This is a genomic window from Humidesulfovibrio sp. (assembly GCF_030689645.1).
Lineage (GTDB): Bacteria > Desulfobacterota > Desulfovibrionia > Desulfovibrionales > Desulfovibrionaceae > Humidesulfovibrio.
On the sequence record NZ_JAUYFU010000082.1, the window covers coordinates 1 to 46,031 of the forward strand.

Here is a 46,031-nt window from a genome sequence, read left to right on the forward strand (position 1 = left end):
ATTTTCGGCAGGTACACGCTGGCGCTTATGGCCGAACTGACTTCGGTCATTTTGGTGCAGCCGTTGCCCGTGCTGGTCACCGAGGCGGTGCTGCTGGTGTCGCCGAGGGTGACGCCGAGGCTGAGGGAGAAGCTCAGGCCCTTGGCCGCGTCTACCGTGTAGGAGACGCCGTTCATGGCCGCCACGGCGGCGTTGAGCTCGGTGATGTTGTTGCAGGCGCGCAGCCGGGCCATGGCGTAGCGCAGGCCAGACTCGGCCATGTACCGGGCCGAGGTGGCGCAGTTGGGGGAAAGCACGCTGGTCACGACAGAGCCGAAGCGCGTGACCCCGGCCATGGCCAGGATGCCGAAGGCCACAAGGCCCATGACCAGGTACACCACGATGCTGCCCTGCTGGCGGCGGCGGGGGGAGGATGGGGCCTGGGCGTTGGGCTGCTGCATCGGAGAGGCTCCTAGCTGGTCACGGGATTGAGGATGATGTTGCGCGGCTTCACCGTGATGGAGAAGGGCGCGCTCGTGCCCGTGAGGGTGAAGGTGACGGTGAAAACGATGTCGCTGGTGGCGGCAGCGCCGGTGAAGCCCATGGTGCAGGTCTCCACGCCGTCCGCCAGGATCTGCGCGGTGCCCGGGTTGGTCGGAGTCAGGGTCAGGCGCTTATTCACGGCGTCATAGGCCAGGGTGCGCGCGCCGCCAAGGGAAGGCTCGCTCGTGCCGTACTTGATGCTGGTGGCCGTGACCACGGGCGCGCTGCCTGCGGTGTGGCCGCGCTGCACATCGCGCAGTTCGAGGGAGATGCGCTGCAGGGCGATTTGCGCGCGCTGGGCGTTCTCCTGGGCCTGGCGCGCGGCGATGCTGCCCTTGACCCCGGTGGTGATGAAGATGCCCGCGAACACGCTGATGAGGCCGAGAATGACCATCACGGCGATGAGTTCAATGAGTGTGAATCCGGCCTGTCTGCGCATGGGGGGCACCTAGAAGGTGGTGGCGTTGTCCGCGCTGCTGGTGCGTGCCTGGGTCAGAATGGTGGTGAGGCTCGTGTCGCCCTCGGTGACCGTGACGATGAGGGCGTCCACGTTGTTGAAATTGTTGTTGCGGGTGGCGCTGAAGGTGGCGTTGTTGGGATAATTCGCCACCACTGCGTCCAGCGCGCCGCTGGTGCCGTTGTTCACGCGCTGGGTGTAGTAGGCCGTCACCATCTCTATGGTGGCCTCTGCGCGGGCTGCGTTGCTGGCGGACAAAACCGGCGTGCCGCTGCGCAGAAGCTGGGTGCCCAGCATGTTCACCAGGAGCATGCCAAGAAAACCGGCGATGACGATGGTGACGATGAGCTCCACGAGGGTGAAGCCCTGGGGACGCTTTTGTGGGGCATGCATGGGCGCGTCTCCTAGGGCACGAAGCCGGTTTCCGGGGTCACGGTGAGGGTGCCGCTCTGCCCACCCGCGGTGATGGTGATGGTTGCGTTGTTGGCGAGCTTGGTATGGGTGCTGCCGCTGACGCTGTAAGGGATGCCGAAACGATCAAAGGAGATGATGAAGGGGCTCATGGTCATTTTTTTGTCAGTCAGGGAGATTGTGCTGGACGTCTCGCCGGGCAGGGCAAGAAAGATGGTGGAGTTGGCGCTGTTATAAGCCCAGTAGTTGGCGCCTTCGCTTCGGAGCACCAGATATGTGGTGTTGGTCTTCATGGCCTTGAGCTGCAGGTAGCGCAGTTGAGAGCGCACCTCGCTCATGCGGGCCTGGAGGTCGCTGTTCAGGCCCGTCCCGCGCGAGAAGACAACGGATGATAGAATTCCGATGATGAGCAGAACGGTTATCACCTCGATGAGGGTGAAGCCCGCAGAACGCGGCCCGGCTGGCGCTCCGCCGCCGCTGTGTGCTTTGCCGTGTCCTTGGGTCATGCTGCGCCTCCGCGTTGGCGGGTGCAATATCCGCTCCCTCGGAACGACGGGAATACATTGCCGTTCCGAGGGGGGGCAGATCTTGCGGGCTAGACCTTGCGGATCTCCACGTGGCCCGGGGTGATGGACCGGATGTGCTGCTCGCGCTTGAGCTCCACGTCCAGAAGTTTGGGAGAGGAGAACAGCACTTCCTCTTTCTTGCCGTTGACGAGGACCAGCTGGTAGCTTTCGGGGGCCTTTTCGCTCATGTTCACTCCGTTTGCGCCGTGTGGGCGCGTTTATGGTAAATGATCTTGTCGTCGCCTGCGGCGTAAAACGCCTTTGGTCGCACGCAGATGACGCAGCCATGCTTCTCGTGGAGCCTGCGGGTGGGCAGGGCTGCCCGCGTGAGGAGGTTTCGGCGCAGATGCCGCGCGCGCTCCGCGCAGCCCTGTGGGCTTCTGTCCGGGCCGCAACAGGCGCACTCGGCCAGTTTGGCAGCCGCCACAGCCGCTGCGTCCGGGGAGCGCCCTCTTCGGTCAAGACATAAAAATAACCGCTTGCGCCGCCCTTGGCAAGATGCACCTGTGCCGGCTCCCCGGCTACCGCTATCTCCCTGACGTTGCAGGAGCCTGTGGACTCCGCAAGCTTGCGGACGGCTGCGGCATCTCCCCCGCAGGACCATCATGCGTGAGCGGCTGTCGTCTTGTGTTTCAATCGCGTTGGCGTGAACGGCGCGTGGCGCGGACGCAAAAACGCCTGGGCCACGCGCCGCTCCCTGCGTGTGCCTTGCTGGGCTGGCGGCGCGCCTTTCGGCACTGGGGCGCGCAGTACGGCGATGTCGAGCCCGTCGCTGCTTGAGGTCACGCTCCCTTTCGCGCTCAGCTGCGCACCTTGCGCTCCTTGTCGGGGTTGAGGGGCAGCCGCTCAAGGGCCGACTGCACGATCATGCGCAGCAGGTCCTGGTAGGAGACGCCGTTCATTTCGCACAGGATGGGCAGGTCTGAGATGCTGGGGTTCAGGCCGGCCAGCGGGTTCACCTCAAGGAAGCTGGCCCGGCCCGCAGCGTCCAGCCGGATGTCCACCCGGCCCCCGTCGCGGCAGCCCAGCCCGCGCCAGACTTCCATGGCCAGCTGCGCGGCCTCGGCGGCCTCCGGCCCTTCCACGGGCAGGTATTCCACCAAGGTCTCGAAGTTGGCTTTGTTGCTGTACGAGTAGGCGCCGGGCTCGGCCTGGCCGCAGAGGCGGACCTCCATGACTCCCAGTGGCCGCGCCAGCTCGCCCGTGCCCGCGATGCCCACGGTGAACTCCCGTCCAGGCAGGTATTCCTCCACCAGCACGGGCTGTTTGAAGCGCTTCAGGAGCACCCGGCAGATGGCCGTGAGCTCCTTGCGGTCGCCCGCGCGCGAGGCCGCGCAGACGCCCTTGCCCGTGCCCTCGGCCACTGGCTTGGCGAACACGGGGTAGTGCAGGCGGACGCCCGCCACGTCCTTTTCCGTGCGCACCAGGGCGAAGTCCGGCGTGGGCAGGCCCAGGTCGCGCACCACGCGCTTGCAGGCCGCCTTGTCCAGGCACAGGGCCATGACCATCGGATCGGAGAAGGTGTAGGGGATTTGATACGCGTCGAGGAGCGCGGGCACCAGGGCCTCGCGCCCGGGGCCGTGCAGGCCTTCGGCGATGTTGAACACCAGATCCCAGCGGCTGCCTCCGGCCAGGGCGGACACAAGGGACTTGGCCGAGCCGATGGCCTCCACCTCGAAGCCCAGGGCCACGAGGCCCAGGCGCAGGGCCTCGATGGTGTCCTCCTTGTCGAACTCCGCGGTCTCCTCCTCGCTGTAGCCTTCGGCGAGGTATTCGGAGCGCAGATCATAAACCAGTCCAACGTTCATGCGGCCCCCTTGCTCATGGCGGGTTGCGCCGGGGCTTTTTGCGCCCCGGCCGGGTCCGGGTAGCGGTACACTCCGCCAGCGTAATTCCGGAGCACCAAGTCTGCGCCAGAATAGCCCAGGGTGTAGTCCGGCGCCAGGGGTATCTTGCCGCCGCCGCCTGGGGCGTCGATGACGAAGGTGGGCAGGGCATAGCCCGACAGCCTCCCCCGCAAGGCGCGCAGGATTTCCACCCCGCGCAGGGCCGGGGTGCGGAAGTGGGCCGAGCCGCTGATGGGGTCGCACTGATACAGGTAGTAAGGGCGCACGCGATAGGCCAGCAGGCCCTGGAGCATCCGTCCCATGACCTCTGGCTCGTCGTTGACGCCGGAGAGCAGCACGGTCTGGCTGCCCAGGGGAATGCCTGCGTCGGCCAGGCGGGCGCAAGCCTTGCGGGTGTCTTCCGTCAGTTCGCCCGGATGGGTGAAGTGCAGGCTCATCCACAGGGGATGATGCTTTTTCAGCATGCGCGCGAGATCTGTTGTGACGCGCATGGGCAGAACAGCCGGAACCTTGGTGCCGATGCGCACGATCTGCACGTGCTTGATGGCGCGCAGCCGCGTAAGCAGCCAGTCCAGGGCCTCGTCGGGCATGGTGAGCGGGTCGCCGCCGGAGAGCAGCACGTCCTGCACCGCCGGGGTGCGGGAGATGTAGTCGAGCCCCTGCTCCCAGCGCTGGCGCAGGTGCTCCAGTCCGCCACCGCCGATCTGCTGGCCGCCCATCCCGCGCGAGCGCGTGCAATAGCGGCAGTAGGTGGAGCAGAAGTCCGTTGTCAGAAACAGCACGCGGTTGGGGTAGCGGTGCACCAGGCCGGGCACCGGGGAGTGGCCGTCCTCGCCCAGGGGGTCGTCGGCCTCGCCAGTGGTTCGCACGGCCTCCCGGCAGGAAGGCAGCACCATGCGCCGCAGGGGCTGCTGCGGGTTCTTCGGGTCCAGCAGGCGGGCGTAATAGGGCGTCACCGCCAGGGGCAGGGAGGAGCGCGTCAGGCCGATGGCGCTGGTCTCGGCCTCGGAGAGCTCAAGAATCCGCGCGGCGTCTTCAAGACAGGTGATGCGGTGGGAGAGCTGCCAGCGCCAGTCGACCCATTCGCGCCGCGTGGCGCCGGGGAAGTGGCGGTGCAGGAAGTCGAGCAGGGGTGTCGGGTGAAAGTCGGCTTGGGCTTTCGGGACAGGGGGGAAAAGGCGAGTCGGTGAGGGGGGCTCTTCAGGGTCGCGGTCGGTTTCCTGGCCGTCAAGGCCGCAATCCGGAGGTTCCGCTTCGCCCGAGTCCAGAATGGCGGTGTCCATGGTGGTGTTCCTGTTTGGGGGTTGTGATCATTTCTTTTTCTTGTCCGCGCCGGTCTGCTTCACCGCGCCGCCCGCGCCCGGCGAGTCGTCGTCCGGGCTCACGATGCGGTAATCAAGCAGGCGGACAGTGCGGTACTCCTGGTCTTGGCGAATGACAAGCCCCTTGGCCTGGATGTGCCTGCCTGCAAAGGGGGTGAGGTCCAGCCCCTGCACCAGACAGTAGCCTTGCGCGTCCTTGATGAACACCTTGTCCAACCCGACGGTGATGCGTCCGGCGATCTCAATGGGTTCGCCCGCCGGAGCGGCATCGGCCTTGGCGGCGGATTTTTGTGGCTGCGCCGCGTGTGCCGGGCCAGGGGACGCCGGGCTGGCGACGAAGAGCGCGGCCAGAAGGAGGAATGATGCGGCATTTTTGCAAAGGCTTGGCGCAGTGCTGCGCATGATTGCTCCTGGCCGGTTCAGTGCGCGGGTTGTGTTGGGCGCTCGGACTCCGGTGATTTGCGCCAGCGAATCATAAAAGTCCGACAGCGTCTAGACTTTTTGTAGGTTCTGCCGGGTGGAGCCTGCTTGCGTGTCCAGATATTTTGGCCTATCGTCCGCCCCGACGCACAAACGCAATAGTGCGCGCATTCTTGCTTCTGGAGGGACGCTCGCATGACCGTAATGACAAGCATTCGCAAAAGTATTTTTATCGTGGGACTCCTGGCCGCTTCGGCATTTCTCGCAGCCTGTTCCGCAAACACGGTGGTTCCGTTGCGCTATCAGGCCTCCGCGCCGCAGGGCGCGCCCACCTGTTCGCAGTCCATCAGCCTCTTGCCCTTTGCGGATAAACGCGCCGACACCATCACCATCGGCACCCTGGGCGAGGGCAAGCGCTTCTACGCAGAGAACGACGTGTCCGAATGGGTGAGCTGGGCCATGTTCGAAGAGCTCAAGGCTCGCGGCTGCGACGTGAAGTACCGCGAAAAGTCCGACACCGCCCCGCATAAGGGCTACACAGTGTCCGGCTCCTTCGACACAGTAAGCGTGGACAGTGGCGCCACACTCATGGCCAAGGCCAAGCTGCGCATCCGCGTGAAGGTGGAAAAGGACGGCCAGTTCCTCATTGAGCAGATCTACACCGGCGAGCGCGAGAACCTGGGCCTGACCTACGTGGACGCCGCCCAGAAGGTGCTTTCCTCCACCCTGCAGTACCTCTTGCAGGACGCCGCCACCGACGTGGTCAAGGCGACCAAGTAACGACACGGTGCAGGACCTGGGCGCACATTCTCCGTTGCGTCCTAAAGGGGCCGCTGGTGGCCGGGCGAAATCGTTCCGGCTGCTGGCGGCTTTTTTTCTGGCGCTTTCTCTGGGCAGTCTCGCCCCAACGGCATTCGCCCAGACCGCCCCACTGGTCATCGCCTGTCCCGACGATTTTCCTCCTTACTCCTACCGCAACGCCCAAGGGGAGGCCGCTGGCCTTCTGCCCGACTACTGGCGACTTTACGCCCGCCGGACGGGTCAAGAGGTGGAGCTGCGCCTAGCCCATAGGGCAGAGGCCCTGCGGATGGTGGAGGAGAGCCGCGCCGACGCCTACGCAGGCCCGCCTCTGGCCCAGGAGCAGCAGTCTGCGGGCCAATCAAGCTCCCCGGAAGCCTTCGCCTGGACGCGGCCGCTGCTGGATCAGGGCATTGGCCTGTTCATCGTGGCGGATCAGGCCGTCCGGCAGGGTGTCGGAACGGGTCAGTCTCTGGAATCGGCCCGGTTGAGCGCCGGACTGGTTGGGGACGATTCTGCTGCGACCATTCTTGCCGCCACCTTTCCCAATCTGAAGCAAAGGCTTTACCCGGACCTGGATTCCCTGGCCGCTGCCCTGGCCCTTGGGCAGGTGCGCGTGGTCGCGGGACCTGTGTTGCCGGTTCAGCATCGGCTGCGGGCCTTGGGCGGGGCCGAGCGCTTTGTGCTGGTGCGGCGCTTTCCCGGCACAGCGCTGCATGCGGCGGTCCGCCGGGAGGATCAGACTCTTCTGGCGCGGCTCAACGACGGGCTGCAATCCCTGGCTTCAGAAGACATCCAGGCCTTGGAGGAACGCTACGCCAAGCCCCCGACGGCGTTGCCGGGTTGGCTGGTCGGCGTGCTTGTGGGCATCGTGGCCCTTTGCCTCAGCCTTTTGGTGCTGGTCCGCGCGCGCCGGGTGCGCCGCGCCGCCGAGGCGCGCAGCCGCGAGACCGACCTTCTGCGCGATAACCTGCTGTCTGAGATGGCCCGCCACCGCAAAACCCAGGATCTTCTCGTCTCGGCCGTTGAGCAATCGCCTTCGGGCATCATCGTCGCCTACGGCGATGGCGTCACTCCGCCACTCTTCAACTCCATGGCAATGAAGATCCTAGGTCTGGATGCGCCACTGGTTTTGGATGATTTCGCCCATGATTGGCCCTGGCGGGTGTACACGCCCACCGGGAGATTCGTTCCTGCTGAGAACGTGCCTCTGTTTGCGGCCCTGCATCGTGGGGAGACAGTGCCTGGGAGCGAGTATCGTGTTGTGTTCGCCGATGGCTCCGAGCGCTGGATTTGGGCAAGCGCCGCGCCCGTGCGAGATTCTCAGGGCGTGGTGCGCGGAGGGGTAAGCGTTTTTCAAGACATAACCACTTCGCGACAGGCCGAGCGTGATCTGGCCCGCTTCAAATTCTTCATCGAGGCCGGCGTGGAAGAGGTCTACCTGGTCCGGCCCAACGGCACCCTGGCGTATGTCAACGAGGCCGTTGCGCGCAGCCTGGGCCATGCCCGCCAAGAGATCTTGGATGCCCATCTCTCCGATATCGCCCCGGCCTTTACGCCAGAAGAAGTCTACCGTTTGCTGAATGTCGTGCGCCAGGGGCCCTATACCTTTGACACCGTGCAGTACACCCGCGACGGCAGGCCTGTGCTGAAGGAAATCAAGGCCTTCTACATGCGGTTCGGCGACGAGGAATACATCAGCGCCTTTGGGCGCGACATCACTGAGAAGAAGCGGCTGGAGCTTGAACTGGGAAGAACGCAGGCCTTGTTCGAGGCCTCACTCACCCAGGCTCCATGGGGCATCATCATTGGCGACGCCGCAACGGGCCGGGTAAGCATCGCCAACCCAGCCGCCGCCGCCATGCTCGGAGTGGAGCCGGAGATCCTGGTGGGCGTGGACGTCGATGGCACCCTACCCATCTGGCTTTTTCTGGATGAAAACGGTCAGGAGGTGACCCCCGGCGAGACGCCTCTTTCACGCGCGCTGACCCTGGGAGAGCAGACGCGCGACCAGGAGGTGCGCTTCTTCCTGGGCGATGGCCCGGAGCGCTGGCTTCTGGCCAACGCCTCGCCGGTGCGCAACGCGGATGGAGCCATCGTTGCGGCCATCATGGTCATGGCCGACATCACCGGGCGCAAGCGCATGGAAAATCAGCTGGTGTTCAAGGCTCTGCACGATTCCCTCACCGGCTTGCCCAATCGCGCTCTGTGCCTGGAGAGCATCCAGCAGACGCTGGAGCGCTCGCGGTTGCAGGGACAGCCCTTTGCCGTGGCCTTTGTGGATCTGGACCGCTTCAAGATTCTGAACGACAGCCTGGGGCATTCCTTTGGCGACCGCGTATTGATCGAGGCAGCGCAGCGTCTTGTTCACGGCCTTGGCCGACTGGGCAGCGTGTGTCGCTTTGGCGGGGATGAATTTGTGCTCCTGGTGGACCGCGCAGACAGCGCCGAGGCCGCGCAGGATGCGTTGCGCGAGGCTCTGGAGTCCCTCGGTCAGCCCATGAACGTGGACGGCCAGGAGGTGCGCCTGACCGCAAGCGTGGGAGTGGTGCTGGGGCCGGCCGAGGAGGCTCTGACCGCCGGGAATGTGCTGCAGAACGCGGATTTGGCCATGCACCGCGCCAAGGACACGGGCCGCGACCGCATGCGGCTGTTCCACCCCGGCATGCTGCGCCGGGCCCAGGAACTCATGTCCCTTGACGCCGACATGCGCCGGGGGTTGGAGCGCAAGGAATTTCTGGTCTATTATCAGCCCATCATGTCCGCCGACGGGACCCGGATACTCGGCGTTGAGGCCCTGGCCCGCTGGCAGAGTTCCACCCGCGGTCTGGTGACCCCGCACGCCTTCATCTCCCACGCGGAGGAGTCCGGGCTCATCGTGCCCCTGGGCGAGCAGGTGTTGCGCATGGCCTGCCGCGAAATGACGGACCTGCGCAAGCGCTTCGCCTCGGCCCGCCGCATGTCGCTGGCCGTGAACCTTTCCGCCCGGCAGTTCGCTCAGCCGGACATCGTGGACACCGTGCGCCAGGTGCTGCGCGAAGTGGGCCTGCCTCCGGCCCTGCTGAAGCTGGAGCTCACGGAGTCCGCGCTCATGGGCGACCCGGAGAGCGCCTTGCTGGCCATGCGCCGTCTTAAAGCCCTTGGCGTCTCCCTGGCCATCGACGATTTCGGCACCGGCTATTCCTCCCTTGCCTACCTGCAACGTTTTCCCGTGGATGTGCTCAAGATCGACCGCTCCTTTGTGCGCGACCTGCCTCGCGCCGACGCCGACAGCCGCGCCCTGGTGGGAGCCATCGCCGCCTTGGCGGGCAGCCTGCGCCTGACAATGGTGGCCGAGGGCGTGGAGACCCGCGAACAGCTTGATATGCTGGTGGGGCTGGGCTGCGACGCCATGCAGGGCTTCTTCTTCCATCCTGCTTTGCGCCTTGACGAGCTTGCCGACTTGCTGGCCCGGTTCGACGCTCAGGACGCGTAGCCACCGCAGGCCTGTCCCTTCCTCTGCGCTCTGCCGTTGTTCCGGCCCTAGGCCGATCTCCTGCTTCATGCGTGTAGCCAAAGCCTTAATGGCAGTCAGGTCGGCCTTGCCTGCGCGACATTTCGTCTGTGCCGAGGCAAGTCCGCAGGCCGAAAAAAAGCCCCCTGGACGCTGGTCCGGGGGGCTTTTGATTCCAGCTAAGCATCTGCTATTGTACGTATACCTTCAGGCTTTCGCCAGCGCGCAGCTCGGTTCCCTTGATCTTGTTCCAGCCTTTGAGATCGTCGGCGGTGACGCCGAACCTTTTGGACAGGCTGTAGATGGTGTCGCCCTGGCGCACTGTGTAGCGGGTGACCTGCTCGCGGGCTTTGGCTGCCTGGACGCGGGTCTTTTTGGTGGCCTGATCCGAGGCGTCGGGGATGTTCAGCTTGAGGCCGGGCTTGATGGCTTTGGTGCTGGCAAGGCCGTTGGCCTCCATCAGGGTTTTGACGCTGACCTTATACTTCTTGCTGATGGACCAGGCCGTGTCGGTCTTGCCAACAACATAGTTGGAGCGGGCGCTGGCGATCTTGCGCGTTTTCGTGAGCCTCTCGGGCACGGACTCGCCGATGCTGCTTTGAGGCAGCTTGATGCTCATGCCTGGCTTCATGGCCAAGGCGCTGGCGCCGTTGATCTGGCTGATGACTTCCTGGGGCACGCGGTAACGCTTGGCCAGGGTGCGCAAGGAGTCGCCCTTCTGCACTTGGTGGGCGATGAAGCCGGCGTGGGGCAGGGCGCTGGGGTTCTGCAGATAGGCCAGCATGGGCGCGGCCTTGTCCTTGGGCATGCTTACCAGGATCTGACGGTCCGGGGGGCTCACCTGACGGCGGAAGGCCGGGTTCAACTGGTGGAACTCCTCCCAGTTCATGCCGCCGGACTTGGCCAGGGCGAGGAGGTCGGTGCCGCCGGGAACCTTGACGGTTTCAAGATTTGGAGCCGCGTCCCAGCGCACGGGCTCGAAGCCCAGGGCCTCAAGATTCTGGAAGATCTTGCTGATGGCCACGAACTTGGGCACGTAGTGCTGGGTCTCGGTTTTAAGCCGCATGGTGCGGTTCAGGCGGTCGTTCTGGCTCACCAGATCGAGGAAGTCCTCGGCATTGGTCACCTCAAGGGCCCGGGAGATCTTGCCTTCGCCAGCGTTGTATGCGGCCAGGGCCAGATACCAGTCCCCGAACATGTCGTTCAGGAAGGATAGGTACTTGGCGGCGGCTTCGGTGGACAGTTTGGGGTCGCGGCGTTCGTCGATCCACCAGTCCACGGTGAGGCCGTACTTGCGGCCCGTGTAGGGCATGAACTGCCACATTCCGCCCGCGCCAGCCCAGGAGTAAGCGCTGCAGTTGTAGCCGGACTCCGCGAAGGGCAGCATGGCCAAGTCTTGGGGCAGGCCGTTGCGCTGGAGGCTTTCGCGCACGTGGGGCAGGTGCGCTTCGGAACGCTTGAGCCAGCGGACGAAGGTTTCGCGCGCCGGGCCGGTGTAATAGGCGAAGTAGCGCTCAACCTCTTTGGATTCGAAGAGGTCAAGGTCGAAGTCGAGCCCGGTCTTCTGGCTCAATATGCGTTGCTGCTCCTCGGTGAGCTGCGGGGCCTGGGGCACTGGTCCGGTGACTTCCGGCTCAAGCAGGGTGCCGGTCTGGCCGGGAGTCAGGGGCACGGCGGAGTATTCGGGCTCAAGATCGACATCGTTGTCCAGCACCGGAGCGTGGCTGGAGGTGGCTCCAGGGGAGCGGCTCTGGGCGGCCAGCAGGCCGGTGGGTGGAGAGGGGCGGGAGGCTGCCTGACGCGGAGAATCGGGTGACTGGGCCTTGACAGGGCTCACGTTGTCGATATTCATTGCGGAGCACGACCACAACGAGGTGAGCAAACAGATGCTGCCCGCTGTGATCAGGGATAGTCGTTTACATTTCTTCAACAAAATTCGTTCCTCCGTTCGGCGGCGCGGGTGGAGAGGAGACTCCTGGGACTAGGAAACGCCCGTAAAGCGGCCAAGCCCCGTGCGCCGATAGTTGGATACGCAAAAAGACACCTTACCCTACACTTGAACTTTTCATCTGGCAAGCTTCCCCAAAGCGCCGGAAGAACCCAGGAGGTTCCACATGACTGATTCCAAGAAACCCTCGCGCCCCAAAGGTCCGCGCCCCTCTGGCAAGTCCGGGCCGTCCAAAGGCGGCTCCGGAGGCGGCTGGTCCACCAGCAAGCCTGGCGGAAAATCCAGCAGCAAGTCGGGCGATGACCGCCGCTCCGGCCCCTCGAAAGGTCCGGGCAAGGGGCCTGCGCGCGGCCCGGCCCGTGGCCCGGCCCGTGGTCCTGCGCGTGGCCCGTCCAGCAGCGCGGGCGATCCCCGCGTCACCGGCGGCTACGGAAAGCCCCCCCAGAAGAAGGCCCCGCGTGAAACCGCGCGTGTGGATGATTTCGATTTCGACATCGATATCGACATGACCGACACCCCGCCCGCCGCCTTCCCCACGCCTGCGCGTCCGGCCAAGAACACCGGCAGCGCCGGGGACCAGGGCTCGCGTCCCCCGCGCCGTTCGGAAGGAGGCGACCGCCCCGGCAAGCCCGGCAAGTTCACCAAGACCGACCGCTACGACAAGCCAGGCCGACCCGAGCGTCCAGGTCGCCCTGAGCGGGCCGATGCCGCGCCCCGCGCAGCCGCGCCCAGGGCCGAGGCCGCCGAGCCGGAAGACGGCAAGAGCGTCACCGCCGGGCGCAACGCCGTGCGCGAGTTGCTTGAGGCCGCGCCCAAGCGCATCGACGGCATCTTCGTGCGTAAGGGACAGCGCGACGCCAAGGTGCAGGAGATCGTGGCCCTGGCCGACGAGAACCGCATCAAGGTGCAGTTTGTGGACGACATGTTCCTGCGCCGCCTGTTCGCAGGCACGCACCAGGGCGTGGTGGCCGTCACCGCCGCTGTGGAATACGCCGACCTGGACACCCTCATCGCCGCGGTGGCGTCCGCGCCTTTGCCGGTGCTGCTGGCCCTGGACCAGGTGCAGGATCCCGGCAACATGGGCGCCATAGCCCGCACGGCCTGGGCCTTGGGCGCAGCCGGACTGCTGGTGCCGCGCCACGGCGGGGCCTACATCGGCTCTGGCGCCATGCGCGCCAGCGCGGGCGCTTTGCACCACCTGCCCGTTGCCCGCGTCACCAATATGTCCCAGGCCCTGGACGCCTGCGCCGAGGCCGGGCTGAACATCATCTGCGCCGATTCCGAGGGCGAGGACCTGAACAAGGCCGTCATTCACATGCCCGCCGTGCTGGTCATGGGCGGTGAGGAGAAGGGCGTGCGCCACGGCGTGAGCAAGCACTGCCAGCAGCGTCTGGCTGTTCCCCTGCGCCGCACCTTTGATTCCCTCAACGTGGCGCAGGCTGCGGCCATCTGCCTGGCGCGGCTGGGTCAATTGTAGGGATTGATTGGGCATGACGGCTGCCCCCTGCGGACGGAGTCCAAGGGGGGCGCGCCGCTGATTGAAAGAGAGTTTTGATCCTGGTTGAGCCCGGGGGGGCCGCCGCCCTCCGGGCTTTTTTGCGTGTGCAGGCGCGCGTGTTAGGCCCGCCGCGCCTTGCGGGGTGCGGGCTTGTGGTCAATCATCAGCCGCACGGCCGGGGCCTTGGTGCGCGCCTGGAACCAGGCCTCCAGCCGCGTCACGTCTTTGGGCGCAAGCCGGGCCGAAAGTTGGGCGCTTAAAAGGGCAGTGTCCGGCGCGGCCTCTGGCCCGGCTTCCGTCGTGCGGCCGGCGCCGATGACCACGTTCTTCAGCTCGGGCCACTGGGCGGCCATCTCCCGCTCCATGTCCGGCGCGGCGTCCATCCACGGTGCGCTTTGGCTGTCGAGCTTTTGCCGCAGCCGGGCGAGGGTATCCTGTTGTTCCTCCAGGGCCTGGCGCGTGGCCAGGGCCATGGCCTTGTCTCCGCCGCCCTGCGCAGCCGCCAGGGCCACCGCAGGCTCCCGCGTCTGGTACACCTTGAAGGTTGTTCCACTCAGGCCGGTTTGGCCCAGGCGGGCGCGGATGTCCTGGATGGTGGTCTGCTCCACAGTATCGCCCACAAGGGTTACGGTGATCTGCCTCTTTTTCGGATCCACGCCCGTAGCAAGCACATGGGTTCCGGAAAAGCTGAACTCGCGCGTCACAAAGGCCCGCGCCCTGGCGCTGAACAGCTCTTCCCGCACCAGGCGCGTGGCCAGGTAGACGCTGGGCAGGGCCGTGAGCAGCGCCACGGCCAGCAGCAGATGGCGCACCTTCGACTGCACCACTTTGTCCACATACGTCCGGTGCGGCAGGCCGATCATGCGCACCACCGCCACCGCAGCCAGGGCGATGAACACGCTGTTGATGGCGAACAGGTAGAAAGCTCCGAAGAAATACTGCCAGTTGCCGCTGGCGAGACCGAATCCGGCTGTGCACAGGGGCGGCATGAGGGCCGTAGCGATGGCCACGCCGGGAATGACGGTGGTTTTTTCCTTCCGCGTGGCGCCGATGATGCCTGCTAGCCCGCCGAATAGCGCTATCTGCACGTCCCAGATGGTGGGCGAGGTGCGGGCCAAAAGTTCCGACTGCTCCCCGGTGAGCGGGGACAGGGCGAAGTAGATGGTGGAGGCGCAGAGGCTGATGGCCGTGGCCACTCCGAGGTTGATGAAGGATTTCTTCACAAGATCGAAGTCGTAGATGCCCACCCCGTAACCGATGCCCATGATGGGCCCCATGAGCGGCGACACGAGCATGGCGCCGATGATGACGGCGGTGGAGTTGGTGTTGAGGCCGATGGAGGCGATGAGGATGGCCAGCATGAGAATCCACAGGGTGGCCCCCTTGAGCTCGGCCCCGCCGCGCAGTCCCTCGTCGATCTGTTGGTCGTCGGCCTTGTCCAACAATAGGCTGAAGCGCGCCATAAGGGTCAGCTTCGCAAGCGCGGTGCGCCCTTCCGCAGAATTTTCTCCGCTCGGCATTGGCTTTCCTCCTGTCGGCTCAATGGCCATGGCCGCTGCGGCCTGAACTCTCCATGGTCAAATCGATATCCAGGGGGGCGCATGACGTCAAGGCGTCTTTCCGCGTGCGGAGAGGCGCTTGGCGAACGCAGCGAAGTGCGGTAGGTGCTTTGTCCATGCAGAAGCGCAAGAATACTCGAGCCGTGAACGTCGGTGGTGTGGGTGTGGGCGGAGACAATCCGGTCCGCGTCCAGAGCATGACCAACGTGGACACGCGCGACGTGTTCGCCGCAAGCGCCCAGGTGCGCGAGCTGGCCAAGGCCGGGTGCGAGATTGTGCGCCTTGCCGTGCCGGACGAAGCTGCGGCCAAGGCGCTCTTGCACATCCGCAAGGACTCGCCCGTGCCGCTCATCGCGGATATCCACTTCGACCACCGCCTGGCGCTCATGGCCCTTGAGGCGGGCGTGGACGGCCTGCGCATCAACCCCGGCACCATCGGCGGCGAGGACAAGGTTGATTCGGTGGTGCGCGCGGCGGCCGAGCGCGGCGTGCCCATGCGCATCGGCGTCAACAGCGGATCCGTGGAAAAGGACCTGCTGGCGCGCTTCGGCGGGCCAACGCCAGAGGCCATGGTGGAGAGCGCCCTGGGCCATGTGGCGATGCTTGAGCGCCGCAGCTTCTTCGACATCAAAGTTTCGCTGAAGTCCTCCAGCGTGCTGCACACAATCGAGGCCTACCAGTTGCTTTCAAGCCGCGTGGACTACCCCCTGCACATCGGCGTCACCGAGGCCGGAACGCTTTTGCCCGGCGCGGTGAAGTCCGCCGTGGGCCTGGGCGTTCTTCTTTTTCAGGGCATCGGCGACACCCTGCGCGTGTCGCTCACCCACGACCCCGTGGCCGAGATCGGCGTGGCCTTTGATATCCTGCGCGCCCTGGGTCTGCGCGAGCGCGGCCCGGAGGTCATAAGCTGCCCCACCTGCGGCCGCACCGAGATCGGGCTCATTGCTCTTGCCGAGGAAGTGCAGAAGCGCCTGCGCGACGTGCCGGAGGTGTTCAAGGTGGCGGTGATGGGCTGCGTGGTGAACGGGCCCGGCGAGGCGCGCGAGGCGGATATCGGCATCGCGGGCGGGCGCGGCTCGGGCATCGTGTTCCGCAAGGGCGAGGTGGTGCGCAAGATTCGCGGCGAAAAGAATCTGCTGCCGGAGTTCATGAAGGAACTGGATAAATTTTTGCTGGAGCTGCGCGCCAAGTAGCTGCGTACTCTCCCGTTTCCCTCCAACCCCCACGCGTCCGCCCTATTCACCGGGTCATCGACACAATACCCATACCAGTCGCTATCGCCGCCCTTTGCGCCCAGCGGATCAAGGGCCGTGAAGCGGCCAGTGTCGGCGTCTACGCAAAAAGCCCCGGCCTGGCGCAGTGGCCGGGCCGGGGCTGCCCGGCATTAAGGCTTCTCGTCGAGATTTTTGCCACCGCGCCGTTTGTGCTGATATTCTGCGAGCAAGCCGCGTAGCAATCCGGCACACGAGAGCACCATCAGAATGACCAACCACGACAGCGCAAAGGAAGAATCACCTGTCCGCCAATAGATGAGTATGGCCAAGAGCGTGGAAACAGCGGTCGCTATTCCTCCAAATCTCCACGTTTGCTTGAATGAATACGGGACCAGTGGAATCTCGCCTTTTGCGATCCGTTTTTCCACGGAAACAGCGTAGCAGACAACGAGAATAAAGACTGTGATCAGAACAACTGATCCGGAAGATGGCCAGTTCATAGCTTCCTTATATCGTGGCGGGTGCCGAGGTCTAAGTTAGTGACGATCTCGAAGGTCTTCTGGTTCGGTTCTGGCGTTTCGTTTATCCCAATACTTTTTCGTTTCTTGCTCAACATCGTTGAGCGGGTCTGGGAAAAGCAAGTCCCCAAGGGGGGCAGTAAGGAGACCGAATGTTCGCGATGCAAACTTTCCAACATTCAAAGCTTTCTCAATGGCCATTTGCGCGGCAGTCTGGATTGGGTCGGCAAGATCTTTCCAGCCCCACTCCAACCCCCACGCATCGACCCTATTCACCGGATCATCAACGCAATAGCCATACCAGTCGCTATCGCCACCCTTCGCGCCCAGCGGATCAAGAGCAGTGAAGCGGCCAGTGTCGGCGTCGTAGTCGCGCCAGACGAAGCGCGTCAGGCCGGTGTCGGCGTCAAAGAGCCCGCCCGCGAAGCCGAGCGGCAGGCGCACCACGTCTCCGGCCACCGCTAACAGGTTGCCGAAGCTGTCGTATTGTATTGCCTGTACAACACCGCCGTCGGGGTTTGCAAGGACCAGCGGCGTGCCCAGGTGGTCGGACAGAATTAGAAAGGACTCGTTGCCATTGGTGACGCCTAGAGCGCGCGGCCCAGACCCTGCTCTAAATCGTACACCAGCCGCCACCACTGTGAGCCGTCGAAGAACTCCAGCAGCCGCAGCGGGTCCAGCCAGCGGTACGCTTCGACGAGCCGACCATCCACGCGCTTCTCGCGACGCATGCCACTGGAATCGTGCGCGTATTCGATGCGCTTCCCGTCCGGCAGCTCCGCCGCCAGCAGCAGGCCTGATGGCTCGTACTGGAAGCGGGTTTCCTAGCCGTCCTCGATTTTCAGGCTGCGGAAGCCCGCCTTGTCGTGCCGGTACTGGGCACGCCCCGCCTGGGACAAGCGATTGCCAGCGGCGTAGGCGTAGCGCCGCTCGCCGCGAAAGCGCTGGGGGCGCTGCCCCCAGCGCTCCCGCCAGAGGGCGCACGGCCCTCTGGACTCCCTGTGGCGAGGGGTTCCGGCTCCGGCGCTTCACGCCGGAGCCGGAACCCCTCGCAGAGAGGCCGGGCGGAGGGTAGGCCGTCGCCGCTGCCAGCATAGTTTTCCCTTTGCGGGTCCAGGGGGTGCATACCCCCTGGCGGGGTGCAGGGGCGGAGCCCCGCATTCCAGCCCGCCCGCACCCGGCACGCTGCCCGGCGCAAATTGCGCAAGGATAGCAAGGGGTTTCGTGGCCGGACAAAACGGGAAAGGATTGGGACGGGAAAAGGATGAAATTGGCGGGTTGACAGAGTTTGTCGCAATCGAAGGTAAGACTTGCAAGCTCTCCCTGGCCTGCCCCCCGCACACAAAATCCCCCCCTTTCCCTGCGGTTCGTTTTGCACTAAAGGAGGTTGCAGGCGGCTACGCGACCGCCTCCTACACCTCGCTCAGGGACGGTACCCCCCATGCGCATTTCGGACAGACTCAAGAAGCTCAAGCCCTCGGCCACGCTGGCCGTCAACGCCAAAGCCCAGGAGCTCAAGGCTCAGGGGCGCGAAGTCGTCAGCCTTGCCGTTGGCGAGCCCGACTTCGGAACCCCGGAGCATGTGCGCGAGGCCGCCAAAAAGGCCATCGACGACGGCTTCACCCGCTACACCCCGGTGCCGGGCATTCCGGACCTGAGAAACGCCATCGCGGGATATTACGGCCAGTTCTACGGCGTGTGCGCCAAGGGCGAGAACACCATCGCCAGCACAGGCGGAAAGCAGGCCCTCTACAACCTGCTCATGGCCCTTCTGAACCCAGGCGACGAGGTGCTCATCCCCGCGCCCTACTGGGTGAGCTACCCGGCCATGGTTGAGTTGGCCGACGGCGTGCCCGTCATCGTGCCCACCGGGCCGGAGAACGGATTCCTCGTCTCCGTGCGCGACCTGGAGGCCATGTGCACTCCGCGCACCTCGGTGCTCATCCTGAACTCGCCCTCCAACCCCACGGGCGGCCACTACGCCCAGGAGGCCATGGACGAGATCGCCCGCTGGGCCAAGGCGCGCGGCGTGTTCATCATTTCCGACGAGGTCTACGACCGCCTGGTGTACGAGCCGGCCAAGCCCAGCACCCTCTCCGGCTTCTGGCAACGGCACCCGGAGAATGTCGCCGTCGTGGGCGCGCTGTCCAAAAGCTTCTGCATGACCGGCTGGCGCATGGGCTGGACGCTGGCCCACCCAGACCTGGTGAAGGCCTGCGGCAAGATCCAGGGCCAGAGCACGTCGAACATCAACAGCATCACCCAAAAGGCGGCCATCGCTGCCCTCACTGGTCCCTGGACCCTGGTGGACGAGATGAAGACGGCCTTTGTGCGCCGCCGCGACCTGGCCCTGTCCGTCATCCGCTCCTGGCCGGGAGTAACCTGCCCCAAACCGGACGGCGCGTTTTACCTGTTCCCGGTGGTGGATTCGTACTACACTCCAGAAATGCCGGACTCCGCCGCCATGTGCACGCGCCTGCTCGAAGAAGCGGGCGTGGCGCTGGTGCCGGGCTCGGCCTTTGGCGATGACCGCTGCGTGCGCTTCTCCTACGCCGTGGCCGACGAAGTGCTCATGACCGCGCTGTCCAAGGTGGGCAAGGTTCTGCTGGGCAAGTAGGCTTGGCCTCGACCCAAGCTTCCTGGTCAGAACGGCCGCGCACAACCCGAACCAACCCGCCAGGGGAGGCTCCATGACCGCAGGTTCAACGCATCAGGATGTTCTGGACTGGACCAACGCCTGCTGGGACAGGCTGCCCACGGCCCCTGCCCTGCGCGCGCGGGCCGGAGAAATCGCCGCGAAGCTCGCGGCGGAGATCGCAGGCGGCAAGCTGCCCTTCCTGGCCACGCCCTTCATGGCCGCGCTGGAAAAGGATCTGGCCGACCTTGAGGCCAAGTATCTGCCCAAATTCAGGCACATGCTGCTGCTTGGCATCGGCGGTTCGGCTCTGGGCGCTCGCGCCCTGCAAAAGGCCTTCGCACCCGGCCAGGACCTGCCCGGCCACACGGGCAAGAGCCTGTGGATTCTGGACAACGTTGACGCCACGAGCCTGGAGGCGCATCTTTCCCGCCTGCCGGCAAAAGACACGCTGGTCTATGTGGTCAGCAAGTCCGGCGACACCATCGAAACCATCGGCCAGTACTTCCTGGTAAAGGAATGGCTGAAGCGCGAACTGCCCGCAGACTGGAAGGACCACCTGCTCCTGAACACCGACGAGCAGAAGGGCTACCTGCGCCAGGAGGCCACCCAGTTCGGCATCCGCACCCTGCCCGTGCCCGACAACCTGGGCGGCCGCTATTCGGCCATCAGCGCCGTGGGCCTGGTGCCCGCAGCGTTTTTGGGCATGGACTGGCGCGGGCTGGTGCGCGGGTTCCAATCCGTGGCCGGGCCCCTGGCCGACCCCGGGCTCGACGCGCAGAAGCTCAGCCAGCACCCGTCCTTCGAGTTCGCCCTGTGGGGCAAGGCGCTGATGGATGCGGGCTACCTTGAGCTCATCACCTTCTTCTACATCCCGGCCTGGTGCAGCTTCGCCGACTGGTTCGCCCAGCTCTGGGCCGAGAGCCTGGGCAAGGACGGCCAAGGCAGCCAGCCCTTGCCCGCCGTGGGCGTGACGGACCAGCACAGCGTGAACCAGATGTTCCTGGACGGCCCGCGCAACAAATCCTGCCTCTTCGTGGAGCGGGCCCAAGGCCCCGAGGGCGCGCCCTTTCCGGCGGACATGCCAGCGATCTTCGACTACTTGCAGGGCAAGCGCTTCGGCGAGCTATTGCCCGCCGAGGCCCTGGGCACGCGCATGGCCCTGTGCCAGAGCGCAGTGCCCCTTGTGGCCCTGCGCTTGGGCAAGGACGATGCCGAAGCCGCTGGCAAGATGATGGCGCTCTTGGGCGCGGCCACGCTCTTGACCGGCTGGCTCATGGGCATCAACCCCGTGGACCAGCCCGCCGTGGAGCTTGGCAAGCGCCTGGCCAAGGCCCGCCTGGGCGCGGACGGCCTGGAAAAGGAAAAGGCCGATCTGCTCGCCTTCACCACCGGCGACCGCGACGAGCGGGGATTCTAAACGTTGAGCATATACTCAAGCCTGCTGGGAACGCACCGGCCCCTGCAATTCGTCAAGGTCCTCACCTGGACCTTCCTGATCCTCATCCTGGGCATCAACCTTATGCTCTCGATGTTCCTCTCCAAGCACGCCGAACGCGTGCTTCTTGAGAAACAGAAGGAATTCGGGCTGCTCTTGTCCGAGAACCTCTCGCACCAGATCTTCACCCGCTTCACCCTGCCCACCATCATCGGCTACGGGCAGATAAGCCTGCGCATCCCCGACCAGTTCACCAGGCTCGATCAGGTGGTGCGCACCACCATCCACAGCTTCCATGTGCAGGAAGTGCGCATCTACGACCCCGAGCTGCGCGTGACCTACAGCACCGATCCGAATCTTGTGCTGCGCACGGGCCTCGCTGGCGAGGGCGTCAAACGCGCCCTGAACCACGAGGAGCCGAGCTTCGAGCTGGTCAGCAAGGTGACTGGGCTCTCCGCCCTGTTCAAGATAGAGATGCGGCCAGGAAGCGTGGTCATGCGCGGGTTCACCCCCCTGCGCATGGAGCGCAACTTCGGGCCTGGGGCCAAGAACCCCATCATGGGCATTCTGGAGTTCAGCCAGGACATCACCGACGACTACATGGCCGTGGTGAACTTCGAGCGGCTGGTCTACTCCTCCTCGCTCATCACCAGCATGGTGCTTTTTTCACTCATCATCAGCATTCTGCGCCGGGTGGACAGAATCAGCGCCGAACGCCACGCGGAGAAGGAAAAGCTCATGGCCGAACTGCACCAGCAGGAGAAGCTGGCGGGCATGGGCCGCATGGTGGCCGGCGTTGCGCATGAGATCAGGAATCCCCTGGGCATCATCCAAAGCAGCGCGGAGCTGGTACTGAAAAAGGCCAAGGCCGACAACCACCCGCACACGCGCATCATCGAGGCCATCTACGACGAGTCCCGGCGGCTATCCCGCACCGTGAACGAATTCCTGGACTACGCAAGGCCGCGCCAGCCGCGCCAGGACGAGGTGGACCTGTGCCGCATCCTGGAGCAGGCCTGCGTGTTTCTGGAACGCGAGTGCGAAGACAAGGGCATCCAGATGGCGCGGACCTGCCCGGACGGAACCTTGGTGCGCGGCGACCGCGACCTCGTCTACCGCGCGGTGTACAACGTGCTGAGCAACGCCATGCAGGCCATGCCCCAGGGCGGGACCATCCATGTTGACGTGCGGCGCCCGACAGATAATCCAGCCGACCCCGAAGGCGAGGGCGGCCCGTGGCTCACCCTTGGGGTGCGCGACTCCGGCCCCGGCTTCGACATGCAGAACCTGGACAAGATGAAGGACCCCTTCTTCAGCACCAAAGACACCGGCACCGGCCTGGGTCTGGCCATCGTCACCAGCATCGTGGAAAGCCACGGCGGGGCCGTCACCCTCAAGAACCACCCGGAAGGCGGCGCGCTGGTGGAGCTCACCCTGCCCGCCTCCCTGCGCAAGAACGGCGGCGACGCCAGCCCAGAGGCCCAGCAAACCGCCTAGCAAGCCCCCACGGAGTCAATGATGTCAGGGAATATTCTCATACTTGACGACGAGCAGAACTACCTGCTCGTGCTCGACGCGATCCTCTCCGATGCCGGCTACAAGGCCACGCCCCTTTCCGACCCGGAGATGGGCCTGGCCTTCCTTGAGGAGTCCGAGGTGGACGTGGTCATCACGGACATGAAGATGCCCAAGCTCACCGGCAAAGATGTGCTGGACCACGTGAAGAAGCACTATCCCTACATTCCGGTGCTCATCATGACCGCCTTCGGCAGCATTGAGGCCGCAGTGGAGGCCATGCGCACCGGCGCCTTCGACTACATCACCAAGCCATTCTCCAACGAGGAGCTTCTGCTCTCCATCTCCAAGGCCATGCAGTACGCGCGCGCGCAACAGGAAAACCGCCAGTTGCGCCGCCAGATTCAGGAGCGCTTTGGGCCGGAGAACATCGTTGGCCGCGACAAGAGCATGCGCCACGTGCTTGAAATGGTGCACCGCGCCGCGCCCAGCCGCAGCACGGTCCTCGTCACCGGCGAATCCGGCACGGGCAAGGAGCTCATCGCCAAGGCCATTCACAACGACTCGCCCCGCAAGGACGGGCCCTTCGTGTCCGTGAACTGCATGGCCCTCAACCCCGGCGTGCTGGAAAGCGAGCTTTTCGGCCACGAGAAGGGCAGCTTCACTGGCGCTGTTTCGCGCCGGCGCGGCCGCTTCGAGATGGCGGACAAGGGCACGCTGTTTCTGGACGAGATCGGCGAGCTTTCCCAGGACATGCAGGTGAAGCTTCTGCGCGTGCTGCAGGAGCGCCGCTTCGAGCGCGTGGGCGGCACCGACGCCGTTGAGGTGGATATCCGCATCGTGGCGGCCACCAACCGCGACCTGGTGAAGGCCGTGGCCGAGGGCATCTTCCGCGAGGACCTGTTCTACCGCCTGAACGTGGTGAGCATCCACCTGCCGCCCCTGCGCGAGCGCCGGGAGGACATCCCATTTTTGGCCTCGCACTTCCTGGACAAGTTCGCCAAGGAAAACACCCGCGACATGAAGGGCTTCAGCCCCTCGGCCATGGACTACCTCTCGGCCTACGAGTGGCCGGGCAACGTGCGCCAGTTGGAGAACGTCATTGAGCGCTGCGTGGTGCTTTCCAGCGGAGAGATCATCGGGGCCGAGGACCTGCCGCCGGAGATCAAGGACGAGGAGTCGCAGTTCAAGAGCGCGGTGGACCTGTTGCCCATCAAGCTCGACCTCTCGGAAACCCTGGAGAAGATCGAGGCGGCGGTCATCCGCCGGGCCCTGGTCAAGGCCGACTTCATCCAGGTTAAGGCTGCGGACCTGCTGAACGTGTCCAAGAGCCTCTTGCAGTACAAGCTGAAGAAGTACAACATTTCGGCGAAGTAGGGCACTCTTCTTTGGTCTGGGTCCTGGCCCCGTCCACTTTTGCCTGTCCTTTATGTTCTGTTCCCGGCAGTCGGATCGCGCTTGCGGTTAGGCTGCCTTTTTTTGTGCGCGCCGCCCCGCCGGACAAAACACACCTTTCTAGTATGGTTCCGCTTTTTACTATTTGTATTTGCCACTGTTTTCTGTTTTTGATATAGGCCTAGCCTTTGTCGTACATATCAAACCACATGCAGAGACAGAGATAATTGAGCTGTTTATCAACAACCGACAATTACGGGGAAACATTGTGAAGACAGTATGCGGCATCGTCGCCTTGACCATCGCCCTTTCCGCCTGCGCCACGGTTTGTCCTCCCACGCCTGCGAACACCATGAGCGACTCGCCATTTCGGAACTACCGCCTGAGCGCCCTGGCCATAAACACCACGGACTCCCCAAGCATGCCGTTCGCACAGGAAATTCTGGATACTGACCCCCTCCACGGCTATCGTCCCGCCAATTACTCGGAGGCCGAAACAATCATCAGGAGCACCTTCAGCAAGCCTGGGGACGAAGGCTACGCAAGCGCCCCGGCCGTGCACGTCATCTGCTCCATGGAGACGGTCTCCCCCAGCATGCCCGGCTTCATCGATCACCTGCCCGCAAAGCTCGTCGGGAAGGTGTCTGTCATTGATCCGGGCACAAAGCGCACGTTGGCCAATAAACAATGCGATTTTGACGCTGCGACGCTTCCCGCCCCCGCAAAGGACGAATGCGGCAAGCGCGGACTGCCGGGCCTCAGCGACGTCATCCACCAGTGCCTGCGCCAGTTCGCGCCGGACATGAAGTCCGCCCGCCTCAAGCCCCAGCCGACGCCGGGCGCAATGCTCGAGGGCACCTTCACCGGTGTGACCGTGAACTTCACGCCCAATCCGCCCACCATGTGGCAAAAGGCCACCAACAGCCAGTCAAAGCGCTTTGACGACGTGACGCTGTACAGGCTTACCACCTATGAACTGCCCACAGCCATTTCCAAGGCTTTGGTGGACAACAACCCCTTCAGCAATTCGGCCGCGAACACGTACAGCATTATAATTGACGTCAAAGACAGCGAACTGCCCTTCGAATTCTTCTCGGTGCGAAAAGTGCGTTACAGCGCCACAACCACCATCCAGAGAAACGGCAAGTCCGTCGGCAGCTTCACGCATGCTGCGCCGCAAACCATCGTCTCCCAGCGGCAGACCGCATACGCGGGCCACGTGCAGGCCATTGTTGAGTATCTGCGCGACCATGCGGAAGAAATCGACAAGATGTGACCATGTAGCATACGCCACCCCGGCGGGGGGGGCCTCACCGCCCCCCCTTCCCCGCCGCCCCCCTTTGCCCTACAATCGGCCCATGACTTCCGACGTTGCCGAATACATCGCCGCCCTGCTGGCTTCCGAGCGCCTGGGCAGGCAGGTGTGCCACCACAGGCTCATCGCTGGCCGCGAGGCCGAGTACGCCGAGCCCCGGCGGCCCTGGCCCAATGCTGTGCGCGAGATGCTGGCCGCCCGCGGCATCGACGCGCTATACAGCCACCAGGCCCTGGCCGCAGACCTGGTGCGCGGCGGCAGGCACGTGGTGGTGGCAACGCCCACTGCCAGCGGCAAGACCTTCGCCTTTCAACTGCCCATCATCGAAGCGGTGCTGGCCAACCCGGACAGCCGCGCCCTGGCCGTGTATCCGCTCAAGGCCCTGGCCCAGGACCAACTGCGCGGCTTCACGGAGCTGGTGGAGGGCCTCACGGCCGTGCCAGCGGCGCGGCGCCCCACCGCCGCCATCTACGACGGCGACACCAAGCCGTCCCAGCGGGCCAAGATCCGCAAGCGCCCGCCCAATTTGCTGCTGACAAACCCGGAGATGCTGCACCTTTCCATGCTGCCGCACCACGGCACCTGGGCCCAGGTCTTCGCCACGCTCACGCATATCGTGCTCGACGAGGTGCACACGTACCGAGGCGTGCTGGGCGCGCACATGAGCCAGGTGCTGCGACGCGTGCAGCGCATCTGCCGCTACTACGGCTCAGACCCGGTGTTCGTGTTCTGCTCGGCCACGGTGGGAAATCCGGCGGAATTGTGCCAGCTCTTGACCGGCATCGAGCCCGTGGCCATCACCCAAAGCGGCGCGCCTGCCGGGGCCCGGCACATGGTCTTCCTGAACCCGGAGGACTCGCCCGCCACGGCGGCCATCCAGCTTTTGCAGGCCGCGCTCTCGCGGGGCCTCAAGACCATCGTGTACGCGCAAAGCCGCCGCATGACGGAGCTCATCGCCATGTGGGCCAGCGAAAAAAGCGGGCAGTACAAGGACCGCATCAGCGCCTACCGCGCGGGTTTCCTGCCCGAGGAGCGCCGCGAGATCGAGGCGCGCATGTCGTCGGGAGAGTTGCTGGCGGTCATCAGCACCAGCGCGCTGGAGCTGGGCATCGACATCGGCGGCCTCGACGTGTGCATTCTTGTGGGCTATCCGGGCAGCGTCATGGCGACCTTGCAGCGCGGAGGGCGCGTGGGCCGGGCCCAGCAGGAGAGCGCAGTGGTGCTTATCGCCCAGGAGGACGCCCTCGACCAGTTCTTCATGCGGCACCCTGAGGACTTCTTCGCCCGGCCTGCGGAAAACGCGGTGCTCAATCCGGCCAACCCGGTGATCCTGCCCCGGCATCTGGTGTGCGCCGCTGCGGAGCTGCCCCTGGCCCTTTCACGCGGGGGGGAGCCCTATCTGGACGCCCCTGGCGCGCGCGAGGCCCTGGCCGGGCTGCTGGCCCGCGGCGAATTGCTGCAAAGCGCGGACGGGCTCGAAGCGCTCTCCCCGCGCAAGCGCCCGCACCACAACGTGGACCTGCGCGGCGCGGGCTCGCAGGTGGCAATCGAAGACGCTGCCACGGGGGAGGTCATCGGCGCGGTGGACTCCCTGCGCGCCCGGCGCGAGACGCACCCCGGCGCGGTGTACCTGCACCGGGGGCGCACCTGGCTGGTGGAGAGCCTCGACATTCCTGGCGCAACGGTCAAGGTGCGCGCCGCCCGCGTGGGCTACTCCACTCGCGTGCGCTCCACCAAGGACACGGAGATTCTGGAAATCTTCGATCGGCGAGAAGTGCTGGGCACCCGCGTCACCCTGGCGCGGCTGAAAGTCACGGAGCACATCACCGGGTACGAGAAGCGCTCCACGCGCGGCGGCGCACTGCTTGGCATGGTGCCGCTGGACATGCCGCCCTCGGTGTTCGAGACCGAGGGCATCTGGCTCGACGTGCCGGACGAGGCCCGCAGAAGCGCCGAGGCCGAGTACCTGCATTTCATGGGCGGCATCCACGCCCTGGAGCACGCGGCCATCGGCATTCTGCCCCTGCTGGTGATGACCGACAGAAACGACCTGGGCGGCATCTCCACGCCCATGCACCCGCAGACAGGCGGGGCCGCCGTGTTCATCTATGACGGCATGCCCGGCGGTGCTGGTTTGACAAGAGAGGCTTTCAGCCGCGCCGAGGAGCTGCTTGAGCGAACCCTGGCCGTGGTGGCGGACTGCCCCTGCGAGCTGGGCTGCCCGTCGTGCGTGCACTCGCCCAAGTGCGGCAGCGGCAACCGGCCCATCGACAAGGCCGCAGCGCGATTCCTGCTGCGAGAACTCACCAGCGGCCAGCCCGGAGAAGACCGCAGGGCCGAAATCGCCGCCGCAACAAAGGAGAACGCCATGCCCATCGAAGGAACCCTGCCGGGAATCTTTCCCACCACCGTGCCCACCCCCAAGCGCTTTGCCGTGGTGGACGTGGAGACGCGCCGCAGCGCCGCAGAGGTGGGCGGCTGGACCCGGCCCGACCTCATGGGCATCAGCGTCGCAGTGCTCTACGATTCCGGCACGGATGAATTCGTGGACTACCAGGAGCATGAGATTCCAGCCCTGGCCGAACGCCTGAAAACCTTCGATCTGGTGGTCGGCTTCAACATCCTGCGCTTTGATTACGGCGTTTTGGCCGGAGCGCACCCCTTTGCCTACCGCTCCCTGCCCACCCTGGACATGCTGAACCATGTGCACGAGCGCCTGGGCTACCGACTGAAGCTGGACAACCTGGCCCAGGCGACCCTGGGCGTGGGCAAAAGCGCGGACGGCCTTCAAGCCTTGCAATGGTGGAAAGAGGGCAAGCTTGAGGAGATCGCCCACTACTGCCGCCAGGACGTGGCCGTGACGCGCGACCTGTATCTCTTTGGCCGCGAGAACCGCTACGTGCTGTTCGAAAACAAGGCTGGGCAGAAGGCTCGGCTGCCCGTTGGCTGGTAAAGGGAAAGGCGGCAAGGACCATGCGGGATGCATCGATCATTAACGGCGAGCACGAAGGCGAGACCTTTACAAACATTGCGGGCGACAACGCCACGCTGCACTCGGCCAATTTCCACCAGTGCGTGTTCCGCAGCGCGTCTTTTCAGTATGCGAAACTCGTCAACTGCACATTCGAGCAATGCGTTTTTGATTGCTGCAATTTGTCGCTGGCGCAATTGCGGTCGACCAGAATCGTGGGCACTCGATTCATCAACTCCAAGCTCACGGGCATCAACTGGAGCACCCCCAGCGGGGTCTTCTCCGCCTCTTTCGAGGGCTGCCTTATGGATAATTGCTCCTTCTCTTCATTGAATCTTTCGAAATACAAATTCATCAACTGCTCATTTCACGACGCCTCATTCATGGACACGAAGCTCGCCTATTCCATCTTTGAGGAATGCGATCTGCGCAATTGCACATTCCATAACACCGACCTCAGCCATGCTGATTTTTCCACCGCGTTCAACTATTTCATGAACGCGGACACAAACAAGCTCCATAAAACCATTTTCGCCTTGCCGGAGGCTGTCTCGCTCCTTTCAAATTTCGATATCACACTGAAATAGCCCGTCCTGACGGGTCTTTTGCCGCCACTCTGCCAAAGCGGCGGCGCAGCATCCAGACCGCCAATTCCCGCCTCCAGAGAGCGGTTTTCCCTTGCCGAGACCTTGGACGCGCTGTATTTCTTCCGGGCTGTGCCCGGACGCCCAGCGCCCCCCCATTCCCGCATCAGACAAGGTAGAACATGCTCGCACACAAGCTCAAGGCCGACGGCCTGCTCATGCTCACCGCACTCATCTGGGGCGCGTCCTTTGTCGCCCAGCGCATGGGCATGGAGCACGTCGGCCCGTTCACATTCAACGGCATCCGCTTCGCCCTGGGCGCGCTGGCCTTGCAGCCGCTCATCTGGAAGATGCAGCAGACCAGAGCCCGCGAGGGCAAGGGCTCCGGCATCGACACCAAGCGCCTTGTGCGCTTCGGACTGCTGGCTGGCTGCGTGCTGTTCACGGCAGCGGCCTTGCAGCAGGTCGGCATGGTCTATACCACGGCTGGCAAGGCCGGGTTCATCACGGGACTCTATGTGGTGATGGTGCCGCTGTTCGGCCTGGCGCTGGGCAACCGGGCTGGCATCGGGACGTGGGGCGGCGCGCTGGCGGCGGCGGTGGGCATGTATTTGCTCTCGGTGAACGAGGACTTCACCATCGCCTATGGGGACGTTCTGGAACTCATTGGCGCGGTGTTCTGGGCCGGGCACGTGCTTATCATCAGCAGACTTTCGCCGGGCATGGACGGCACCGACGCCGTGAAGCTGGCCTCAGCCCAATTCGCCGTCTGCTCGGCATTGAGCCTGGGCGTCGGAGTTATTATCGAGCCCATCACCCTGGCGGGCGTTTCCGGCGCCGCGATTCCAATCCTTTACGGCGGCCTCTTGAGCGTAGGCGTGGCCTACACCCTCCAGGTGGTGGCCCAGCGCGACGCCGATCCGGCCCACGCGGCCATCATTTTGAGCATGGAGGCTGTGTTCGCTGCCGTTGCGGGCTACTTCCTGCTGGGCGAAGTTCTGGAAGCGCGCGCCCTCATCGGCTGCGGGCTCATGCTTGCAGGCATGGTCGTCTCGCAGCTCAGGCCATAGCGCCCCAGCCACTCCTGTTTCCTGCCCTGCGGCGCCGCCGCCAGCCTACTCGGTGGGCTCGTGCTCATCCGCGCCATTGGCCGAGTCCATTCGCCGGGCCATGTTTTCGTAGATCTTCCTCATGGACTGCGTGAACTCGCGCCAGCTCTCCATGGGGGCGTACTCCGTCTGCTTCAGCCGCTCGCGCAACTCTGCCCTACTGGCCTGAAGATAAAAGTACGTCTTTTCCCGCTCCAACCGGGCATGCTCGCTCTTGGGCCTTGGCCTCGCCGCCAGCCGCTCCAGCTTCTCGTCGAACTGGCGAAGCTTCTGCTCCATCTCGGAAAGGAACTCCTGCCTGACCATGACGCACCCTCCTGTGTTGGTGGAGTGTTGCGGGGGGCTTTCCAGGCTCTCTACCTTTCACAAGATAAGAACGGCGCACGGCCCTGTCCATGCCTGCGGCCGAAGGCTGACGGCAATATCCGCCAGGCAGCCCACGCGCCGTCAGCCTTCGGCACGGCGCACCTGTTCTGCAAGACGCTCCGCCCTTGCGCCAACTTGCCGCGCCCACGAAGAGTCCAGCATGGCCGAAGCCGCCTCGCGATACTGTCCCGTCCGCATGTGCTCCAGCGTCTTTTGGAACTTCAGCAGCCCGCGCAGGCCAAGGTTGAAGCTCATGTTCACCAGGGCCTCCTGCACCTCCTCCGGGGCCGCCAGCACCCAGGGCTGACTGACGGCCAGCTGGCCCCAGAACGCCGAGATGTCGTTATTGAGCAGCACAAGGGCCTCAGACTCGGTGATGCCCCGGTCGTCCAAATTGCGGCCCACGCCGATGGTCAGCCTCCCGGCGGTGCAACGGTAAGGCTTGAGGCGCAGCCCCTCGTCCACGAGAAGCTGGCCTTCCAGACGAAGCCTGTTCATTTCGACACCCCGCGCGTCTTTTCGAAACTGCGCAGCCCGCCCAGGCCCAGCATGCCGAACATGAGCTGCCACAGGGCGTCATCGATGCCCGGCAGGCCCGGTAAATGGGGCCACCAGACTCCGCCCGCCCAGGCCAGCAGGGGCCGGAGCAGATACTGGAAGCCCAGGGCGCAGGCGCAGACCCAGCCGATGGCCGGACGCCAGCCCGCCACGAAGAGCGATGCCGACGCCGCCTCCACCCTGTTGATCTCGCGCTGGTCGGCCTCGGCCTTGGCGGCCATCTCCAGCACGACCTTCTGGTATTCCTCGGCCGCCTTGGCCCGGGCGTTCGGGTCCGGGATGAGGTCGAGGAGCTTCTGGGCCGCCGCGCCCACAATTGGCAGGAACTGGAAAATCCCCATATCGTCGTCCTCCTATTTCATGGCCAGCCGCAAGGCCAGCGGGGCCAAAAGCTGCAGGACCAGTCCTGCGCCAAGACCAACGTAGACGTGGAAACGCAGCTTGTTCACCGCGTTCCAGAGCTCTGCGCGCTCCGCCAGATGCTCCTCGCGCTCGGCCATGTGCGACTCCCGGTGCTGCTCGACGCCGCGCTCCATGGTGGACAGGCGCTCCTCCTGCCGGGCGCACAGCTCGCGCCGCGCCACCTGGGAATCGGCGATACGCACCAAAGTGTCGCCGTTGGCGCGGGACTGGGCCGCAACGCCTTCAATGGCCTCGCGCATCTGGTCCTTCAGGTCGAGCACCGCCGTTCGCAGCTGCACCATGCTCTGATCGTGGAAGGCGCAGGGCTGGTTCATGATTCGTCTCCTTGGTGGTGATAGGGCCGGGCGGTCCGCTCCAGGCGCATTGCTCGTTTCCAGGCAGCAATCCACGCAGTTGCAGCCTCACCCCAAACATACTCATTCCCGCTTGATGCATGCCAGAGGCACAGCAGTGCCGCTATACCATGATGTGCTTGCTGACGGTAATGTAAGCCGGTCCGAGAGTGTTGTTGCTGCTGAGGCAGGTTGCGATTATTCCGTGGTGCGCAATCTGCATCTTGTCGCGTGCAAGAGAGAGTTCCCATGTCCCTGGTTTTGCTGTGTCCTTATCTACAAGTGATGCATACAACATGGTCGCCGTAATCTTGTAGTATACATCGTATGTTGTGACGACATTATACGCCCTATTTCCGTGGAATGCCCCGCTTATGTACCCAGTGTTCTTATTTCCAAGTGCGAGCTTTGAAGCGATAACATTAGATCCTGCGCTGTTCGTAATTACGCTTATTGACAGACCATTTGTTGCTATTGCCAAAGTTGTCGGATCCACAATTGCAATCGCGTCTGGCGAGAAAAACAGCGTTGCGTTCGCGTAGTTGCCGTGAAGCGCTGTTCCAATGCGGAACATGCCTTCAGTTTCATCGAAGTGTTCAAATTGCCTGTAGAGCATTTGCGCTGCCGGGCCTGCTGTGTAGGGGTCTTGGCACGTAAATGAAACTCCGCTGGCAACCTGCAATGGCGTTTCCCACGCGCAACAGCCGCTGAAAGTGACGGGGCCAGTATAATTCCCAGGCACATAACTTTCTGTGTAGACGCCTCTGCGTGCCGCCCCTCCCACCATGTTCTTGCAGCCAAGATGCATGGCTAAGCCTCCTTTACGCGGCCCATGAGCAGCCAGTTCGCGCCGTCCACACAGCGGAAGTTCAGAAAGATGCGCTTGCCAACCGCAAAGGTGGCGTCCAGGGCATTGTCTGCATTGGGTTTGAAGGCCGCGTTCCAGGCGATCGCCAAAGCCGAGGCCGCGTACAGGGTCATAAAGATGGTCTTGCCGCGCGCGGCGTTGGCCGGCGCGCCCAGGGTTATGGCCCCGGTGGCGGTAATGTCGATGTCCTGGTGCAGGTCGGCATCCAGGGCGATAGAGCCGCTCTGTGCGACGAGGACAACGGGCACAGCGTACTGCTGCCGGGTGTAGGCCCCAACCACGGCGGGCATGCGGCCTTGTGCATCGAGCTGCAACAATTTGTTCGCAGTGGTGCCCACATCTGCCGCCAGGCCAGAGGCAGACAAGGCCAACCCGGCCCCAGCCTTGATGCGCAGGAGGCCAGCGTCGAACTCCAGCCCAGGGTTGGCGGCCAAGGCGACGGCCAGGCGCAGGGCCTCGACGCCGCCGGGATTCTCGATGCCCTCGGACAGGCCGTTGCCTGCAAGAAGTTTTGCCGAAAGGCTCTGGCCCATGGCGTCGCCGCTGGACACCTTCACCAGCCCATCGGCGGTGGCTGCTACTCCCGCCACAATGGCGGCGCTTTGTGCCGCCTCTCCGGCCGAGGCTGACGCCGCGCTTGCCGAGGCAGCGGCCTTGCCCGCGCTGGCGGCGGCGCCTTGCTCCGAGATGCGGGCCGCGTCCCTGCTGGCTGCGGCAGCTCCCAAGAAAGCCTCCGAGTTCAGGATATCCCCGTCCGGAGTGCTCACGGGATAGAGCACCGCCCGCCCGATCTGCTCTTGCAGGGACTGGCAGATCATGGTCAGCAGATCCAGGGCTGCCTCATGGGTCTCTGCCGGGAAAGCCGAGTTCTCCACATAATCCACCTCCTGCACGATGGCCGGCGCCCGGTACGCCACCAAGGTCTGCCCCGTGGCAGGAGCATTGGCCAGAGTAAGACTGCCGCCTGTGGCGCTTCCCGCACCGGCAACCGTATAATGCTGTCCTTGCGCCAGCGCTGTCTCAAAGCCATCCCGGCGAAGCAATACCTTGATGTCTCCCGCGCGCATGAAGGGGAACGGCAAGGGAAACGCGGTGGTGACGCCGTTGCCGCTAAAGGCGGCCTTGGACGTCTGCGTGGCGATGGTCATAGGTGCTCCTTGTGTGCCGGAAATCCGGCGGCTATTCGTTCAAAGCCAGTGTGGGGGCCATAAGCAGCAGCGTCATTGGCAACGGCTGGTCCTGCACCAGGGTCAGCACCCCGTCGGTGCTCCAGCCCTGTGGGAAGCGCACGGACTTGTCTCCGGTGAACAGGGCGGGGGGGCCGTCCATCTTGTCCGCGCTGCTGCGGTACAGCAGCGGCTCCAACCTTGTCAGATCGGGCCCGACCTTGCCGCCCAGGGTGCGGTACAGGCGCACGCCCACCTCGATGATGCGCTTGGAGCGCGTTTGCGCGCTGCCCCGGCTGCCAGCGAACTCCAGGCGCATGGGCCGCAGAACCGAGGCGTATCCCAGTCCCGCGTGGACTTGCGAGGCCTCCCGGTCGAGACGGATGGACCCGTCCGGGGCCACCGTCTGCTCAGGCAAAACCGCTCCATCTGCCAGAATCTGCACTTTGCTCCCGGCCAAGTGGGCCAGGCCGGTGAGCTCCCGCACCGCAGGCCCGGAGTAGCTCATGCCCGCATCCACAAAAAAGGCTGCCGAAGTGTCCTGGGCCGTTTCCGGGAATCCCGGCTCCAGGGTTTCGATGAACCGGCGACCCACGCTCTGGCCATTTATGGTCACGTTGCGGCGCACCACCAGCCACAGCTCGTCGCGGTAGAGGCTCTGGTTGAACACAGCGCAGGCCGCCTCCACCGCCCCGTTGGTGACGATGCGCGCAAAGGCGCACACGTCCTGCTCCGGCAGGTAGGTCATGGCCAGAAGCACCCCGTCGGCGCGCACGCAGTAGAGCATTGGGTCCGGCTCCTGCACGTAGGCCAGCTGGGTGATGCCTGCCTCGCCCAGGTGGGCCGCGAGCAGGGTTATGTCCCGTGAGGTGTAGGCGTCAGACTCCAGACGGTAGGCCATTTCTCGCACTTTCTTGCCAGAGCGCTGCACATACAGAATGGCTGGGCCTGCCTGGCAGGGCGGCACCTTGGACGCGCCAAAAGTGCCCTCCCGATTGGCCTTTATCCCGCCCGGCGTCACCGGGGTGTTGAGCGAGCTGCCGGAGACGGTCCACTCGCCGCTGCTGGCCCCTATCCACAGCTTGTCGCGCGGGGCCAAGAAACAGATGCGCCCGCCGCGCTGCGCCGACAGGGTGATCTCCACCGCGTCGTCGTCCAGGGGGTCGTCGCCCGGTTCCGCCACAATGCGGTCGCCAATGGCGAACATTTCCCAGAATGCCGTGCGCAGCGCCCCGGAAGCGTCCCGCACGGACTCGATCTCGCTCGTCGCCGCAGGCGTCGCGGCCAAGGTCATGCGCAGGGAGGCCGAGGTGCTGGCCTTGACGCTGCGCGCGCCCAGGTAGCGATAGTAGCAGAGGGTGCCGTCGGCCATGACCCCGGAAAGCGCCGTATTCTTCGCAAAGGTGTCGCCCGCCAGCAGCAGCACCGTGTCCCCGGGTTTGCCGTCGGACAGCGTGTCTCCGTTGGAGTCCGTGATTTCGAAATCGTCCCAGTCGTCAAGGGGCACTTCCCGCGTGGCCAAGCGAAAGTCCTCATGCTGCGACGTGCGCGAGAACCACAAGGTGAAGGGCTCCTTTGGCGTGGCGGCGAAGACCAGCCTGTCCTCGTGCAGGCAGCACAGGGCAGGCCAATTGCCCGCGCCCCAGGCCTCGGGCCGAGAGATAAACGTCAGCTCCGACAATTCAAACCCGCCGTCCGCTGTGCGCGAGAGCCTGCGCGGAGCGAACTCCGGGTGGCTCAGGACAAGGCTGTACCGATCCTGCACGAAGCGCAGGCCGTCCAGATGCTCTTCCTTGTAGGGCGTGGCCAGTTGCATGGGCAGCCCGGCTGCGTTCAAGGCCAGGCCTCCGCCGGTGAAGAAGCGCAGCACGCCCGTCCCGTTGGCGGACTGGGCGAACTCCAGCATCCAGCCCACGCCCGACGCGTCTTCGTAGGGCACAAGCAGAGACCGCCCCTCATGGCGGGCGGCCTGGGCCACGAAACGCATGCCGCTCCGGCGCGCCACGCCGCCGTGAGGCTGGGCAAGGAAGTTCTCCAGACACTGGCAGCCGTTGAAGTACTTGGACACATCCACGCGCCCGGCCAGGCGCGGCGAAAGCTCGCCGGACGTAAAGTTTGTCAGGATGATGGGTACGAGGGACATGGCAACGCCCTACCAGTTGCCCAGGGACTGACCGCCCAGGCGAAGCAGCGAGCCCAACCCGCCGAGACGGCTGTCCACCGAACGCCCCGACAAGCGGATGCTGTGCGCCTGCTCAGCCCCGGAATCAAGAAGGCTCTGGATCCGCAAGGCGGAGTCTCCCAGCTCCTTGTTCACGCGTGCATCGCCTGCGCCCTCCAGCGCCGTCAGGCTCAAAAGCGAGCTACCCGAAAGAGCGAGCCCGGAATTAGCCGCCGCCACCCGCGCCGAGGCGTTCCTGTGCTGGCTCGCTTCGCGCATTTCCTCGACCCTGTCGCGCGCGCCGCGCCTCTCGGCCTCGGCCTGCCGCTTGGCCTGAAGCTCCGCAGACTGCGCCCTGGCCTCTATGACGTCGCTCGCTCCGCTTTTGCCGCTTTCCGCCAAAGCCTTGCTCAAAATCCCCGCCCCGGTCCTGACGGCCATGGGCATCACCGTGCTTACGCCTTCCATCCGAAAAACCTCCCGTAAAGTATGTGCGTTGCCTGATCTGGGCCGTAACCTGGGCAGCGGCCTTCCTGGGCGAGACCCAAAAACTGCGCGAACCCCCTGGCCCGCTGGTCCGTCTCGCGCACATGGGCCTGAAGCCGATGAAAGCCGTGCTCGTCTCGCAGACGCAGCAGGGTGGCCCTGGCCTGGCGGGCGATTGCGACAGACCAATGGCCCGCCTCCTGGCCCGCCCAGCACCACAACTCGCCCACGCCTGGCCAAAAGCGCACAGCCCCGCCGCAGACCAGAGGCCACCCTCCGGCCATCAGCGTCCAGGCCGGCCCGGCTGCCTCATATGCCGCCGCCAACTGGGCCAGGGGGGCCAGCTTGGACAACACGGCGTCGGCCTCCGGCCGCAGGCGCAGGCTCGCCGCATGCCCGGCTCTGAAGGGAACAAGCAGGATGGTATCTGGACTGCTGTGGTGGTTCATGGCCGCTCCTTTGGATGGGGCTGGCGTGTGGCTGGCCCGGTATGGAGCGAAGTATAGATCCGGTTTTAGCGACTGGACAAAAAACTCCCGTCTTTGGCCGGTAAAAGGACAAATTTTCCGGCTTGACAGAGGGGAGCGAGAAGGGCGGATGTGGCAAGAAACAGGTGGCGACCGCCATTGTCACCCGCCATCGCAAATGTCGGCTGGCACTGGCTTGGAATGGGCGGGCGTCATCTCAGTCATTGCCCAGGCCCAACACGTCAGACATGAGTCGACCGACATGTCGCTACCGGAGCGAGGAGCGAGAGAACTCCTGTGAATCAAAACAACACGGCCCGGAAGCGTCGTGCGCGTCCGGGCCGTAAGCGGCGCAGCCCAGGGGCTGACCAAAGGCGGAGCTGTTCTATTCTTCGGTGACAGAGCCCCGGGTGAGCATCTTCTCGCGGGTCTTCTTTGCCGCGTTGGCGCTGGCATAGGGGCCAACCAGCACCCGGTACCACTTGCTGCCGCCCAGATTTGTGGCGACCACCTTCACAGGCAGGCCCCTCTTTTCCAGGTGCTGAGCACGGCGCTCGGCCTTGAGGCGCGACTGAAACGAACTTTCCTGGATGGCGTAGGTGCTCTTTCCGGTCTTGCGCTGCACCATCTCCTGCGTGGCTGGCTTTTCCTCCGCAACCGCATTTGCGGCCTGGGCAACCGGCTGACTGGTGCGCACCTGATTGGCGCGCTGGTCGGCCACCTGCTGGGCGGCCTTGAGGTCAGGGTCGACGCGCGGCGCGGTGTGCGCCAGGGAGGCGGGCAGAACCCCGCGCCCCTTCTGCTCTTCCAGTGTGGCCACAGACTGGCCCTGGTTCAAGCGCTGAAAGGCCAGATCCAGAAGCTTCTGCGAGGCCACGGCCCGAGCGCCAGCGCTGCGGGCACCCAGCACAACGGCCACGATGCGCGTGTCGCCGCGTTTGGCGGTCACGACGTTGTTATAGCCAGAGGCCCGCACGTAGCCGGTCTTGAGGCCGTCAACGCCCTCATAGGTGTTCAGCAGGCGGTTGGCGTTGTGGTGGTTGTGATTGTTGTGCACGTAAGTGGTCATGGAATGAAAGGTCAGGGACTGGGGAAAACGGCGCAGATAGCTGGCAGAAAGCTTCAGCATGTCGCGGGCCGTGGTCAGCTGCCCGTCTGCGGGCATGCCGTTGGGATTTTTGAAAACCGTGTCGGTCATGCCCAGTTCGCGGGCCTTGGCGTTCATGGCGTTCACAAACGGGTGCACGTCCTCGCCGCCGGACAGATGCTGTGCCATGGCCCAGCAGGCGTCGTTGCCGCTGGCCACGGCGATGCCTTTCACCAGTTCGCGCACGATGACGCGCTCCCCGGAGCGGATGTTCATGCGCGACCCGCCGGCCTGGGTGGCCTCCGGGCTCACCAACACCGTATCGGTGAGGGACAGGCGGTGCTCCTGCAATGCCTCGAAGGTAAGGTACAGGGTGAGCACCTTGGTGAGGGACGCCGGGGGAATCTGCTGGTCGGCGTTCTGCTCGTAGAGGATGCGCCCTGTGCCCAGGTCCATGGCGATGACGGACTTTGCTCCAAGGGCTCCCGGCTGCTGCGCGGCATGCACCGACCTGGCCGCCAGCATGATGAGCAGCATGGTGAGAATGAATACTCTGCTTTTTTCTCGCATGACTTTCCACGGGGTTTGAGGGTTCGCTTCGCCCGCTTCAGGCACTGTCCCGACAAGCAACCTAGCCCAGGAGCGGGCGGCCTGGCAAGCCCGGCCCTATTGGCAGGCAGGCAGGAACCCTGCCCCTGGCCTCAACCCTGGAACGGCTTATGGGCTGCGCTCGGTCCGGCAAAAATTGTTATAGTGATTCTTTAAGAAATGTCTAGGCACATTTTACTTCGCCTGTCAACGTTGACGAAAAAGTTTTATGCCAATTTCGAGACAAACCCCTTCCCTGGACATCGGCCGTCCGAGTGGCTACAAACGAAACGCACAAGAGCCTACGATGGAAACTAGCCCAGGAGTCGCATTATGCTAGCTTGCCCACCTTTGTCTTGGCCACCGCGCGTGCTCATCGTTGAGGATGAGAGCATTATCGCCCTGGCCACAAAAGCCAACCTGAAACGCATGGGCTGCGAAGTGGTGGGCACTGCCGCCACAGGGCAGCAAGCCGTGGAATACGCCGCGCTCAAGCACCCAGACGTGGTGCTTATGGATATAATGCTCGAAGGCTCCATGGACGGCATTGAAGCCGCCACCCGCATACGCGAGAAGAATCCCGACCTGCCCATCATCTACTGCACCGCCTACACAGACGCAGGCACGAGGGGCTTGGCCGCCAGCACCAATCCCAAGGCATTCATATGCAAACCCCTGGACTATGAGGCCCTCAAGGATCTCATCGACGACCTGCAATGAAAAGGGCCATCGCCCCCCTGACGATCCTGGGCTTGCTGGGATGCATGCTCCTCGCCCCAGCGCCGCTCATGGCCGCTGGCTCGCACCCGCTGGATGCCCCAGGCGCCGAAACAAGCGAGGCGACCAAGCCAGACGATGCCGAAGCCTTGGCGCAATATCAGGTGCTGCGGGAGTTTTTTGAGCGCCAGGCCACCCTGGACGACCGGCTGCCAGATGTGTTCTCGCGCCGAGTGCGCCAGGAAGAGGCCATGGCCTTCCTTGCTGCGCGGGATACGGTAAACCGCAGGGGGCAGTTGGAGCGCTTCCGTATGGCCAAAGTGGACCTGAGCGGCCTCAAGTTTCGGCGGGTCACCGCCGACCCCGACTTGGCGCGCATCCAGGTCACCGGATCATACACAATGAGCGTCCCCCCCCTGATCGAAACCGTGGAGGAGGACGCGCTGTTCGTGCTCTTGCCCGAGATGGGCCAGTGGAAAATTTATGAGCGCCGCGGGGGCTGGCGCTAGGCTACATGACCCCGTGCGCAAGCAGGGGCTGGTCCGCAGCGACCACGGCCACGGCTTCGGTCCCGAGCCTCTCACCATCCTCTCCCAGACTCTGCGTCCCAGCCTCCGGGCCAGCCACAACCACACGGTTGCGCCCCCCGTTTTTGGCCAGATACAAGGCCTGGTCCGCCAAGGAAACCAGATCCTGACCACGCGCTCCGGGCTCAAGCGCCGCCACGCCCGCGCTCACAGTCAGGCGCACCGGGTCTTTGGTCTCGCTGAAATTCCGTTGCGACACGCGCTGCCGGATGCGCTCCGCAAGAAACACGGCCTGCTCACGGCTGGTGTGCGGAAGGATCACCGCGAACTCCTCGCCGCCATAGCGGGCCGGAAGGTCCGAGCTGCGCAGGCTCTCCAACAACAGTCCGGCCATGCCGCGCAGCACGGCGTCACCGGTCTGGTGTCCATGGGTGTCGTTGATGTTCTTGAAATGGTCCAGGTCGAGCAGGATGAGCGACAAGGGCAGCTCGTAGCGGCCATGGCGCTGGGCCTCCTCTTCCAGACGCTCCTCGAAGCGGCGTCGGTTGGCAATCCTGGTCAGCCCGTCGTGGTCGGCCATGCTCTTGACCTGGCGGTACAGCAGCGCATTGCGCAGCGCCAAGGCCAGATGGTTCACCGCCGCGTTCAGAGTCTGCACCTGATCCTTGGCTAGGCGGACTCCCTTCTGGGTCAAGAGCGCCAAACAGCCGAAGCTCTCGCCCCCTGCGGACAAGGGCAGCATGAGCAGCCGGCCGCTGCCGGGAGCAGGCGTGGTGCGCAGGTGTTTGCCTGGGGTCAGGCAGTACTGGCGGCAGTCCGCAACCTTGGCTCCGCCCAGGCGTTCCGCCGCCGCCAGCAAGACCTCTTCCCAGGCGGCATGCTCCACCGGAGCCATGAGGCAGTGCAGATACATCTCCGCGTCCAGGCCAGGCCCGCCGTCGGCCCTGTTCCAAAACACGGCGCACATCACCTCCAGGGGCAGCAGGTGCCGCAGATCGGTCCTGGCCTTGGACAGGATGGTGCCCGCGTCGAGGGAGGCCGAGGCGCGGGAAAGCACGCGATTCAGAAAAGTCAAATGGTTGCCTTTGCGCGTCAGCAGCTCGCGCTCAAGCATGACCTCCTCGGTCTTGCGGCGCAGGTCAGATGAAAGGGAATCCAGCTCGCGCAGGCGCAAAAGGGCATCGCGCACCTTGTAGCGCGTCAGCGGGGCGCGCACAGCGGTGAGAAACCCCTCGGAAAGCACCTGCTCCGTCTCCAGAGGCTCGGCCCCCTCGGCCACGATGAGGATGCGGCGCACGGAGTTCACGGAACGGCAAGCCCTGCGGCGAGCTTTTGACAGTCCCTCCCAAGCATCTTGGGGAATCCAGGCGGCTTGGCTCTGGCCCTCCTGTCCTCGCATCCAGGCCACGGCGTCCGGGGGCAGATTGCGCAGGGCGAAACCAGGCCCGGCGCTCTCTTCAATAAGTGCCGCCGTGTCCGGGTCAAGACCAAGACCCCACATGATTTCAGGATGTTCTGCTCGATGCATGGCCCAACGCCTCCTGGTGTAGACTGCTTAACGCAACGAGCATTGCAAAAAACGCTCCGGCGGCAAAGAATGCCGAAGCACGAGTTGGAGCAAGACCCAAAATCCGCCCAGGCCTTTGACAAAAACCCCCGACTGTGGCTTTGTCTCGGATATGAAAAAGCCCGGCGTATTCGGCACACTGGACCCATTCATCGAGGACGGGCCCATCCTGGGCCGCAGGGTTGCCAACGTGGGCTTCCTGCGCTTCCTGCTGGCCGCAGACCCCTTTGATGCCTATCATTTCTTCATATCGGACAAGCCCCAGCGCGAATCCCTGGCCGCAAACCTTGCGCAGATAGCGCCAGACATCGCCAAAGCCGGGCGCTTCCGACTCATGGACCGCCGTGAACTGCCCGCACGGCTGGCCGACACTTCATACTTCTGCTTCCACCAGTCCGACTGCATCAACCACCCGACGCACATCGCCCGGCTGCGCAACGCCTGCGCGCCGGAAGTCTTCCCAATCACCGGGCCGGTGCACTCCCTGTCCTACCCGGACTATCCGGCGGCGTTCCTGCGGCATCTGTGGGCCGGAGCCACCGCGCGCGACTGCATCATCGCCACCTCCGAAGCCGGAAGGCTGGCCGTGGAAGGCTTCTTCGACCACCTCCGCGCCGGATACGGCCTGAATCAGATCGCCGGGCCGAGCATCCGCCGAGTCCCCCTGGGCCTGGACCCGGAAAGCCTGGCCGCGCCCCTGCCTCAGCCTGCGGACAAAACCGCCCTGCGCGCGCGCCTGGACCTGCCCGCCAACCGCACCCTGATCCTGGTGCTGGGCCGGGTGTCCCATGCCTCCAAAATGGACATGCTGCCGCTCATCCGGGCCATGAACCGCCTGTTCGCGGATCAACCCGACAAATCCAAAGGCCTGCGGCGCGAGTCCGTGTCCCTGGTGGTGGCGGGCTGGGCCGAGGAGCACGACCCCTTTCCCCAGACCTTGGTGGACATGGGAGCGCGGGTGGGCCTCGATGTGCGCCTGGACCTGCGCCCCGGTGAGCGCCGCAAAAACGATTTGCTGGCCGCCTGCGACATCTTCGTGTCCATCGCCGACAACCCGCAGGAGACCTTCGGCATCACCCTGCTGGAGGCCCAGGCCGCCGGCCTGCCCGTCATCGCCTCCGACTACGACGGCTACCGCGACCTGATCATCCACGGCGAGACGGGGCTGCTGGTGCCCACCACAGGCCCGGCGCCAGAGGCCGGAGATGACTTCGTGGACCGTCTGGCCCCCCTGCTTTTCGACAACCAGTACCACCTGCTCCTGGCCCAACGCACCGTGGTCCACACCCCGGAGCTGGCCCAGGCCCTGGCAACGCTGCTGGCAGACGGGCCACTGCGCCAGCGCATGGGCGCAGCCGGGCGCGAGCATGTGCGCATGCACTTCCTCTGGCCGGACGTCATCCTCCAGCACCTGGAGCTTTGGGATGAGCTGCGCGCCCTGCCCGCGCCGGACATCGCCACCCTGCGCCACCTGCCACACCCTTTGCAGCTGCCCTATTCCCGCGTGTTCGCCTCCTACCCAGCGCACACGCTGAACCCCGAGGACCAGTTCCGGCCAGGCCGCACCGGAGCCGCGCTCCTGGGTGGGCGCGAGTTCCCCATCCTCTACGCCGGGCTGGACAATCTGGTGAATGCCGAGGCCATCCGCAAGCTGGTGTTCCTGGCGCGCAAGGGCGAAACCGCCCTGCTGCTATCCGAGCGCTTTCGCGAGCTCTGCGCCGGAATGGACGCCGAGGCAGCCAGCTACCACATTCTCTGGGCCCTCAAGCACGACCTGCTTGAGTTTGTGCCCGCCGCGCCGTAGGCCTTCCATCGTGAACCGCGTCATCCTGCACCACGCGGCCCTGCCGCACCGGGGCGGAGCCGTACGCGTGGCGCGGCTGCTGCTTGAAGCCCAGCACCAAGCCGGGCCAATGGAAGCGACGCTGGACGCCCGCCTGAGCTTCGAGGTGGCCGAGAACGACCCGGAGGCTCTGGACGGACACGCCGCGCAAAGCATCCCCCCTTCCGGCCCCACGCCGCCGGGAGAACTCGGACTCCATCTGAAAGCCCTGCCGCAGGACGCCGCCCTTCACCTGCACACCAGCACCGACTGGCGCGCGCTCCTTGAAGGCCTGCTGCCGCATGCCGATGCTCGCCGCGTGCTTCTCACCCTGCACGACGCCACGCCCCTCACCGGCGGCTGCGCCTACCCCCTCGACTGCCCGCATTTCCCGGCCTGCGCCGAGCCCTGCCCGCGCCAGTTCCCCGAGGCCCGCGCCCGGCAAGCCGAGGTCGCAGAGATGCTGCGCAGTCTGAACCCGCAGTTCGCAAGCCCTTCGCGCTGGCTGGCCGGGCTGGCCCGCCAAGCGCTGCCGGATCTCCCGGTGCGCGTCATCCCGAACGGCGTGCCCTGGCCGTCCACCGCCCGCATGCCCTCCCGCCACCAGGCGCGGGCTGCGCTGGGCATCGCGCCCACGGCCCGCGTGGTCCTGTTCGCGGCCCATGGCGGCGCGCGCGCAGCGTACAAGGCCGGCCCCCGCTGGCCGGAATACTGGCAGGGCCTGCGCCAAGGCCTGCCCCAGGCCCTGGGGTTCGCCGTGGGCGGCGACGAGGCCGCCAGCCAAAACGGCCTGACCACCTGGCCCTACGTGGACCGCCAGCGCCTGACCCTGCTCATGCGCGCTGCGGATCTGCTGGCCTACCCCACCCTGGCCGACAACCACCCCCTGGTGTTGCTGGAGGCCGCAGCCCTGGGGCTGCCCGTACTTAGCTACGCCGTGGGCGGCGTTAAGGAAATCGTCATGAGCGGCGAAACCGGGCTTCTTGTCGCGCCAGGCGACATGGACACCTTCTGCCTGGCCGCACGCGCGCTCCTGTCCGACCCGGCCCTGTGCCGCCGCCTGGGTCAAACCGCGCAAACGCGCGGCGCCAAACGCTTCAACGCAGCGCGCATGGCGGCGGACTACGCCGCTCTCCTGGGCTGAGCCAGCCCCGCAGGGACAAATAGCCTTTGACGCGAGGCCCCGAATGCCGTATTTGAGCCCTCACATTCGGCACCCTGCCTTTTGCAATGCCGCAACAAAATCAGCATGTTCGAGGTTCACGCATGAGCAAGCTCGCGACCCTGCCCGGTGATGACATCCGCCAGATCATGTGGCGCTACAGCGACCGCTACGACCTTCAGATGGTGGTCCAGTCCGCACGCGGCGTGGCCCGCGGCCACGTGGCCCGCATGGTGGCCGATGGCGTGCGCAACACCCACGAGTGGGACGAGCGCAAGCAGTCCCTGCTCGACGCCTTCGACACCTCCGGCCTCACCGCCCTGTACATGGACACCACCCAGGGCGGGTACATCGACGGCCCCAAGAATTTCGCCCTCAGCCTCACCACCTTCGAGCTGTCCTGGGTCGACGCCGGCGCCGCCACCTGCGGTCTGGCCAACAACCTGGCCCTGGCGCCCATCCACGAGAAGGGCACCAAAGAACAGCGCGACCACTACATGAGCATCTCCTGCCCTGGAGAGGGGCGCGAGACCTGGCGCGGAGCCTTCGCCCTCACCGAGCCCCTGCCCTTTGTCGGCGTGGACACCGGCATCCTCACCAGCAAGATCCGCGTGGCTGAGTGGAAAGACGGCGAGGAGCCCCTGCTCCACGTGGACAAGCGTGGCCGCTTCATCACCGGCATGGACTTCGCCAACTTCGTCACCGCCGCAGTGACCAGCGACGACCCGCGCATCAAGGGCTCCTGCATGGTCATCCTGGAAGAGGGCGACCCCGGCGTGTTCGACCGCGGCGCGCCCACCCTGAAGATGGTGCACCAGCTCTCCAGCACCCGCGACCCCATCATGAGCCTCAAGGTGCCAGCCAGCCGCATCATCGGCGGCTACACCGTGAAGGACGGCGTCATCGTTCCCAATTTCAGCCACGCCGAAATCATCGGCTCCGTGTTCCACCGCACGCGCATCCCGGTTGGCGTCATGAGCTCGGCCAAGCTGCTCTCCGCAGTGGAGCCCATCATCCGCTACCACCGCACCCGCTTCCGCGGCGGCGACGCCCAGCCCGGCACCCCGCGCTTCGACCAGGGCCTGCAGATGAAGGAGGACGCCTGCCAGCGTCTGGCCGACCTTTGGGCCTGCGGCGAGGCCGGCTCCTCCCTCGGCTTCGACGCCGCGCGCAAGGCCGACCTGCTCGACCCCCTGGAAAAGGACAAGGAAGCGCAGTTCCACGCCCAGGGCATCACCGGCCCCCGCGCCCAGATGAGCGCCCTCAAAAAGATGGAGCCGCAAGTCCTTGAGTACCTGAACCTGCTCTATACCCCGGAAGACAAGCGCGACGCAGCGCGTTTCGCCGAACTCTCCGCCGACATCTTCGTGCAGAGCATCGTCCTCGACGCCGAGACCAACGTGCTCATCCCGGCCTGCAAGCTGTGGTGCCCGGGCGTTGGCGCAAACATGATGCGCGAGGCCGTTTCACTGGTGGGCGGCTACGGCGTCACCGAAGACTGCCCCGGCTTCCTGTTCCAGAAATGGAGCGACTGCCAGCTTGAGGCCACCTACGAAGGCCCGGAGGTCGTGCAGCGCCGCCACCTCACCGCCACCATGGGCAACCCCGTATTCCTGGCCCTCATGGGCCACTGGATCAAGGAGCTGGACGCCCTGGCCGAAACCTGGCCCCAGGCCGGAACCAAGGCCCTGGCCCAGGCCATGCGCCTGTGGATGTGGACCCTGAACCACCTGCAGAACAGCAAGGACGCCGAAGGCAAGAAGCTCTTCAGCGGCAACCGCCAGGGCGTCACCTTCCCCATGGCCGACGCCATCAGCTGGATCGTGGCCGCGCGCTCCTTCGTGGCCGACGTACAGGAACTGAAGCTCAAAGGCCCGGAGAATCCCCTGCTGGCTGAAAGCCTGGACGATACCCTGGGCTTCTTCGCCGACCTGCTGACCCTGCAGAACTCCCGCACCGCCGGTGAAGTGGCGCGCATCTGCGCCGAGCTGGTGTACGGCTACACAGACGCGCCCGAGGCTGGAGAATTCCCGGCCCTGCGCGCCAGCACCGACGCCGCCCTGGCTGGCGCCCGCCTCGCCCGCGACCGCGCAGGCGAAGCCATCACCGGGGTCATGATCCCCGAAGCGCTGGATTACCCGCTGTAAGAACAACGAGAAAAATATGCTTCGCAGACCGGGGGGAATGATTCCCCCCGGA

At 64.9% G+C, this 46,031-nt stretch carries 42 protein-coding genes; 17 read left to right on the forward strand and 25 right to left on the reverse strand.

All coding sequences use genetic code 11. The features are described 5' to 3' along the window. The 9 genes from Q8O35_RS11425 to Q8O35_RS11465 form a co-directional block, all read right to left on the reverse strand. A partial coding sequence (locus tag Q8O35_RS11425; protein ID WP_371133126.1) for a hypothetical protein occupies nucleotides 1–440 on the reverse strand: 440 nt, incomplete at its 3' end. 11 nt (nucleotides 441–451) lie between these two features. After that, nucleotides 452–961, reverse strand: coding sequence for a type II secretion system protein (locus Q8O35_RS11430; protein ID WP_305573381.1), 510 nt, complete (start codon nucleotides 959–961; stop codon nucleotides 452–454). A gap of 9 nt (nucleotides 962–970) precedes the next feature. After that, on the reverse strand, nucleotides 971–1,372 hold the full coding sequence (locus tag Q8O35_RS11435) for a Tfp pilus assembly protein FimT/FimU (RefSeq protein WP_305573383.1): 402 nt from the start codon (nucleotides 1,370–1,372) through the stop codon (nucleotides 971–973). 11 nt (nucleotides 1,373–1,383) lie between these two features. Continuing rightward, nucleotides 1,384–1,896, reverse strand: coding sequence for a type II secretion system protein (locus tag Q8O35_RS11440; RefSeq protein WP_305573385.1), 513 nt, complete (start codon nucleotides 1,894–1,896; stop codon nucleotides 1,384–1,386). Nucleotides 1,897–1,985: 89 nt separating this feature from the next. After that, nucleotides 1,986–2,144 carry a hypothetical protein gene (locus Q8O35_RS11445; protein ID WP_305573387.1) on the reverse strand — a complete coding sequence of 53 codons (159 nt, stop codon included), beginning with the start codon at nucleotides 2,142–2,144 and terminating at the stop codon, nucleotides 1,986–1,988. A 2-nt stretch (nucleotides 2,145–2,146) separates the two neighbouring features. Further along, nucleotides 2,147–2,383, reverse strand: a complete 237-nt coding sequence (locus tag Q8O35_RS11450) for a hypothetical protein (RefSeq protein WP_305573389.1) — start codon at nucleotides 2,381–2,383, stop codon at nucleotides 2,147–2,149. A gap of 373 nt (nucleotides 2,384–2,756) precedes the next feature. Beyond that, the gene (locus Q8O35_RS11455; RefSeq protein WP_305573392.1) at nucleotides 2,757–3,764 is read right to left on the reverse strand and encodes an ATP-grasp domain-containing protein; all 1,008 of its coding nucleotides are present in this window, start codon (nucleotides 3,762–3,764) and stop codon (nucleotides 2,757–2,759) included. Further along, nucleotides 3,761–5,086, reverse strand: a complete 1,326-nt coding sequence (locus Q8O35_RS11460; RefSeq protein ID WP_305573394.1) for a KamA family radical SAM protein — start codon at nucleotides 5,084–5,086, stop codon at nucleotides 3,761–3,763. The genes Q8O35_RS11455 and Q8O35_RS11460 overlap by 4 nt, the downstream gene beginning before the upstream one ends. A gap of 27 nt (nucleotides 5,087–5,113) precedes the next feature. Further along, nucleotides 5,114–5,527: a hypothetical protein gene (locus tag Q8O35_RS11465; protein WP_305573396.1), complete on the reverse strand. Its 414-nt coding sequence runs from the start codon at nucleotides 5,525–5,527 to the stop codon at nucleotides 5,114–5,116. Nucleotides 5,528–5,740: 213 nt separating this feature from the next. On the opposite strand from Q8O35_RS11465, the gene Q8O35_RS11470 reads away from it, so the two are divergent. Both Q8O35_RS11470 and Q8O35_RS11475 read left to right on the forward strand, forming a co-directional pair. Beyond that, complete coding sequence (locus Q8O35_RS11470) at nucleotides 5,741–6,325, forward strand: hypothetical protein (RefSeq protein WP_305573398.1); 585 nt, start codon at nucleotides 5,741–5,743, stop codon at nucleotides 6,323–6,325. 34 nt (nucleotides 6,326–6,359) lie between these two features. Then, nucleotides 6,360–9,818 carry an EAL domain-containing protein gene (locus tag Q8O35_RS11475; protein WP_305573400.1) on the forward strand — a complete coding sequence of 1,153 codons (3,459 nt, stop codon included), beginning with the start codon at nucleotides 6,360–6,362 and terminating at the stop codon, nucleotides 9,816–9,818. A gap of 208 nt (nucleotides 9,819–10,026) precedes the next feature. Here the strand turns inward: Q8O35_RS11475 and Q8O35_RS11480 are convergent, their stop codons facing one another. Then, nucleotides 10,027–11,688, reverse strand: a complete 1,662-nt coding sequence (locus Q8O35_RS11480) for a lytic transglycosylase domain-containing protein (protein WP_305573402.1) — start codon at nucleotides 11,686–11,688, stop codon at nucleotides 10,027–10,029. A gap of 262 nt (nucleotides 11,689–11,950) precedes the next feature. Between Q8O35_RS11480 and rlmB the strand changes: the two genes are divergently transcribed. Continuing rightward, nucleotides 11,951–13,261, forward strand: a complete 1,311-nt coding sequence (gene rlmB / locus Q8O35_RS11485; RefSeq protein ID WP_305573404.1) for a 23S rRNA (guanosine(2251)-2'-O)-methyltransferase RlmB — start codon at nucleotides 11,951–11,953, stop codon at nucleotides 13,259–13,261. Nucleotides 13,262–13,401: 140 nt separating this feature from the next. Here rlmB and Q8O35_RS11490 read toward each other — a convergent pair whose 3' ends face one another. After that, a complete protein-coding gene (locus tag Q8O35_RS11490; RefSeq protein WP_305573406.1) occupies nucleotides 13,402–14,802 on the reverse strand; it encodes a TIGR00341 family protein in 1,401 nt (466 codons plus the stop codon). Between the two features lie 155 nt (nucleotides 14,803–14,957). On the opposite strand from Q8O35_RS11490, the gene ispG reads away from it, so the two are divergent. Then, nucleotides 14,958–16,034: a flavodoxin-dependent (E)-4-hydroxy-3-methylbut-2-enyl-diphosphate synthase gene (gene ispG / locus Q8O35_RS11495; RefSeq protein ID WP_305573408.1), complete on the forward strand. Its 1,077-nt coding sequence runs from the start codon at nucleotides 14,958–14,960 to the stop codon at nucleotides 16,032–16,034. A 191-nt stretch (nucleotides 16,035–16,225) separates the two neighbouring features. On the opposite strand, the gene Q8O35_RS11500 is transcribed toward ispG, so the two are convergent. Genes Q8O35_RS11500 through Q8O35_RS11510 form a run of 3 tightly spaced genes read right to left on the reverse strand, consistent with a single transcriptional unit; the run spans nucleotide 16,226 to nucleotide 17,304 of the window. After that, nucleotides 16,226–16,555, reverse strand: a complete 330-nt coding sequence (locus Q8O35_RS11500) for a hypothetical protein (RefSeq protein ID WP_305573410.1) — start codon at nucleotides 16,553–16,555, stop codon at nucleotides 16,226–16,228. A gap of 36 nt (nucleotides 16,556–16,591) precedes the next feature. Further along, nucleotides 16,592–17,212: an RHS repeat domain-containing protein gene (locus Q8O35_RS11505; protein ID WP_305573412.1), complete on the reverse strand. Its 621-nt coding sequence runs from the start codon at nucleotides 17,210–17,212 to the stop codon at nucleotides 16,592–16,594. Beyond that, nucleotides 17,161–17,304 (reverse strand): hypothetical protein, encoded by a 144-nt coding sequence (locus Q8O35_RS11510; protein ID WP_305573414.1) that lies wholly within the window; start codon nucleotides 17,302–17,304, stop codon nucleotides 17,161–17,163. Before Q8O35_RS11510 ends, Q8O35_RS11505 begins: the two co-directional genes overlap by 52 nt. A 710-nt stretch (nucleotides 17,305–18,014) precedes the next feature. Between Q8O35_RS11510 and Q8O35_RS11515 the strand changes: the two genes are divergently transcribed. The 8 genes from Q8O35_RS11515 to Q8O35_RS11550 all read left to right on the forward strand — a co-directional run bounded on the left by Q8O35_RS11515 (nucleotide 18,015) and on the right by Q8O35_RS11550 (nucleotide 29,496). Continuing rightward, nucleotides 18,015–19,190 carry a pyridoxal phosphate-dependent aminotransferase gene (locus Q8O35_RS11515; protein ID WP_305573416.1) on the forward strand — a complete coding sequence of 392 codons (1,176 nt, stop codon included), beginning with the start codon at nucleotides 18,015–18,017 and terminating at the stop codon, nucleotides 19,188–19,190. 73 nt (nucleotides 19,191–19,263) lie between these two features. Continuing rightward, nucleotides 19,264–20,628 carry a glucose-6-phosphate isomerase gene (locus tag Q8O35_RS11520; RefSeq protein WP_305573418.1) on the forward strand — a complete coding sequence of 455 codons (1,365 nt, stop codon included), beginning with the start codon at nucleotides 19,264–19,266 and terminating at the stop codon, nucleotides 20,626–20,628. Between the two features lie 3 nt (nucleotides 20,629–20,631). After that, nucleotides 20,632–22,143 (forward strand): ATP-binding protein, encoded by a 1,512-nt coding sequence (locus Q8O35_RS11525; RefSeq protein ID WP_305573420.1) that lies wholly within the window; start codon nucleotides 20,632–20,634, stop codon nucleotides 22,141–22,143. 21 nt (nucleotides 22,144–22,164) lie between these two features. Beyond that, a complete protein-coding gene (locus Q8O35_RS11530) occupies nucleotides 22,165–23,538 on the forward strand; it encodes a sigma-54 dependent transcriptional regulator (RefSeq protein ID WP_305573422.1) in 1,374 nt (457 codons plus the stop codon). A gap of 286 nt (nucleotides 23,539–23,824) precedes the next feature. Beyond that, complete coding sequence (locus tag Q8O35_RS11535; RefSeq protein ID WP_305573424.1) at nucleotides 23,825–24,832, forward strand: hypothetical protein; 1,008 nt, start codon at nucleotides 23,825–23,827, stop codon at nucleotides 24,830–24,832. Nucleotides 24,833–24,914: 82 nt separating this feature from the next. Then, nucleotides 24,915–27,824: a DEAD/DEAH box helicase gene (locus tag Q8O35_RS11540; RefSeq protein ID WP_305573426.1), complete on the forward strand. Its 2,910-nt coding sequence runs from the start codon at nucleotides 24,915–24,917 to the stop codon at nucleotides 27,822–27,824. A gap of 20 nt (nucleotides 27,825–27,844) precedes the next feature. Next, a complete protein-coding gene (locus tag Q8O35_RS11545) occupies nucleotides 27,845–28,429 on the forward strand; it encodes a pentapeptide repeat-containing protein (RefSeq protein ID WP_305573428.1) in 585 nt (194 codons plus the stop codon). 179 nt (nucleotides 28,430–28,608) lie between these two features. Then, a complete protein-coding gene (locus tag Q8O35_RS11550; protein WP_305573430.1) occupies nucleotides 28,609–29,496 on the forward strand; it encodes a DMT family transporter in 888 nt (295 codons plus the stop codon). Between the two features lie 45 nt (nucleotides 29,497–29,541). On the opposite strand, the gene Q8O35_RS11555 is transcribed toward Q8O35_RS11550, so the two are convergent. From Q8O35_RS11555 to Q8O35_RS11600, 10 genes are all read right to left on the reverse strand, one after another. Then, entirely contained in the window at nucleotides 29,542–29,841 is a 300-nt protein-coding gene (locus Q8O35_RS11555) for a hypothetical protein (protein ID WP_305573432.1), read from the reverse strand. 141 nt (nucleotides 29,842–29,982) lie between these two features. Further along, complete coding sequence (locus Q8O35_RS11560; RefSeq protein ID WP_305573434.1) at nucleotides 29,983–30,399, reverse strand: glycoside hydrolase family protein; 417 nt, start codon at nucleotides 30,397–30,399, stop codon at nucleotides 29,983–29,985. Next, entirely contained in the window at nucleotides 30,396–30,800 is a 405-nt protein-coding gene (locus Q8O35_RS11565; protein WP_305573436.1) for a 3TM-type holin, read from the reverse strand. The genes Q8O35_RS11560 and Q8O35_RS11565 overlap by 4 nt, the downstream gene beginning before the upstream one ends. 12 nt (nucleotides 30,801–30,812) lie before the next feature. Next, nucleotides 30,813–31,196 carry a hypothetical protein gene (locus tag Q8O35_RS11570; RefSeq protein ID WP_305573438.1) on the reverse strand — a complete coding sequence of 128 codons (384 nt, stop codon included), beginning with the start codon at nucleotides 31,194–31,196 and terminating at the stop codon, nucleotides 30,813–30,815. Nucleotides 31,197–31,338: 142 nt separating this feature from the next. Continuing rightward, nucleotides 31,339–32,022, reverse strand: coding sequence for a hypothetical protein (locus Q8O35_RS11575; RefSeq protein ID WP_305573440.1), 684 nt, complete (start codon nucleotides 32,020–32,022; stop codon nucleotides 31,339–31,341). A gap of 2 nt (nucleotides 32,023–32,024) precedes the next feature. Then, the gene (locus Q8O35_RS11580; RefSeq protein WP_305573442.1) at nucleotides 32,025–33,230 is read right to left on the reverse strand and encodes a hypothetical protein; all 1,206 of its coding nucleotides are present in this window, start codon (nucleotides 33,228–33,230) and stop codon (nucleotides 32,025–32,027) included. Between the two features lie 31 nt (nucleotides 33,231–33,261). Further along, complete coding sequence (locus Q8O35_RS11585; RefSeq protein WP_305573444.1) at nucleotides 33,262–35,391, reverse strand: hypothetical protein; 2,130 nt, start codon at nucleotides 35,389–35,391, stop codon at nucleotides 33,262–33,264. Nucleotides 35,392–35,400: 9 nt separating this feature from the next. Beyond that, nucleotides 35,401–35,877: a hypothetical protein gene (locus Q8O35_RS11590; RefSeq protein ID WP_305573446.1), complete on the reverse strand. Its 477-nt coding sequence runs from the start codon at nucleotides 35,875–35,877 to the stop codon at nucleotides 35,401–35,403. Continuing rightward, on the reverse strand, nucleotides 35,865–36,344 hold the full coding sequence (locus tag Q8O35_RS11595; protein ID WP_305573448.1) for a hypothetical protein: 480 nt from the start codon (nucleotides 36,342–36,344) through the stop codon (nucleotides 35,865–35,867). Before Q8O35_RS11595 ends, Q8O35_RS11590 begins: the two co-directional genes overlap by 13 nt. A gap of 403 nt (nucleotides 36,345–36,747) precedes the next feature. Next, complete coding sequence (locus Q8O35_RS11600; RefSeq protein ID WP_305573450.1) at nucleotides 36,748–38,019, reverse strand: serine hydrolase; 1,272 nt, start codon at nucleotides 38,017–38,019, stop codon at nucleotides 36,748–36,750. A gap of 387 nt (nucleotides 38,020–38,406) precedes the next feature. Between Q8O35_RS11600 and Q8O35_RS11605 the strand changes: the two genes are divergently transcribed. Together Q8O35_RS11605 and Q8O35_RS11610 are read left to right on the forward strand one after the other, a co-directional pair. Continuing rightward, a complete protein-coding gene (locus Q8O35_RS11605) occupies nucleotides 38,407–38,757 on the forward strand; it encodes a response regulator (RefSeq protein ID WP_305573452.1) in 351 nt (116 codons plus the stop codon). Nucleotides 38,758–38,801: 44 nt separating this feature from the next. Then, complete coding sequence (locus Q8O35_RS11610) at nucleotides 38,802–39,263, forward strand: hypothetical protein (RefSeq protein ID WP_305573454.1); 462 nt, start codon at nucleotides 38,802–38,804, stop codon at nucleotides 39,261–39,263. Nucleotide 39,264: 1 nt separating this feature from the next. On the opposite strand, the gene Q8O35_RS11615 is transcribed toward Q8O35_RS11610, so the two are convergent. Then, complete coding sequence (locus tag Q8O35_RS11615; RefSeq protein ID WP_305573456.1) at nucleotides 39,265–40,809, reverse strand: diguanylate cyclase; 1,545 nt, start codon at nucleotides 40,807–40,809, stop codon at nucleotides 39,265–39,267. A gap of 151 nt (nucleotides 40,810–40,960) precedes the next feature. On the opposite strand from Q8O35_RS11615, the gene Q8O35_RS11620 reads away from it, so the two are divergent. From Q8O35_RS11620 to Q8O35_RS11630, 3 genes are all read left to right on the forward strand, one after another. Next, nucleotides 40,961–42,652, forward strand: coding sequence for a glycosyltransferase family 4 protein (locus Q8O35_RS11620; RefSeq protein ID WP_305573458.1), 1,692 nt, complete (start codon nucleotides 40,961–40,963; stop codon nucleotides 42,650–42,652). Nucleotides 42,653–42,662: 10 nt separating this feature from the next. Further along, complete coding sequence (locus Q8O35_RS11625) at nucleotides 42,663–43,814, forward strand: glycosyltransferase (RefSeq protein ID WP_305573460.1); 1,152 nt, start codon at nucleotides 42,663–42,665, stop codon at nucleotides 43,812–43,814. A 122-nt stretch (nucleotides 43,815–43,936) separates the two neighbouring features. Beyond that, nucleotides 43,937–45,979, forward strand: a complete 2,043-nt coding sequence (locus Q8O35_RS11630) for an acyl-CoA dehydrogenase family protein (protein ID WP_305573462.1) — start codon at nucleotides 43,937–43,939, stop codon at nucleotides 45,977–45,979. Nucleotides 45,980–46,031 lie beyond the last annotated feature (52 nt).

Bases quoted from the DNA above. Each gene is read 5' to 3' on its own strand.
- Q8O35_RS11430 (WP_305573381.1), bottom strand. From the start codon at position 961: ATGCGCAGACAGGCCGGATTCACACTCATTGAACTCATCGCCGTGATG.
- Q8O35_RS11435 (WP_305573383.1), bottom strand. From the start codon at position 1,372: ATGCATGCCCCACAAAAGCGTCCCCAGGGCTTCACCCTCGTGGAGCTC.
- Q8O35_RS11440 (WP_305573385.1), bottom strand. From the start codon at position 1,896: ATGACCCAAGGACACGGCAAAGCACACAGCGGCGGCGGAGCGCCAGCC.
- Q8O35_RS11445 (WP_305573387.1), bottom strand. From the start codon at position 2,144: ATGAGCGAAAAGGCCCCCGAAAGCTACCAGCTGGTCCTCGTCAACGGC.
- Q8O35_RS11455 (WP_305573392.1), bottom strand. From the start codon at position 3,764: ATGAACGTTGGACTGGTTTATGATCTGCGCTCCGAATACCTCGCCGAA.
- Q8O35_RS11460 (WP_305573394.1), bottom strand. From the start codon at position 5,086: ATGGACACCGCCATTCTGGACTCGGGCGAAGCGGAACCTCCGGATTGC.
- Q8O35_RS11465 (WP_305573396.1), bottom strand. From the start codon at position 5,527: ATGCGCAGCACTGCGCCAAGCCTTTGCAAAAATGCCGCATCATTCCTC.
- Q8O35_RS11470 (WP_305573398.1), top strand. From the start codon at position 5,741: ATGACCGTAATGACAAGCATTCGCAAAAGTATTTTTATCGTGGGACTC.
- Q8O35_RS11480 (WP_305573402.1), bottom strand. From the start codon at position 11,688: ATGAATATCGACAACGTGAGCCCTGTCAAGGCCCAGTCACCCGATTCT.
- rlmB (WP_305573404.1), top strand. From the start codon at position 11,951: ATGACTGATTCCAAGAAACCCTCGCGCCCCAAAGGTCCGCGCCCCTCT.
- Q8O35_RS11490 (WP_305573406.1), bottom strand. From the start codon at position 14,802: ATGCCGAGCGGAGAAAATTCTGCGGAAGGGCGCACCGCGCTTGCGAAG.
- ispG (WP_305573408.1), top strand. From the start codon at position 14,958: ATGCAGAAGCGCAAGAATACTCGAGCCGTGAACGTCGGTGGTGTGGGT.
- Q8O35_RS11500 (WP_305573410.1), bottom strand. From the start codon at position 16,555: ATGAACTGGCCATCTTCCGGATCAGTTGTTCTGATCACAGTCTTTATT.
- Q8O35_RS11510 (WP_305573414.1), bottom strand. From the start codon at position 17,304: ATGCGTCGCGAGAAGCGCGTGGATGGTCGGCTCGTCGAAGCGTACCGC.
- Q8O35_RS11515 (WP_305573416.1), top strand. From the start codon at position 18,015: ATGCGCATTTCGGACAGACTCAAGAAGCTCAAGCCCTCGGCCACGCTG.
- Q8O35_RS11520 (WP_305573418.1), top strand. From the start codon at position 19,264: ATGACCGCAGGTTCAACGCATCAGGATGTTCTGGACTGGACCAACGCC.
- Q8O35_RS11530 (WP_305573422.1), top strand. From the start codon at position 22,165: ATGTCAGGGAATATTCTCATACTTGACGACGAGCAGAACTACCTGCTC.
- Q8O35_RS11540 (WP_305573426.1), top strand. From the start codon at position 24,915: ATGACTTCCGACGTTGCCGAATACATCGCCGCCCTGCTGGCTTCCGAG.
- Q8O35_RS11545 (WP_305573428.1), top strand. From the start codon at position 27,845: ATGCGGGATGCATCGATCATTAACGGCGAGCACGAAGGCGAGACCTTT.
- Q8O35_RS11550 (WP_305573430.1), top strand. From the start codon at position 28,609: ATGCTCGCACACAAGCTCAAGGCCGACGGCCTGCTCATGCTCACCGCA.
- Q8O35_RS11555 (WP_305573432.1), bottom strand. From the start codon at position 29,841: ATGGTCAGGCAGGAGTTCCTTTCCGAGATGGAGCAGAAGCTTCGCCAG.
- Q8O35_RS11560 (WP_305573434.1), bottom strand. From the start codon at position 30,399: ATGAACAGGCTTCGTCTGGAAGGCCAGCTTCTCGTGGACGAGGGGCTG.
- Q8O35_RS11565 (WP_305573436.1), bottom strand. From the start codon at position 30,800: ATGGGGATTTTCCAGTTCCTGCCAATTGTGGGCGCGGCGGCCCAGAAG.
- Q8O35_RS11570 (WP_305573438.1), bottom strand. From the start codon at position 31,196: ATGAACCAGCCCTGCGCCTTCCACGATCAGAGCATGGTGCAGCTGCGA.
- Q8O35_RS11575 (WP_305573440.1), bottom strand. From the start codon at position 32,022: ATGCATCTTGGCTGCAAGAACATGGTGGGAGGGGCGGCACGCAGAGGC.
- Q8O35_RS11580 (WP_305573442.1), bottom strand. From the start codon at position 33,230: ATGACCATCGCCACGCAGACGTCCAAGGCCGCCTTTAGCGGCAACGGC.
- Q8O35_RS11585 (WP_305573444.1), bottom strand. From the start codon at position 35,391: ATGTCCCTCGTACCCATCATCCTGACAAACTTTACGTCCGGCGAGCTT.
- Q8O35_RS11590 (WP_305573446.1), bottom strand. From the start codon at position 35,877: ATGGAAGGCGTAAGCACGGTGATGCCCATGGCCGTCAGGACCGGGGCG.
- Q8O35_RS11595 (WP_305573448.1), bottom strand. From the start codon at position 36,344: ATGAACCACCACAGCAGTCCAGATACCATCCTGCTTGTTCCCTTCAGA.
- Q8O35_RS11600 (WP_305573450.1), bottom strand. From the start codon at position 38,019: ATGCGAGAAAAAAGCAGAGTATTCATTCTCACCATGCTGCTCATCATG.
- Q8O35_RS11610 (WP_305573454.1), top strand. From the start codon at position 38,802: ATGCTCCTCGCCCCAGCGCCGCTCATGGCCGCTGGCTCGCACCCGCTG.
- Q8O35_RS11615 (WP_305573456.1), bottom strand. From the start codon at position 40,809: ATGCATCGAGCAGAACATCCTGAAATCATGTGGGGTCTTGGTCTTGAC.
- Q8O35_RS11620 (WP_305573458.1), top strand. From the start codon at position 40,961: ATGAAAAAGCCCGGCGTATTCGGCACACTGGACCCATTCATCGAGGAC.
- Q8O35_RS11630 (WP_305573462.1), top strand. From the start codon at position 43,937: ATGAGCAAGCTCGCGACCCTGCCCGGTGATGACATCCGCCAGATCATG.